General features: G+C 71.9%; 54 protein-coding genes (2 of these 54 only partly in view). 33 read left to right on the top strand and 21 right to left on the bottom strand.

The genetic code is table 11. The annotated features are described in order from the left end of the window. A protein-coding gene (locus ACZ3UD_RS11315; protein WP_465585244.1) for an MFS transporter crosses the window boundary here: on the top strand, positions 1–245 show its final stretch. The gene continues 1,051 nt to the left of window position 1, outside the view; only the last 245 of its 1,296 coding nucleotides appear in the window; its start codon lies off the left edge, out of view; its stop codon occupies positions 243–245. A 49-nt stretch (positions 246–294) separates the two neighbouring features. Then, entirely contained in the window at positions 295–1,293 is a 999-nt protein-coding gene (locus ACZ3UD_RS11310) for an adenosine deaminase (RefSeq protein WP_465585242.1), read from the top strand. A gap of 70 nt (positions 1,294–1,363) precedes the next feature. On the opposite strand, the gene ACZ3UD_RS11305 is transcribed toward ACZ3UD_RS11310, so the two are convergent. The 4 genes from ACZ3UD_RS11305 to ACZ3UD_RS11290 form a co-directional block, all read right to left on the bottom strand. Continuing rightward, positions 1,364–1,996 carry a vitamin K epoxide reductase family protein gene (locus ACZ3UD_RS11305; protein WP_465585240.1) on the bottom strand — a complete coding sequence of 211 codons (633 nt, stop codon included), beginning with the start codon at positions 1,994–1,996 and terminating at the stop codon, positions 1,364–1,366. Further along, positions 1,993–2,787 (bottom strand): DsbA family protein, encoded by a 795-nt coding sequence (locus ACZ3UD_RS11300; RefSeq protein ID WP_465585238.1) that lies wholly within the window; start codon positions 2,785–2,787, stop codon positions 1,993–1,995. Before ACZ3UD_RS11300 ends, ACZ3UD_RS11305 begins: the two co-directional genes overlap by 4 nt. 105 nt (positions 2,788–2,892) lie before the next feature. Next, entirely contained in the window at positions 2,893–3,552 is a 660-nt protein-coding gene (locus ACZ3UD_RS11295) for a hypothetical protein (RefSeq protein WP_465585237.1), read from the bottom strand. A 98-nt stretch (positions 3,553–3,650) separates the two neighbouring features. After that, positions 3,651–4,124: an SRPBCC family protein gene (locus ACZ3UD_RS11290; protein ID WP_465585235.1), complete on the bottom strand. Its 474-nt coding sequence runs from the start codon at positions 4,122–4,124 to the stop codon at positions 3,651–3,653. Between the two features lie 229 nt (positions 4,125–4,353). Between ACZ3UD_RS11290 and ACZ3UD_RS11285 the strand changes: the two genes are divergently transcribed. Further along, the gene (locus tag ACZ3UD_RS11285) at positions 4,354–5,223 is read left to right on the top strand and encodes an Fpg/Nei family DNA glycosylase (RefSeq protein ID WP_465585234.1); all 870 of its coding nucleotides are present in this window, start codon (positions 4,354–4,356) and stop codon (positions 5,221–5,223) included. Between the two features lie 59 nt (positions 5,224–5,282). Here the strand turns inward: ACZ3UD_RS11285 and ACZ3UD_RS11280 are convergent, their stop codons facing one another. Next, complete coding sequence (locus ACZ3UD_RS11280; protein ID WP_465585232.1) at positions 5,283–6,143, bottom strand: SAM-dependent methyltransferase; 861 nt, start codon at positions 6,141–6,143, stop codon at positions 5,283–5,285. 229 nt (positions 6,144–6,372) lie between these two features. Between ACZ3UD_RS11280 and ACZ3UD_RS11275 the strand changes: the two genes are divergently transcribed. The 5 genes from ACZ3UD_RS11275 (at position 6,373) to ACZ3UD_RS11255 (ending at position 11,790) form a co-directional block, all read left to right on the top strand. Next, positions 6,373–7,257, top strand: a complete 885-nt coding sequence (locus ACZ3UD_RS11275) for a polysaccharide deacetylase family protein (RefSeq protein WP_465585231.1) — start codon at positions 6,373–6,375, stop codon at positions 7,255–7,257. Positions 7,258–7,445: 188 nt separating this feature from the next. After that, positions 7,446–7,772, top strand: a complete 327-nt coding sequence (locus tag ACZ3UD_RS11270; protein WP_465585229.1) for a hypothetical protein — start codon at positions 7,446–7,448, stop codon at positions 7,770–7,772. Positions 7,773–7,918: 146 nt separating this feature from the next. Next, the gene (locus tag ACZ3UD_RS11265) at positions 7,919–9,001 is read left to right on the top strand and encodes a class I SAM-dependent methyltransferase (RefSeq protein ID WP_465585228.1); all 1,083 of its coding nucleotides are present in this window, start codon (positions 7,919–7,921) and stop codon (positions 8,999–9,001) included. Positions 9,002–9,164: 163 nt separating this feature from the next. Beyond that, a complete protein-coding gene (locus ACZ3UD_RS11260) occupies positions 9,165–10,037 on the top strand; it encodes a sulfurtransferase (RefSeq protein ID WP_465585226.1) in 873 nt (290 codons plus the stop codon). 226 nt (positions 10,038–10,263) lie between these two features. After that, complete coding sequence (locus ACZ3UD_RS11255) at positions 10,264–11,790, top strand: M1 family metallopeptidase (protein WP_465585224.1); 1,527 nt, start codon at positions 10,264–10,266, stop codon at positions 11,788–11,790. A 64-nt stretch (positions 11,791–11,854) separates the two neighbouring features. On the opposite strand, the gene ACZ3UD_RS11250 is transcribed toward ACZ3UD_RS11255, so the two are convergent. Then, a complete protein-coding gene (locus ACZ3UD_RS11250; RefSeq protein ID WP_465585223.1) occupies positions 11,855–12,664 on the bottom strand; it encodes an AAC(3) family N-acetyltransferase in 810 nt (269 codons plus the stop codon). Between the two features lie 214 nt (positions 12,665–12,878). Between ACZ3UD_RS11250 and ACZ3UD_RS11245 the strand changes: the two genes are divergently transcribed. Further along, entirely contained in the window at positions 12,879–14,174 is a 1,296-nt protein-coding gene (locus ACZ3UD_RS11245) for an MFS transporter (RefSeq protein WP_465585222.1), read from the top strand. A gap of 214 nt (positions 14,175–14,388) precedes the next feature. On the opposite strand, the gene ACZ3UD_RS11240 is transcribed toward ACZ3UD_RS11245, so the two are convergent. From ACZ3UD_RS11240 to ACZ3UD_RS11230, 3 genes are read right to left on the bottom strand one after another with little or no spacing between them, the layout of a single operon-like run. Next, positions 14,389–15,717, bottom strand: coding sequence for an MFS transporter (locus ACZ3UD_RS11240; RefSeq protein WP_465585220.1), 1,329 nt, complete (start codon positions 15,715–15,717; stop codon positions 14,389–14,391). After that, positions 15,714–16,685 carry an LLM class flavin-dependent oxidoreductase gene (locus tag ACZ3UD_RS11235; protein WP_465585218.1) on the bottom strand — a complete coding sequence of 324 codons (972 nt, stop codon included), beginning with the start codon at positions 16,683–16,685 and terminating at the stop codon, positions 15,714–15,716. The genes ACZ3UD_RS11240 and ACZ3UD_RS11235 overlap by 4 nt, the downstream gene beginning before the upstream one ends. After that, on the bottom strand, positions 16,682–17,677 hold the full coding sequence (locus ACZ3UD_RS11230; protein WP_465585216.1) for an FkbO/Hyg5 family chorismatase: 996 nt from the start codon (positions 17,675–17,677) through the stop codon (positions 16,682–16,684). The genes ACZ3UD_RS11235 and ACZ3UD_RS11230 overlap by 4 nt, the downstream gene beginning before the upstream one ends. Positions 17,678–18,092: 415 nt before the next feature. Between ACZ3UD_RS11230 and ACZ3UD_RS11225 the strand changes: the two genes are divergently transcribed. The 14 genes from ACZ3UD_RS11225 (at position 18,093) to ACZ3UD_RS11160 (ending at position 29,500) form a co-directional block, all read left to right on the top strand. After that, complete coding sequence (locus tag ACZ3UD_RS11225) at positions 18,093–18,542, top strand: MarR family winged helix-turn-helix transcriptional regulator (protein WP_465585215.1); 450 nt, start codon at positions 18,093–18,095, stop codon at positions 18,540–18,542. Positions 18,543–18,772: 230 nt separating this feature from the next. Next, positions 18,773–20,239 (top strand): AMP-binding protein, encoded by a 1,467-nt coding sequence (locus ACZ3UD_RS11220; protein WP_465585214.1) that lies wholly within the window; start codon positions 18,773–18,775, stop codon positions 20,237–20,239. Continuing rightward, complete coding sequence (locus ACZ3UD_RS11215) at positions 20,236–20,502, top strand: phosphopantetheine-binding protein (RefSeq protein WP_465585212.1); 267 nt, start codon at positions 20,236–20,238, stop codon at positions 20,500–20,502. Before ACZ3UD_RS11220 ends, ACZ3UD_RS11215 begins: the two co-directional genes overlap by 4 nt. 118 nt (positions 20,503–20,620) lie before the next feature. Further along, positions 20,621–20,995, top strand: coding sequence for an ectoine synthase (locus ACZ3UD_RS11210; protein WP_465585211.1), 375 nt, complete (start codon positions 20,621–20,623; stop codon positions 20,993–20,995). Positions 20,996–21,215: 220 nt separating this feature from the next. Then, positions 21,216–22,334, top strand: a complete 1,119-nt coding sequence (locus ACZ3UD_RS11205; protein WP_465585209.1) for an acyl-CoA dehydrogenase family protein — start codon at positions 21,216–21,218, stop codon at positions 22,332–22,334. A 17-nt stretch (positions 22,335–22,351) separates the two neighbouring features. Further along, a complete protein-coding gene (locus tag ACZ3UD_RS11200) occupies positions 22,352–23,026 on the top strand; it encodes a transglutaminase-like domain-containing protein (RefSeq protein ID WP_465585208.1) in 675 nt (224 codons plus the stop codon). Between the two features lie 9 nt (positions 23,027–23,035). After that, the gene (locus tag ACZ3UD_RS11195) at positions 23,036–23,845 is read left to right on the top strand and encodes a maleate cis-trans isomerase family protein (RefSeq protein ID WP_465585206.1); all 810 of its coding nucleotides are present in this window, start codon (positions 23,036–23,038) and stop codon (positions 23,843–23,845) included. After that, positions 23,842–24,114: a DUF6253 family protein gene (locus ACZ3UD_RS11190; protein ID WP_465585205.1), complete on the top strand. Its 273-nt coding sequence runs from the start codon at positions 23,842–23,844 to the stop codon at positions 24,112–24,114. Before ACZ3UD_RS11195 ends, ACZ3UD_RS11190 begins: the two co-directional genes overlap by 4 nt. Positions 24,115–24,712: 598 nt before the next feature. Then, positions 24,713–25,411 (top strand): TetR family transcriptional regulator, encoded by a 699-nt coding sequence (locus ACZ3UD_RS11185; RefSeq protein ID WP_465585203.1) that lies wholly within the window; start codon positions 24,713–24,715, stop codon positions 25,409–25,411. 375 nt (positions 25,412–25,786) lie between these two features. After that, a complete protein-coding gene (locus ACZ3UD_RS11180) occupies positions 25,787–27,007 on the top strand; it encodes an IS701 family transposase (protein ID WP_465585202.1) in 1,221 nt (406 codons plus the stop codon). A gap of 295 nt (positions 27,008–27,302) precedes the next feature. After that, entirely contained in the window at positions 27,303–27,791 is a 489-nt protein-coding gene (locus ACZ3UD_RS11175; protein WP_465585200.1) for a nucleoside deaminase, read from the top strand. Then, positions 27,788–28,447 (top strand): DsbA family oxidoreductase, encoded by a 660-nt coding sequence (locus ACZ3UD_RS11170; RefSeq protein ID WP_465585199.1) that lies wholly within the window; start codon positions 27,788–27,790, stop codon positions 28,445–28,447. The genes ACZ3UD_RS11175 and ACZ3UD_RS11170 overlap by 4 nt, the downstream gene beginning before the upstream one ends. Before the next feature lie 284 nt (positions 28,448–28,731). Then, on the top strand, positions 28,732–29,052 hold the full coding sequence (locus ACZ3UD_RS11165; RefSeq protein ID WP_380611390.1) for a DMT family transporter: 321 nt from the start codon (positions 28,732–28,734) through the stop codon (positions 29,050–29,052). Positions 29,053–29,098: 46 nt separating this feature from the next. Further along, positions 29,099–29,500, top strand: coding sequence for a DMT family transporter (locus ACZ3UD_RS11160; protein WP_465585197.1), 402 nt, complete (start codon positions 29,099–29,101; stop codon positions 29,498–29,500). Positions 29,501–29,835: 335 nt separating this feature from the next. Here ACZ3UD_RS11160 and ACZ3UD_RS11155 read toward each other — a convergent pair whose 3' ends face one another. Continuing rightward, positions 29,836–30,711: a class I SAM-dependent methyltransferase gene (locus ACZ3UD_RS11155; protein ID WP_465585195.1), complete on the bottom strand. Its 876-nt coding sequence runs from the start codon at positions 30,709–30,711 to the stop codon at positions 29,836–29,838. 142 nt (positions 30,712–30,853) lie between these two features. Between ACZ3UD_RS11155 and ACZ3UD_RS11150 the strand changes: the two genes are divergently transcribed. Further along, a complete protein-coding gene (locus ACZ3UD_RS11150; RefSeq protein ID WP_465585193.1) occupies positions 30,854–31,363 on the top strand; it encodes a DinB family protein in 510 nt (169 codons plus the stop codon). A 13-nt stretch (positions 31,364–31,376) separates the two neighbouring features. Here ACZ3UD_RS11150 and ACZ3UD_RS11145 read toward each other — a convergent pair whose 3' ends face one another. Beyond that, complete coding sequence (locus ACZ3UD_RS11145) at positions 31,377–31,880, bottom strand: ATP-binding protein (RefSeq protein WP_465585192.1); 504 nt, start codon at positions 31,878–31,880, stop codon at positions 31,377–31,379. A gap of 198 nt (positions 31,881–32,078) precedes the next feature. Then, positions 32,079–33,722 carry a CehA/McbA family metallohydrolase gene (locus ACZ3UD_RS11140; protein ID WP_465585191.1) on the bottom strand — a complete coding sequence of 548 codons (1,644 nt, stop codon included), beginning with the start codon at positions 33,720–33,722 and terminating at the stop codon, positions 32,079–32,081. A 207-nt stretch (positions 33,723–33,929) separates the two neighbouring features. Between ACZ3UD_RS11140 and ACZ3UD_RS11135 the strand changes: the two genes are divergently transcribed. Further along, a complete protein-coding gene (locus tag ACZ3UD_RS11135; protein WP_465585189.1) occupies positions 33,930–34,847 on the top strand; it encodes a polysaccharide deacetylase family protein in 918 nt (305 codons plus the stop codon). Positions 34,848–34,928: 81 nt separating this feature from the next. Here the strand turns inward: ACZ3UD_RS11135 and ACZ3UD_RS11130 are convergent, their stop codons facing one another. The 3 genes from ACZ3UD_RS11130 to ACZ3UD_RS11120 all read right to left on the bottom strand — a co-directional run bounded on the left by ACZ3UD_RS11130 (position 34,929) and on the right by ACZ3UD_RS11120 (position 36,358). Continuing rightward, complete coding sequence (locus ACZ3UD_RS11130) at positions 34,929–35,312, bottom strand: barstar family protein (RefSeq protein WP_465585188.1); 384 nt, start codon at positions 35,310–35,312, stop codon at positions 34,929–34,931. Positions 35,313–35,358: 46 nt separating this feature from the next. Next, positions 35,359–36,012 carry a 4'-phosphopantetheinyl transferase family protein gene (locus ACZ3UD_RS11125; RefSeq protein ID WP_465585186.1) on the bottom strand — a complete coding sequence of 218 codons (654 nt, stop codon included), beginning with the start codon at positions 36,010–36,012 and terminating at the stop codon, positions 35,359–35,361. A 157-nt stretch (positions 36,013–36,169) separates the two neighbouring features. Then, positions 36,170–36,358 carry a hypothetical protein gene (locus ACZ3UD_RS11120; RefSeq protein ID WP_465585185.1) on the bottom strand — a complete coding sequence of 63 codons (189 nt, stop codon included), beginning with the start codon at positions 36,356–36,358 and terminating at the stop codon, positions 36,170–36,172. A 540-nt stretch (positions 36,359–36,898) separates the two neighbouring features. Between ACZ3UD_RS11120 and ACZ3UD_RS11115 the strand changes: the two genes are divergently transcribed. The 5 genes from ACZ3UD_RS11115 (at position 36,899) to ACZ3UD_RS11095 (ending at position 40,416) form a co-directional block, all read left to right on the top strand. Next, positions 36,899–37,396 carry a flavoprotein gene (locus ACZ3UD_RS11115; protein ID WP_465585183.1) on the top strand — a complete coding sequence of 166 codons (498 nt, stop codon included), beginning with the start codon at positions 36,899–36,901 and terminating at the stop codon, positions 37,394–37,396. A 201-nt stretch (positions 37,397–37,597) separates the two neighbouring features. Beyond that, positions 37,598–38,560: a DUF6528 family protein gene (locus ACZ3UD_RS11110; RefSeq protein WP_465585181.1), complete on the top strand. Its 963-nt coding sequence runs from the start codon at positions 37,598–37,600 to the stop codon at positions 38,558–38,560. Positions 38,561–38,825: 265 nt separating this feature from the next. Beyond that, positions 38,826–39,137 (top strand): hypothetical protein, encoded by a 312-nt coding sequence (locus ACZ3UD_RS11105; RefSeq protein ID WP_465585180.1) that lies wholly within the window; start codon positions 38,826–38,828, stop codon positions 39,135–39,137. Then, on the top strand, positions 39,134–39,688 hold the full coding sequence (locus ACZ3UD_RS11100; protein WP_465585178.1) for an acyl-CoA thioesterase: 555 nt from the start codon (positions 39,134–39,136) through the stop codon (positions 39,686–39,688). Before ACZ3UD_RS11105 ends, ACZ3UD_RS11100 begins: the two co-directional genes overlap by 4 nt. Positions 39,689–40,020: 332 nt before the next feature. Beyond that, positions 40,021–40,416 carry a DUF2267 domain-containing protein gene (locus ACZ3UD_RS11095; RefSeq protein ID WP_465585176.1) on the top strand — a complete coding sequence of 132 codons (396 nt, stop codon included), beginning with the start codon at positions 40,021–40,023 and terminating at the stop codon, positions 40,414–40,416. Between the two features lie 204 nt (positions 40,417–40,620). On the opposite strand, the gene ACZ3UD_RS11090 is transcribed toward ACZ3UD_RS11095, so the two are convergent. From ACZ3UD_RS11090 to ACZ3UD_RS11065, 6 genes are all read right to left on the bottom strand, one after another. Beyond that, positions 40,621–41,559: an ROK family protein gene (locus ACZ3UD_RS11090; RefSeq protein WP_465585175.1), complete on the bottom strand. Its 939-nt coding sequence runs from the start codon at positions 41,557–41,559 to the stop codon at positions 40,621–40,623. A gap of 123 nt (positions 41,560–41,682) precedes the next feature. After that, on the bottom strand, positions 41,683–44,724 hold the full coding sequence (locus ACZ3UD_RS11085; RefSeq protein ID WP_465585173.1) for an alpha-mannosidase: 3,042 nt from the start codon (positions 44,722–44,724) through the stop codon (positions 41,683–41,685). A 32-nt stretch (positions 44,725–44,756) separates the two neighbouring features. Beyond that, positions 44,757–46,013 (bottom strand): glycoside hydrolase 5 family protein, encoded by a 1,257-nt coding sequence (locus tag ACZ3UD_RS11080; protein ID WP_465585172.1) that lies wholly within the window; start codon positions 46,011–46,013, stop codon positions 44,757–44,759. Positions 46,014–46,055: 42 nt separating this feature from the next. After that, positions 46,056–46,961, bottom strand: coding sequence for a carbohydrate ABC transporter permease (locus ACZ3UD_RS11075; RefSeq protein WP_465585171.1), 906 nt, complete (start codon positions 46,959–46,961; stop codon positions 46,056–46,058). A gap of 4 nt (positions 46,962–46,965) precedes the next feature. After that, complete coding sequence (locus ACZ3UD_RS11070; protein WP_465585169.1) at positions 46,966–47,838, bottom strand: carbohydrate ABC transporter permease; 873 nt, start codon at positions 47,836–47,838, stop codon at positions 46,966–46,968. Positions 47,839–47,992: 154 nt separating this feature from the next. After that, positions 47,993–49,282: an ABC transporter substrate-binding protein gene (locus ACZ3UD_RS11065; protein ID WP_465585168.1), complete on the bottom strand. Its 1,290-nt coding sequence runs from the start codon at positions 49,280–49,282 to the stop codon at positions 47,993–47,995. A gap of 132 nt (positions 49,283–49,414) precedes the next feature. On the opposite strand from ACZ3UD_RS11065, the gene ACZ3UD_RS11060 reads away from it, so the two are divergent. From ACZ3UD_RS11060 to ACZ3UD_RS11050, 3 genes are all read left to right on the top strand, one after another. Beyond that, positions 49,415–50,497: a LacI family DNA-binding transcriptional regulator gene (locus ACZ3UD_RS11060; RefSeq protein WP_465585166.1), complete on the top strand. Its 1,083-nt coding sequence runs from the start codon at positions 49,415–49,417 to the stop codon at positions 50,495–50,497. A gap of 154 nt (positions 50,498–50,651) precedes the next feature. Further along, positions 50,652–53,090: an endo-beta-N-acetylglucosaminidase gene (locus ACZ3UD_RS11055; RefSeq protein WP_465585165.1), complete on the top strand. Its 2,439-nt coding sequence runs from the start codon at positions 50,652–50,654 to the stop codon at positions 53,088–53,090. A 28-nt stretch (positions 53,091–53,118) separates the two neighbouring features. Further along, positions 53,119–56,713: the 5' portion of a glycoside hydrolase family 38 N-terminal domain-containing protein gene (locus ACZ3UD_RS11050; RefSeq protein WP_465585163.1), read on the top strand. It continues 593 nt past the right edge of the window; 3,595 of the gene's 4,188 nt are visible here — the first part of the coding sequence; the start codon lies at positions 53,119–53,121; the stop codon falls past the right edge of the window.

Raw genomic sequence — 56,713 nt, 5'->3', positions numbered from 1 at the left:
AGTCCTACACCCCGCCCGAGCTGCTCACCCGGGTGGCGGCCGGATCGATGTTCGCCGTCCACGCCACCATTCCGCTCGGCGCCCTGGCCGGCGGGGCGCTGGGCGCGGTGATCGGTCTGCGGGCGACGATGTGGGTGATGACCGGCCTGCTCACGCTCGCCGGCACGCTGCCGCTGTTCTCACCGCTGCGTACCGTCCGGGAGTTGCCGACAGCGCCCCCACCGACGGGAAAGATCGTAGGATGAATTCTTCCGTACCTTCAGGTTCGCCCCACTACCTCCGGACAGATCGCTGATGCCGCTTCCCAAGGCCGAACTCCACCTGCACATCGAAGGCACCCTGGAGCCCGAACTCGCCTTCGCCCTCGCCGAGCGCAATGCCGTCGCACTCCCGTACGCCGACACCGAGGAGCTGCGGAAGGCGTACTCCTTCAGCGACCTGCAGTCCTTCCTGGACCTCTACTACGCGCTGATGGCCGTGCTGCGCACCGAGCAGGACTTCGCCGACCTCGCCGACGCGTACCTGGCCCGGGCCGCCGAGCAGGGCGTGCGGCACGCCGAGATCTTCTTCGACCCCCAGGCGCACACCGCCCGCGGGGTGCCGCTCGGCGTGGTGGTGGACGGGCTGACGCGGGCGCTGTCGCGCAGCGAGGAGCGGTACGGCATCAGCACCCGGCTCATCATGTGCTTCCTGCGCGACGAGTCCGCCGACTCGGCGCTGGAGACCTTCGAGGCCGCCCGCCCCTACTTCGACCGGATCTCGGGCATCGGCCTGGACTCGGCCGAGGTCGGCAACCCGCCAGCGAAGTTCCGCGAGGTCTACCGGCGGGCCGCCGAGGCCGGCCTGCGCCGCGTCGCCCACGCGGGCGAGGAGGGCCCGGCCTCGTACATCACCGAGGCGCTGGACGTCCTCGGCGTGGAGCGGATCGACCACGGCCTGCGCTGCCTGGAGGACGGCGAACTCGTCGCCCGCCTGGTCCGCGAGCAGATCCCGCTCACTCTCTGCCCGCTCTCCAACGTCCGCCTGCGCTGCGTCGACACCCTCGCCGACCACCCGCTGCGCGAGATGCTCGACGCCGGCCTGCTGGTCACCGTCAACTCCGACGACCCGGCCTACTTCGGCGGCTACGTCGAGGACAACTTCCGCGCCGTCCGCCAGGCCCTCGCCCTCGACCAGGAGACCCTGCGCCGGCTGGCCGCCAACTCCTTCCGTGCCTCCTTCATCGACGACCAGCGCCGGGCCGAACTCCTCGCCGAGGTCGAGAAGTTCACCTTCGCGCCGGTCGAGGGCTGACCAACCGGGCCGGGGGTGGCGGGGACCACCGCCGCCCCCGCCCGTGGCAGGTGGGGGCGGCGGAGGTGGATCAGATCAGGGTGCTCCAGTAGTACCAGAACCGGTTGAGGATCAGCAGCGCGATCACCGCGTACCACAGGGCCGGGACGACCCAGTGGTAGCGCGCGGCCTCCCGCACGACCACCCGCGCCTTCGGGCCCACCGGGATCACCCCGCTGCGCAGGTTGTGCAGGGTGGTGTACCAGAACAGCGGGATCACCGCCGCCCACACCACCATGCAGTACGGGCAGAGCGCGCCGATCCGGTACAGCGCCTGGTACATCAGCCAGCTGACGAAGCCGACCCCGAAGGCCGTCCCCGCCTGCAGGCCGAGCCAGAACCAGCGCCGGTACGTCGCCCCGGCGAGCAGCCCGGCGCCGACCGCGACGACGACCCCGAAGCCGACCAGGCCGATCAGCGAGTTGGGGAAGCCGAAGGCCTCCGCCTGGCCGCTGCGCATGATCGAGCCGCAGCTGATGATCGGATTGATGTTGCAGTTGGGGACGTACGACGGGTCCCGCAGCAGCCGGATCTTGTCCAGGGTGAGGACCGTCGAGGCGACCAGGCCGACCAGGCCGCCGATCACCAGCAGCCAGGCGGACGGACGGTTCGCGCCGTAGGTCCGCGCGGCGTTCGTCCGCGCGGCGGGGGCGGCGGCCGTCACCCGGTCACCTGCTTGACCATCGCGGTGAACTGCTCGGGGGAGGCGGCCTTGCCGTTGCTGAGGACGTCCAGCTTCTTGCCGTCCAGCTTGACGGTCGGGGTGCCGGTCACGTCGCTCTTGTCGAACTCCTCGTTGACCTTGGCCGCCCAGGGCGCGTAGGTGCCGTCCTGGACGGCCTTGACGAAGGCGTCGGTCTTCAGGCCGGGCACCTGGCCGGCCAGGTCGAGGATGTGGTTGACGTCGCCGAAGGCGTCGCTGCGCTCGTCCGGCTGGTTGGCGTACAGCACGTCGTGGAACTGCTTGAACTTGTCCACGCCCTCGTTCAGCGCGGCGCCGGCCGCCGCCAGCGCGGTGCGCGAGCCCTTGCCGCCGAGGTTCTTGTCCAGGAACGTCGCCAGGTGGTACTCGATCTTGTACGTGCCGTTGTCGGCGAGCTGCTGGACGGTCTTGCCGGTGGTGGTCTCCAGCTGCTCGCAGAACGGGCAGCGGAAGTCCTCGTAGACCTCCAGGGTGTGCGGGGCGTCGGCCTTGCCGTAGGTGATCACGGTGCCGCCGGTGCCGGTCACGTTGGCCGGGACGACCAGCGGGCCGCTCGCGGCGGCGTCCGAGGAGGAGCCGGAGGAGCCGCCGACGGCGAAGGCCACGCCCGCCGCGAGGGCGAGCACGGCGGCGCAGGCGGCGCCGACCACGACCCGGCGGCGAATGCGACCGGAGCGCTCGGCCTGGGCGCGGGCGGTGCGCATGCGCTCGGTGGCGGTGGTCTGCTTGTCGGTCTTACGGGTGTTGCTCACGGGGTGTCGTCCTGTGCTCTCGTGTGCTCTCGGGCATGCGCAGGTGCGGGCGCGACGGATCGGCGTCCGCGCCGGGGAGAGGGGACCGGCCGAGCGGAGGGATGCTCAGGCGGCCAGGGCGAACACCGGCGGGCCACGCCGGACGGCCGGACGGACGGCCACGTCCTCGGCCGGGACCAGCGCGCGGCTGGCCCGGGGGAACGGCACCCGCGCCACCGGACGGGCCGGGACGGGCGCGGCGAGCAGCAGCAGCCAGCGGGCGGCGGCCGGAAGGTGGCGCTGCAGGAACTCGCCCAGCATCCGGACGGCGTGGGCGAGCCCGGCCAGGGCGGCGTCCGCGCGGCGCAGCCAGAACGCGCCGGCCAGCGCGATCACCGTGTGCAGCAGCAGGAGCAGCAGGACGCCGGTCTGCTGGGAGACACCGTGGTCGAGCAGGAACCCGCCGAGTGAGCCTCCGCCGCACAGCAGCGGCTGGAAGCCGTGCGCGGCGCCGGGCGGCAGGGAGGGGCAGGTGCTCTGCGCGAGGTCGAACAGTGCGCTGACACCCAGCTCCAGCGGCAGGAACACCGCCGCGATCGCCGGGTAGCCGCGCTCGCGGCCGGCCAGGGCGAGGGCGACGACGAACACGGCGACGGCGGCCAGACCCATCGTGCCGACCGGCAGTGCCCGGCCGGTGACCAGCACCTGGCCGAGCCCGGCGAGCAGCACGACCAGCGCGGCGAAGACCGCCGCGCGGAGCGTCCTGGTGACCGGGCCGATGTCCATGGCATCCGAGTCTGCCACAGGTCGGAAGCGCAACGGTCGGCCGCACAGCGGGCTGTGAACAGCCTCACCACCCTCCCTGAGCTGGGCTTATGTGCTTCTTACGGAGTGTCGTGGGAGTCGTGCGGGTGACCGTCGGCGGCACTCACCCGGGCCTCGACCAGCTCCCGGAAGTGCTCCAGGTCCTCGCGCACCGCCCGCTCGATCGCCCCGGCCTGAGCGAAGCCGCGCGGGCCGCCGAACTCCCGCTGCACCGCCTCCGGGTCGTACTCCACCCGGATCTGCAACCGGGTGTGCCGGGCGTCGAGCGGCAGCAGCGCGAAGGCACCACGCAGATGGGCGTAGTTCAGCGTCCGCCAGGACATCACCCGGCCCCGGCCGAGATCGGTGATCTCGGTGTCGACCGAGTGCTCGGTACCGCTGACCCGCACCCCGAGGTGCGCGAGGTTCCGGCCGTGCGGGTGCGCGCTGCGGACGCCGTCCACGAACTGCGGGTACTCGTGCACCCGGTGCAGCTGCTCCCAGGCGGCGAGGACGGGGGCGGCGATGTCGATCTGTTCCTCAAGAGTGCTCATGAGCCCTCCTCGCTGCGCTGGGTGGGCGATTCGCACAACGCGCGCCCTTCGATGAATCCTCCCCGGCCTTCGGCCGGGGGGACCCCGTGCTGCGCTCGCTCATTGCGGGGCCTCCTCGGGTCCCAGCCTCCTCTTCGGGACGGGTGGAGGCAAAGGGTGCTGGGTCGGGTGGTGAGGAGGGACGGCTGACGGAGAAGCGGGGCGGGGCGTGGTGGGGGAGACTGGGCGCATGCCGGAGCTGCCCGAGGTGGAGGCGTTGAGCGCCTTCCTGTCCGAGCGGCTGACCGGGCGGGTGATCGCCCGGGTGCAGCCGGTGGCGATCAGCGCGCTGAAGACGTACGACCCACCGGTGACGGCCCTGGAGGGACGGACGGTCGGGTCGGTGACCAGGCACGGCAAGTTCCTGGACGTCGAGGCCGGCGGGCTGCACCTGGTCGTCCACCTGGCCCGGGCCGGCTGGCTGCGCTGGAGGGACGGCCTGCCCGCCGAGCCGCCGCGTCCGAGCCCGAGGAACCCGCTCGCCCTGCGGCTGCGCCTGGCGGGCGAGGCCGGGGACGGCTTCGACCTCACCGAAGCCGGGACGAAGAAGGGGCTCGCCGTGTACGTGGTGAAGGACCCGGCCGAGGTGCCGGGCGTGGCCAGGCTCGGCCCGGACCCGCTCGACCCCGGCTTCACCTTCGAGGACTTCGCCGCCCTGATCCGGGGCGACCGCCGCCGGATCAAGGGAGTGCTGCGGGACCAGAGCGTGCTGGCGGGCGTGGGCAACGCCTACTCGGACGAGGTGCTGCACGCGGCCCGGATGTCGCCGTACAAGCTGGCGGCCAGTCTGACGCAGGAGGAGACGGCGCGGCTGTACGAGGCGCTCGGCGGCACGCTGCGCGACGCGGTGGAGCGCTCGCGCGGGCTGGCGGCGGGGGAGCTGAAGGCGGAGAAGAAGATCGGGCTGCGGGTGCACGGGCGGACCGGCCGGCCCTGCCCGGTCTGCGGGGACACCGTGCGGGAGGTGTCCTTCGCGGACTCCTCGTTGCAGTACTGCCCGACCTGCCAGACCGGGGGCAAGCCGCTGGCGGACCGCCGCCTGTCGCGGCTGCTGAAGTGACTCCCCGGGCGGGACGGCGCGCGGCCGTCCCGCCCGGGGGTTTGTAGCACGTGACGGCGTCAGCGCTTGATGGCGACGCCGCCCCAGTAGTACGCCGCCTTCGGGTCGGCCGGCGGTTCGCCGTCCGGGCGCCAGGCCAGGACCGGGGCGACGCCCGGCTCGACCAGCTCCCAGCCGTCGAAGAAGCGGAGCACGTCGTCGTAGCCGCGCGGCACCAGGGTCATCCCGCCGGCCCGGGCCGCCTCGGCGACCTTGCCGACCGCCTCCGGGTCGAAGTCCGGGGTGGGGGTGGTGAGGGCGATGCAGCTGCCGACGGGCAGGGCGTCGCGCAGCGCGGCGACCCGGCCCCACGGGTCGTCCTCGTCGGCGATCAGCATCAGGACGGCGATCATCAGCAGGCCGACCGGCTGGGTGAGGTCCAGGGTGGAGGTGAGCGCCGGGTCGGCGAACAGCTCCGCGGGCTTGCGCAGGTCGGCGTGGATGTAGGTGGTGCGGCTGGCCGGGCTGGAGACCATCAGGGCGCGGGCGTGGGCGAGCACGATCGGGTCGTTGTCGACGTAGACCACCCGGGTGCCGGGGCTGACCGTCTCGGCGATCTCGTGGGTGTTAGGCGAGGTGGGGATACCGGTGCCGAGGTCGAGGAACTGGCGGATGCCGTGCTCCCGGGCCAGGTAGCGGACCGCCCGGCCCTGGAAGGCGCGGTTGGCCTTGGCCATCTCCTTGACGCTCGGCACGGCCTCCTCGATGGCCTGCCCCATGGCGCGGTCCGGCGGGAAGTTGGTCTTGCCGCCCAGCCAGTAGTCGTACACGCGCGCTGAGTGCGCAGTGGTGGTGTCGACGCCGAAACGTTCCCACTGGCTCAGCTCGGCGGCGTCCTCGTCCTGTGGGCCCTGCTGGGGGAAGTCCTGACTTGTCGTCATGGCCACGTCCTCTGATGGCGGATCATCACACTGGGGAGCACAGCGTAGCGGCCTCGGCGGGAAGCCGGGCGTCCGGTCGGGGAAGGGTCGGGTGTGCGGGGTGTACGGCCGGTCACCCTGGGCCGTCGGAGTGGTGATCGGGGCCGTCGGAGTTGCCCTCGGAGATCGGCGGTCACCGGCGGGGGAAGCATCCAGAATGCTGTCAGATCGTCAGATTAAAGTCTCGATGATGTCTCGGATCACCTCGCGTAGGTTGTTGCTGGTCGCCGCGGGGATGTCCCTGCTGGGCGCGGCCGCCGGTTGCAAGAGCCCCTGGAACGAGGGGGATCACGCGTCCTCGGCGGCCGGTCCGGAGACCGCCGCGGCGGGTGGGGCCGGCGCCCCGGTGCCCTCGGCCGTGCCGCTCGGAACACCATCGCCGTGGCCGTCCGTCTCGCCCGCCGTGCCCTCACCGGTGCCGCCCTCAGGCTCGGCCTCCGCGCCGAGCCTGGAGCCCATTCGCCGGGTGCTCACCGATGCGGAGAGCAAACCGGTGTACGAGCTGGACCCGGCGCAGCGGGTGGTGGCGCTCACCATCGACGACGGCCCGGACCCCCGGTACACGCCCACCGTGCTGGATCTGCTCGCGCAGCACGGGATCCGGGCGACCTTCTTCCTGATCGGCGAGAACGTCGTCGAGCACCCGGGCCTGGTGAAGGAGATCGCGGACCGCGGCCATCACATCGCCAACCACACCTGGACCCATCCGGACCTGCGGCACATGTCCGAGGACAAGGTCCGGGACGAGCTGGAGCGGACCTCCGACCTGCTGCACCGGACCACCGGTCGGCAGCCCACCTGGTTCCGCGCGCCGGGCGGGGACTGGTCTCCGGTGTCACTCAAGGTGAGCGCCGACCTCGGGATGCGGAACCTGGGCTGGTCGGTGGACCCGCGGGACTGGGCCCAGCCGGGCACCTCGGCGATCACCGACCGGATCCTCAAGGACGTCAGGCCCGGGTCGATCGTGCTCAACCACGACGGCGGCGGGGACCGCTCGCAGACGGTGGCGGCGCTGAGGCTGTACCTCCCGGCGCTGATCGACTCGGGGTACTTCTTCACGGCGCCGCCGAACTGACATGCGGATTCCGGGAATCGGGCGTCTGATACGGGCAGGCATCGGCGGGTGCGGCGAGTAGCGGCTTTGCCATTTAAACCACTCGAACGAGTGGATTGGGAGAACCGTTTCTGCGGATTTTGGGCCTCTAGGGTGATCTCGCACCAATTCCTTTGGTACCCCGCGTACCACCTGAAAGGCCCTTACCCATGCGTCTCCGCAATGCCGCGCTCGCCGTCGCCACTGCCGTCGCCCTCGTCCTCGCCGTCCCGATGTCCGCCAACGCCGCCACCGGTGATTTCCTCTACAAGGTCGGCCCGGGCGTTCCGGTCGGCATCGCCGACCCGGAGAGCGGTAAGTGCATCGACCTTCCCTTCACCACCGAGGAGAAGCCGGGCTTCGCTCCGGAGAACTTCACCAACTCCACGGCGACGGTGTTCCTCGACTTCGACTGCAACGGTGACACTTTCTACGTCATGAACCCCGGGAAGAGGCTCGGCGACCGGCTGAAGCTGCGCTCTGTGATCTTCTCCTGACCCATTGACGCTTCTCCGATCCAGCCGGTCTCCGGCGACGTGCGGGGCAGTTCGGCGACCCCCTGGAATCGTCGGGCTGCCCGCCCGAACCGCACGCGCGTAGCGTGACAGGAGGGGGTCGCCGTCCCGGCTACGGAGGAGGAGTGATGTCCGCACGGGAGCTGGATGTGGCGAAGCAGGAGGACTTCGCCGGACGCGTGCTGGAGGTCCTGAACGACGCCTGCCTGGGACTCCTGACCAGCATCGGCCACCAGACCGGGCTCTTCGACCTGATGGCCGGGCTCGCGCCGTCGACCAGTGAGGAGATCGCTCGCGCCGCCGGGTTGAACGAGCGCTACGTGCGCGAGTGGCTGGGCGGCATGGTGGTCGCCGGGTTCGTCGAGTACGACCCGCGACAGCGCACCTACACGCTGCCGCCCGAGCACGCGGCGTCACTGACCAGAGCGGCCGGCCCGGCGAACCTGGCGGGCATGATGCCGTTCCTCGCGATGATGGGTGAGGTCGAGCAGGAGTTGCTCGGCCACTTCCGCACCGGCGGCGGAATGCCGTACTCGGCCTACCCGCGCTTCCAGCAGCTGCAGGCCGAGGAGACCGCCCGGGTGTACGACCTGGTACTGGTGGACGCGATCGTGCCGATGGTGCCCGGGCTGACCGAGCGGCTGCGGGCCGGGATCGACGTGCTGGACGTCGGCACCGGGCAGGGGCACGCCGTCACCGTGCTCGCCAGGGCGTTCCCCGCGAGCCGGTTCACCGGGATCGACATCTCTGCCGAGGGCGTCGCCGCCGCCCGCGAATCGGCGGCCGAACTCGGCCTCCACAACGCCTGGTTCGAGGTCGCCGACTGCGCCGAGCTGATCGGCAGGTACGACCTGGTCACCGCCTTCGACGTGATCCACGACCTGGCCCGGCCGACCCGCGCCCTGGCCGCGATCGCGGGCGCGCTGCGGCCCGACGGCGTCTTCCTGATGGGCGACGTCGACGCCAGCAGCAAGCTGGAGGAGAACATCGACCACCCGCTGGCGCCCGCGCTGTACACCTTTTCGACCTTCTTCTGCATGACGGTCTCGCTCGGCGAGGACGGCGAGGGTCTCGGGGCGGTCTGGGGCGAGCAGACGGCCCGGCGGATGCTGGCGGAGGCCGGGTTCCGGTTGGTGGACGTGAAGCGCGTCGAGGGGGACGTGCTGAACCTGTACTACCTGGCCCGGCTGGACGGCGCGGCGGGCGGCTGACGGACCAGTCCCGGTTCGGACCGGGCCGGAGTGGACCGGGCCGGACGGTCGGCGTAGCTTCGAACTGTCCGGCCCGGTCGCCGGCGCCCCGCAGTGCCCAGCGCGGCCTGCCCCTGCCCGTGGTCGGGCGCCGCAGCCTGGGCAGAGCGAAGGAGGGCCTGGGATGACCGGCAACGGCTACGCGCACCCCGAGGCGCTGGTACGCACCGAGTGGCTGGCCCACCACCTGGACGACGGGACGATCCGGGTCGTCGAGGTGGACGAGGACAGCACCGCCTACGACCGGGACCACATCCCCGGCGCGGTCGGCTGGAACTGGACCACCGACCTGCACAGCCAGGTCGGCCGCGACTACGTCGACCGCGCGGGCGTCCAGCGACTGCTGCGGGCGGCCGGGGTGGAGGACGACACCACCGTGGTGCTGTACGGCGGCAACAACAACTGGTTCGCCGCCTACGCCTACTGGCTGCTGCGGCTGCGCGGCTTCGGGCCGGTGCGGCTGCTCGACGGCGGGCGCAAGAAGTGGGAGCTGGAGGGGCGGGAGCTCACCCGGGAGGTGATGGACTACCAGCACACCGGCTACCGGCTGACCGGGCCGGAGCGGCCCGAACTGCGGGCGCTGCGGGACGAGGTGCTGGCCAAGGCCGAGGTGTTCGCCAAGCCCGGCGCGGACGCGGTGCTGGTGGACGTCCGCTCCCCGGCGGAGTTCCGGGGCGAGCTGATCGCGCCGCCGCACCTGCCGCAGGAGCAGGCCCAGGTGCCGGGGCACATCCCCGGGGCGGTCAACGTGCCCTGGTCGCAGGCGGCCAACGACGACGGGTCGTTCCGCTCGGCCGAGGAGCTGCGGGCGCTGTACGGGGGCAAGGGCGTGGAGGCGGAGCGCGAGGTGATCGCCTACTGTCGGATCGGCGAGCGGTCCGCGCACACCTGGTTCGCGCTCACCGAGCTGCTGGGGTACCCGCACGTGAAGAACTACGACGGCTCGTGGACGGAGTACGGCTCGTTGGTCCGGGCGCCGGTGGTGCTGGGGGCGTAGCGGAACGCCCTTGGGGCGGGGCCGCTGGCGGGGCGGCCGGTGGGGCGGCCGTTCGGGTGGGACGGCCGGTGGGGCGCGGGTGACGGCTGGGACGGGTGACAGCGCTGCGGCGGCGTCATTTCGGCGCGTTTCTTTTCATGAACATCTCATAATCGGGGAGTGGACCACGGGCCACCGGGACAAGGATCGATCCAACCCATCGTTCCGGTGATCCTGGAGGACCACGTTGCGCAAGAGGCTGATCGTCTCTGCTGCCAGTGCCCTGAGCCTGTTCCTGGCCGTCCCCGCCTCGGCTGCCGACTTCCAACCCGGCGCGGCCGGGGTCGGCGACCCCTACTACCCGACCTACGGCAACGGCGGCTACCGCGTCTCGCACTACGACATCCGGCTGAAGTACCAGCCCGCCACCGACGAACTGGAGGGCACCACCACCATCCTCGCCACGGCGACCCAGGACCTGTCCCGGTTCAACCTCGACTTCGCGCTGAACGTCTCGGAGGTCCGGGTCAACGGGCGGCCCGCGACCTTCGCCACCAGCGGCGAGCAGGAGCTGGAGATCACCCCGGCCCGGCCGCTGGCCAAGGGCAGCCAGGCCACCGTGGTGGTCCGCTACAAGGGTGTGCCGTCCACCGTGGAGAAGTACGGCTTCACCGCCTGGCTGCGCACGCCGGACGGCGCGGTGGCGGCGGGCGAGCCCGAGTCGGCCTGGTGGTGGTTCCCGAGCAACGACCACCCGAGCGACAAGGCCACCTTCGACGTCTCGGTGCAGGTGCCGGACGGCAACCAGGTGATCAGCAACGGCATCCTGACCGGCGCCACCTCGCAGGCCGGCTGGACCCGCTACAGCTGGCGTGAGAACAAGCCCCAGGCGACCTATCTGGCCACGCTCGCGGTCGGCAAGTTCGACATCAGCGCGGACACCACGCCGAGCGGGCTGCCGGTCTACAACGCGTACAGCAAGGACCTCGGGGACAACGGGGACGCGGCCCGGGCCAGCGTCGAGCGCACCGGCGAGCTGGTGGACTGGCTGAGCGGCATCTTCGGTGACTACCCGTTCAGCTCGGTCGGCGGCTACGTCCCCAACGTCCCGACCGGCTTCGCCCTGGAGACCCAGACCCGGGTCTTCTACAGCCCCCGGCAGTTCGCCAAGGGCGCCAACACCTCGGTGGTCGTGCACGAGTTGGCCCACCAGTGGTACGGCGACAGCGTCTCGCTTTCGCGCTGGAGCGACATCTGGCTGAACGAGGGCTTCGCCCGGTACGCGCAGTTCCTCTGGTCCGAGCACGAGGACGAGGGCACCGCGCAGGAGCTGGCCGACTACGTCTACGCCTCGCACCCGGCCGACGACCCGTTCTGGACCGTCAAGCCGGGCGACCCGGGCGCGCAGAACCAGTTCGCGAACGCCGTGTACGACCGGGGTGCGGTGGCCATCCAGGCGCTGCGCAACGCCGTCGGGGACGAGAAGTTCTTCCAGATCCTCAAGGGCTGGCCCACCGAGCGGCGCTACGGCAACGCGACCATCCCGGAGCTCCAGGCGTACGCGGAGAAGGTGTCCGGGAAGAAGCTCGGCGACCTCTTCAACACCTGGCTGTTCACCGCCGCCAAGCCTGCCGTCGGGCCGGTGCCGGCGGGCACCCCGGCCGCGGCCTCGCTGGCGCCGGGGGCGGACCGGGGTGACAAGCAGCTGCCGGTGGAGCCGAAGTCCTGGAAGAAGATCCAGGACACCAACTCGCTGCACGACGCACGGCACTGACACCAAGCCGGGTAGTCGGGTGACGGGCACGGCCCGGCCGCTCGTGGAGACGTGAGTGGCCGGGCTACGCCGCTCCGGGGCCGTCCGCCGCCAGCAGTTCGGTGAGGCGGCGGACGGCGAAGGGTATGAGCTCGCGGACCGGGACGAGGCGGCAGGGCGCGTTGCCGACCAGCACCTCGCGGATGCCGGCCTGCTCCTCGAACTCCCGCCCCACGACCGGGAAGTGGGTGTCGTTGTCGTCGCCCACGTCGAGCGTCTCGATCCAGACCCGCTCCCCCTGGATCGCCATCGGGAACCGGCGCAGCTTGAGCCGCCGGTTGGGGACAAAGGTCTCGGCGTAGTGCAGGAAGGTGTTGCGGTTGTGCCCGACGCCGATCAGCAGCACGTACCCGCCGAGGTCGTGCAGGGCGCCGAAGGGCGACTCCCGGCCGATGGCGAAGCCGAGTGAGAGGCGGGCGGTGACCTCCCGGGCGTGGGCGCCGACGGCGGCGACCGAGGCCTGCGGGTGGGTGCTGCGCAGGCTCTCCGGCAGAGCGCGCAGCGCCTCGGCTATCGCGCCCATCCGGGAGGGCAGATCGGGGTGGAACAGCGGGACGGCGGAGCGGAGTTCGGCGATCTCGGGGGTGGGCACGCCGGTCTGCTCCGGCGCCGGGTCGCAGACCGTGCCGGTGGTGAAGGCGGGCGCCGCGACGGTGCCGCCCGGCCCGACCGCCTCGCGCAGGCTGGCCACCACGGCCTGCGCGCCGCCCTCGACCCGGCCGAGGCTGGAGAGTGAGGAGTGCACGATCAGCGACATGCCCTCGCGGACGCCGACCCGGCGCCAGCCGTCCACGAGTTCGGCGGTGGTGAGTGGGCTGGTGCCCGGTGTGGTCATGGTGTTGCCCCCTGGTGATGGTGCGTTAGGGGGCGACCGTAGCGGGCGGCACTGACAATCGGTCGACGGAGGAGGTGCCGCCGGGGACGAAGGCGTCCTCCTGGCCTGGTCGGGCCGGGTGATCGCCATATCTCTCGACATGAAGTATCTTGATGTCGAGATTGATGACGGTGATCGTGAGACGGGGGACCTGCGCGTGCGGGGGAACGGACTGTTGGCACAGCTGCGGCGGCCGCCGGGTGGGCGGGACGCGCGGATCATGCTGCTGGCGGAGGGAGTGGACCGGACCGGGACCGGAGTCTGGGCGGCGGCGTCGGTGCTGTATTTCACCTACGTCTGCGGGATGGACGCGGGCCGGCTCGGGCTGCTGCTCGGGGTCGGCGCGGTGGCGGGGATCGCCGGGTCGCCGCTGGCCGGGCGGGCGGCCGAGCGGCTGCCGGTGCGCGGGCTGCTGATCGGATGCCACCTGCTGCGGCTGGGGACGATGGGCCTGCTGCTGGTGGTCGACCACTACGCCGCGCTGCTGGTGGTCGTCGCCCTGACCTGCCTGGCCGAACGGGGCGCCAAGACCCTGGAGATGCTCTTCGCCACCCGGGTCGCGGGTGAGCGGCGCAGCACGTACCAGGCGGTGTTCCGCAGCGTGGCCAACGCCGGGTACGCGGTCGGCGCGGGCATCGCGGCGATCGGCCTGGCGGTGGGCACCACGACCGCCTACCGCGCGCTGATCGTGGCCAACGCGCTCTCGTACGTCCTGGCCGCGGCGATGATCTGGCGCACCGAGGAGCCGGACGGGCGCGGGCTGGTGACGGCTACCGCGGAGTCGGTGAACGGAGCGGCTGCCGGATCGACGGCCGGTGGGCCGTCGGCAGGCGAGCCGTCCGCCGTGCCGAGCCCCTGGCGGGACCGCGACTACCTGCTGTTCGTCCTGCTGGACCTGCCGATGTGCCTGGACGACTCGATCCTCAACGTCGGTCTGCCGCTCTGGCTCATCCACCACACCGACGCCCCGCACGCCGTCGTCCCGGTCTTCCTGACCCTCAACACCGTGCTCGTGGTGCTGCTGCAGATGCGCGTCTCCGCCTGGGCCGAGCGCCCGCGCGGGGTGACCACGGCGGTGGGCTGGTACGGGGTGCTGCTGCTGGCGACCTGCGTGCTGATCGCGCTCTCGACCGGCGGCGGCCCCTGGACCGCCACGATCGCCCTGCTGGCCGCCGCGGCGCTGGTCACGCTGGCGGAGCTGATGCGCTCGGTCAGCTCCTGGGAGCTGGCGGTCAGCCTGGCGCCGTCGCGTGCCCGGGCCTCGTACCTGGGAGTGGCGGGGATGTCCCAGTCGGTGCAGAAGTCGGTGGGCCCGATGCTGCTGACCGGCGCGGTGATGGTGGCCGGTCCGGTCGGCTGGCTGGCGCTCGGCGCCGCGTCCACCGGTCTCAGCCTGGTCCAGCGCCGGGCGAGCCTGCGACGGCTGGCGGTGGTGGCGGCGCCGGAACGGGCCCCGGTGGGCGTGGGATGACCCGACTCGACGCCTGACGTTCGGCGCTCGGGAGCTGACTTCCGGCCTCGCGACGGGACCGGCGCCTCGTCGTCGGACTGCCGGAGCCGGCCCCTCGGACGACGACGAGCGCCGTTCGCGGGGCCGGCGAAGCCGCCGTCGACCTGCTCGGGCGGCTGCCCCCGGTGGGGGCGCGCCGTTGGGGGAGGTGTGCCGGATCGGGTCTGGGTGGAGGTCATCTCCCGGAGTGGGAAGGTCGGTTGGGCGTGAGCCGGGCCGAGCAGGAGGCGGTGGCGGCCGCGGAGGGCGGTGGTGACGGCGAGGTCGTGGCCGCCGCCGGCGGCGCGTCCGTCGTGCCCCCGGTGGGGCGGGGTGTCCGCACGCGGGCCGAGTTGACCAGCAGCGATCCAGTGAGTGCCGCGGCGCCGGTGAGGGCCGCGAACACCGTGGCGGAGGTGGCGATTCCGGCGGCGTCGCTCAGGTAGCCGGTGAGGATGGGCAGGATGCCGGCGAACAGGTAGCCGCCCGCGCTGAGCGCCGCGTTGGCCTCGGCGAGGCGGCTGGGGGTGACCTCGGTTCCCAGGCGGGAGAAGCCGCCGTACTGGCCCATGCCCTGGCCGATGCCCGCGAGGACCGCCGCGACGGACAGTAGGGCGAGGGAGTGGGTGCGGACGGCGGTGGCGGTGGCGAGCATGGCGATCCCCGTGACGACGCCCGCGATGGTGAGAATGCGCCCGAGTGGCAGCTTCTTGATCGCGAACTGGATGCCGGTGGACGCTCCGAACATCATGAAGCCGATCCCGCCCGTCACCAGGCGGTTGCCGGTGTGCAGGAGCGAGCCGAGCAGGATCGGTCCCAGGGCGAGCAGGAGGGACGTGCCCGTCATTCCGGGGATGTAGGCCATCAGGCTGGTGGCCAGGCCGCGGCGGTTGACGCGGGGGACCGACGGCAGGCGCAGCCATCCCGCGGTGGGCGCCTCCCGGGAGGCCGGCGCGGGTGGCAGATGGAGGGTGTGGACGACGGCCAGGGCGGTCAGGAGCAGGACGCCTTCGAGGACGAACACGGTCACGGTGGGCGCCGCCCAGTACTGGGAGACGCTGCCGCCGAGCAGGGGGCCGGTCGCCAGGCCGGTGCCGATGGCCACCGACCCGGCGAGGACCGCCTGCGGGCGCCGCTCGGGCCCTCCGACGTGGGCGACCGCCGCCGTCCCCGCCGAGAGTGCCGCGCCGACCGCCACACCGGTGAGCAGTCGCGCGACGATCAGGGTGAGGACGTGGGTGGCCGTCATGAACAGGGCGCAGGACGTCAGGCCGGCGGCCAGGGCGGGGGCCAGGACGCGGCGGGTGCCGTACCGGTCGGCCAGGGCTCCGGTGAAGGGCAGGGCGAGGAGCAGGCCGCCGATGTAGGCGGCGAAGATGACTGTCTCGGTGCCGGTGGAGAAGCCGATGCGTTCCTGCCAGACGCCGAGCAACGGGGTGGGGATGTTGGACAGCATGAACACGGCGGTGATCGGCCAGGCCGCCGCCCACACCGCCCAGGCCGGCGCCTGCGTTCCGCGGTTCACAGGCCGCGGAGGATCGGGAGCAGTTCCTGCGCGGTCCGCTGGAGCGCGGTGCGGTAGCCGGCCTCCGTCAGTTCGTCGGTGGGAAGGCGCAGGATCAGGTGGCGGGCGCCGTTCTTGATGTACCGGTTGAGCCAGTCGGCGACCTCCTGCGGGGTTCCGCCGAAGATCCCCTGGGTGGTGCGCATGGTGGTGAGGGGGAGGCCGTAGTAGGCGTCGAAGTAGGACCACAGGGTGTCCTCGGCCCGCTGGGGGTCGCGGTTGACCGCGACGGAGAGGTAGACGGCGCCGGTGACGGCCTCGGCGGGGCGGCCTGCCTCCTGGCGGGCGGCGTCGACCTGGTCCCAGCCTTCGCCGTACTTCTCGGGGGTGGTGGAGGTGGGCATCCAGCCGTCGAAGTTCCGGCCCGCCCGCCGCAGCATCTTGGGCCCGGAGTGGGCGATCCACAGCGGGGGGCCCTGCGGCTGGTGCGGCAGGGGCAGCAGGGCCGCGTCCTGGAGCCGGTAGTGCTGTCCCTCGTACGAGACGGGCTCGCCGCGGGCGGCCCACAGGGCCTGGCAGATCTCGACGGTCTCCCGCATCCGCCCGAAGCGGGTGGTGAAGTCCAGCCCGTAGTTGGCGAATTCGCGTTCCGTCGCGGGAGAGGCGAAGCCGGATCCGATGCCGGCGATGAGCCGGCCGCCCGAGATCCGGTCGAGGCAGGCCAGTTCGTGCGCCAGGTGGACGGGAGGGCGCAGCGGCATGAGGACGGCGGTGCCCAGCTGGAGGCGTTCGGTGGCGGTGGCGGCCGCAGCGAGGGCGAGCAGCGGGTTCATCCGCGAGCGGGCGAGGGGGGATTCGCCGGCCCAGATGGAGTCGAAGCCGGACTCCTCGGCCAGGGCGGCGATGGAGGCGAGGTTGGCAGGGTAGGGGCCGTCGTCGATGACGCACTCGCGTCCGGGGAGGACGATGCCCACCTTGAGGTCGGTCACAGGTCCCACCCCCGAGCGGGGACGAGGCCCTCGATCTCGACGAGGAGGTCGTCACGGCAGACGGCGACGTTGAGGTACTTCACCTCAACGCCAAGACCAAGCTTCTCTTCACAGACCGCGCGTACCGCCGGAATATCGCCCTCATGTCGTACGTATGCCTTGATCATCCGGAGGTCTTTCAGGTCGTGGCCCGCGTCGATGCCCTGGGGGGCGAGGTTCTCGCGGGAGATCAGGTGGGCGATGTTGTCGAGGGTTTCCCGGGTCTGGGCCCGCACGTCGCCGTGGTGGACGGTCTCGTGGCCGAGGATGGACGCGGTGCCGGAGACGTAGAGCGTGTCGTCCAGGAGGGTGGCCCGGGCGAAGCTCGGCGACTTGGGGCCGTACTGGCCGGGGTAGTGGTAGGCGGACGTCTGCCGGCTGTTCTCTATGTGCCGGGGCACTCCTCTTCTCGTCGCCAGCAGGAAGAAGGCGATGCCGCGGCCCTGGGTGCCGATTCCGGTGGCGGCGGGGAGCTGGGCGGTGCTGTCCCCCATATAGGTGTGGAACGCCTGGGCGCGGCCCTGGACGAAGTCCTGGTAGACCTCCATGCCCTCGGCGTTGGTGCCGACGATGTCGCCGACGAAGTTCCACATCCGGAAGATGTGGCCGTAGTCGAGGTGGTTGACCAGGGCGAAGGCCTTCTCGTAGAGGGCGCGCACCGGGGGTGTGTAGACGTCCTGTTCCGGGAGGAGCCCGGCGACGAAGAGGTGGCGGCCGTCGTGGGCGTAGGCGTTGTCCTCGCGCAGGACCCAGCGCGGCCGGTCCGCCACGGTCCACACCTCGCGGAAGGCGTCGCCACCGGTGACGGCCATCGGAATGGTCAGGTCGGGGTGGCCGTGCTGGAAGCGGCTGAGGCCGGCGGTGTCGCCGTAGGTCACCGTGGCCAGGACGTGGCGCTCCCGCTCCGGGTGAGGTGACTGCGCGACGGGGGTGAAGTGAGCGCGGATGCTCATCTCAGCGGTCTCCTTCGATGCCGCACGCGGTGCCGTAGCCGGCCTGGTCGGCCTGCGTGCAGGAGGGGTGGACGTAGTCGGACCGGATCTGGATCTTCACCGGATCTCTCATCGCAGACGGCCTTTCCGGCCGGTCAAGGGATCGTGGAGGGGCACTCGGTGCCCTCGATCGGAGCGTGCGTCACCTTGAGCGGCCATGTGGTGGGGTCGGTGGAGAGGATGGAGCACGATCTGGCGCAGCGAGGCCGTGGTCGCCCGGGTCTTGCGGGCGGATGTACACAAGACATCTAAAAGGTTGCTTGTACGTGCAATCAAGTGTCGCCAGTGAATCCCTGAAAACGCAAACTCGGGGCGCCAGGATCTTGCATGCGCATGTACTCTGCTGTCAAGCAACACCTGTGCAAGGGAGGCACTTATGGCAACTTCACCCCACGCGCCCCTGCGTACCTCCGACCAGGCCGCATGGAACCGGGTGCTCACGCTCCACGCGTACGTGGAGCGCGAACTGGCCCTGGCCCTGCAGCGGCGGCACGGGATCGGACTGTCGGAGTACCGCTCACTGGAGCACCTGCACCACTCCAAGACGAGCGAGCTGCGCATGCAGGACCTGGCCGACAAGGTCGGTCTGGGGCAGTCGTCGGTGACGCGCCTGGTGGGCCGCCTCGAAACGGCCGGCTTCGCCTTCAAGGACCTGTGTCCGTCGGACAAGCGCGGTGTCTACGCGGTCATCACGGACGAGGGGCGCCAGCGCTACCAGGCCGCGCGTGCCACCTACGCGGAGGTCCTGTCGTCCGCGCTGAACACCTTCACCGCCGACCCCGAGCTGGGCCCCACGGTCCAGGCCCTCCGCGCGACCCAGGTCTGACCCGCGCCGGCTCGGCCACCCCCGCCCCGGCCCCGACCCCGAACGCACTCCGCGTTCGGGGTTTTTGCTTGGACATGCAACTGCGGTGTCCTGCGTCACACCCACTTCGCCAAGTGCATGCTTGACCAAGCATCCAGCTGCCCAGGTACCGTCAACCTCGACACCGCACGATTCGAACAGTCGATCGGTACCTGTTGCCGACGGCTGAGCCGACCGCGAGGAATCCCGCCGTGCCATCGTCCCTCCTGGCCGAGACCGTCGCCGCCCACGGCGAGGACCGGCCCCACCGCATCGCGCTCCACTTCAACGACCAGGCCGTCACCTACGGCCGGCTGAACGACCTGACCCGGAGTCTGCGACGTCACCTGTCGCAGCTGAACCTCCCGGCAGGCAGCACCGTCTGCGTGCCGGCGCACAAGAACCCGCAGACCGTCGCGCTGCTGCTGGCCGTCTTCCATGAGGGCCACATCGCCCTCGCCCCCTCCCCGGACCTGGGCGGCGCCGCGCTGGAGCGCCTGGCGCACCAGGCACGGGTCTCCCACCTGCTCACCCCCACCGCCGACGGTGAACTCACCGCGACGCCGGTGCCGGCGGACGAGGGCGAGGCGGAGGGATTCGCGGTGCCGGATCCGGCCCGGACCCGGTTGCTGCTGACCACCTCGGGTTCGACCGGGACCCCCAAGATCGTTCCGATCGAGACCGCCGGGTTCGACGCTTTCACCGACTGGGCCGTCGGCGAGTTCGCCCTGACGCCCGACGAGACCGCGCTGTCGTACGCACCCCTCAACTTCGACCTCGCCCTGCTCGACGTCTGGACCTTCCTCCAGCTCGGAGCGTGCGTCGTCCTGGTGGAGCAGCAGCGGGCGACCGACGCCGCGCACCTGGCCGCGCTGGCCGCCCGGCACGACGTCACCTTCGTCCAGGGCGTGCCGATGATGTACCGGCTGCTCCTGGAGCACGGCGGCACCTTCGCCGCCGTACGTCACGCGATCTTCACCGGCGACCGGATGCCGGCCGACCTGCTGCGACGTGTCGCGCCGGCCTTCCCCCGGGCCGCCTTCCACAACGTGTTCGGCTGCACGGAGACCAACGACTCCTTCATCCACCGCGTCGATCCCACCGCCGTGGACGGCCCGATGCCCATCGGCCGTCCCATTCGCGGCACCGACGCCCTGGTCGTCGATGCCGAGGGCGAAGTCCTCGCCTCGGCCGGCACCGGCGAACTCCTGGTGTCCACGCCGTTCCAGACCAGCGGCTACCTGCGCCGGGACCTGAACGAGGTGTTCACGCACCTGGAGGGCCGGGTCTTCTACCGCACCGGCGACATCGTCACCCGCACCACCGAGGGCCTGTACTTCCTCGAAGGGCGCGCGGACTGGCACGTGAAGGTCCGGGGCGTCCGCACGAACCTGCAGGAGGTGGAGAACGTGATCGCGGCCCACCCGGACGTCGCGGAGGCCGTGGTCGTGCCGCTGCCGGACCCGCAGGCCGGCGTCCGCCTGCACGCCCATGTCACCCACCGCCCGGGCAGCGGCCTCACCAGTCTCCGACTGCGCACCCACCTGGGCCGGCAGCTGCCGCGCCACGCCATCCCGGCCTCGGTGCACCTCACCGCCGCTCCGCTGCCCCGCACCTCGACGGGCAAGCCCGACCGAAACCTGATCAAGCAGAACCGCCTGAAGGAGAGCGACGCATGAGCACCACAGCCATCGCCACTGAGGTCCGCGCCTACGTCGTGGCCCAGTTCCTGGCCGGGGAGGACGTCTCGGACCTCACCGGTGACTACGACCTGCTCGACTCCGGAGTCATCGACAGTCTCGGCCTGGTGAAGATGCTCGGGCACCTCACCACGGCCTATCAGATCCCCGTCGACGACATCGACTTCGGCCCCGACGACTTCCGAACCCTCGACGCCATCGTCGCCATGATCGCGGAGCACCGCCCGGCCGCGGCCGCCTGACCGACCGCTCCGCCCGGTCCGGCCGACCGCGCGGCGTCCCGTCCGACGACTGCGCCGTCCCGCCCGACCGACCGCACCGAACCGCCGCACAACCCGATCCCGAAGGAGAACCAGAGAGATGTTCACCCGCAGCCTCGATGACGTCGCCCCTGTCGAGTGGGGCAACGGCCTGAGCTACCGACTCCTCACCAAGCGCGACGGCATGGGCTTCGCCGTCGCGGACACCCTCGTGCGCAAGGGCACTTCGAGTGCCCTGCAGTACCGCAACCACCTGGAGGCCTGCTACTGCATCGGTGGCTCCGGCGAGGTCGTGGAGAAGGACGGCACCCGCCACAAGATCGTCCCCGGCACCATCTACGTCCTCAACGAGCACGACCCGCACCACCTGGTGGCCTCCGCCGACGAGGACCTCCACCTGGTGTCGATCTTCAACCCGCCGATCAACGGCGACGAGAAGCACACCCTGTCCGAGGACGGGTTCTCCCAGTACTGAGCCGCCGCCCCACCGGCCGCCAGTCCACCAGTCCCGGCCCGAAACCCGCTCCCCGTCGGGCTTCGGGCCGGGGCCGGGCCGTGTCGGGCCGCGTGAGCGTGCGAGCCCGTGGCCCGACACGGCCCGGGCCATGGAACGTCGTCATGGCCTCACCTTGATCCACTGTTGCCCCGATCCGCACTTGCCCCGATACACCGTTGAAAGGGACCCAGGATCTCCCGTGACCGATGACCTCTTTCACCTCACCGCGCCGTGGGCCGAGCAGCTCAACGCCGGTACCCGCGAGTTGGACGCGGCGGGCGTCTTCCCCCACGAGAAGTGGAAGACCCTCCAGGAGACCGGCCTGCTGCGCGTCCCGTTCGCGCCGGAGTTCGGCGGCGCCGGCCACAGCCTCACCGAAACCATGCGTGCCCTGGAGGGTCTGGGCCACACCTCCCGCGACGCCGGCCTCTCCTTCTCCGCGTCGACGCAGATCGTGTCCGTGGGCACGCCCCTGCAGCGGTTCGGCAGCCGGGAACTGAAGGAGAAGCACCTGCCGAGGATCATGTCCGGTGAGGCGATCACCGCGCACGCGATCACCGAGCAGTCCGGCGGGTCGGACGCGATGAACCTGGCGACCGTCGCCCGCCGCGACGGCGACCACTACGTGGTCAGCGGCGACAAGATGTTCATCACCAACGCCCCGGTCGCCGACCTGTTCCTGCTGTACGTCCGCACCGGGAAGCCGGGCCCCTTCGGCCTCACCACCCTGCTCGTCGAGGCCGGCAGCCCCGGCCTGACCGTGGGCCCCGCGATGGACAAGATCGGTCTGCGTACCAGCCCGATCGGCACGCTCGCCTTCGACGAGCTGCGCGTCCCGGTCAGCCAGCGGGTCGGGCAGGAGGGCGCCGGATTCCGGGTCCTGGACTACGTGATGAAGCGCGAGGTCCTCTTCGGCTTCTCCATCACCCTGGGCGAGATGACCCGGCGCCTGGAGGAGACCATCGCCTTCGCCAAGGAGCGCCGCCAGTTCGGCCAGCCCATCAGCTCCTACCAGGGCATCTCCCACAAGATCGCGGACATGAAGATCCGGGTGGAGACGGCCCGCAAGTGGCTCACCGACACCGGCGCCAAGGTCGAACGCAACGAGGACGCCTCGCTCGACCTCGCGGCCACCAAGACCGTCGTGTCCGAGGCCAACGTGCAGACCGCGCTGGACGCGGTGCAGATCCACGGCGGCCGCGGCGTGCTCACCGAGCACGGCATCGAGCGCGACCTGCGCAATTCGATCGCCGGAACGATCTACTCCGGAACCTCCGAGATCCAGCGCAACCGCATCGCCATGCTCCTCGGACTCTGACCGACAGGAATCCCGACATGACCGACCAGCTGGACCACCTCACGCGCCCCACCGAATTCCTCGACTACGAGACCGACGAGGTGCAGGCCTTCATCGACCACGCCGTCAAGGACCGCTCCGCGGACCGGCGGACCAACGCGATCGAGCTGTACTACGCGGTGCGCGACGGCGTCGACTACGAGGTCTACGGCGCCCCGCTGTCCCGGGAGGGCCTCAAGGCCTCGCACACCGCCACCACCAAGTCCGGCTTCTGCCTGCACAAGTCCGCGCTGTACGCGGCCGCCGTGCGCGCCCTGGGCGTCCCCTCCCGCCTGGTGTACGGCGACGTGCGCAACCACCTCGCCTCGCCCCGCCTCCTGGACCACATCGGCGGCGACGTGTTCTTCCACGGGCTCACCCAGGTCCACCTGGACGGCAAGTGGGTCAAGGCCACGCCCGTGTTCAACAAGCTGCTCTGCAAGCTGTACGGCATGCAGGCCCTGGAGTTCGACGGGCTCAACGACAGCCTCTACCACCCCCACGAGGGGGGCGGCGCCATGGAGTTCCTCACCGACCACGGTTCCTTCGACGACGTCCCCTACGACTTCGTCCTCGAAGCGATGCGCCGCAAGCACCCCAGGTTCCTCGACGCCGGCGGCACCGGCACCGTCCGAGGCGGCCGCCTGGCCGACGAATCCGCGCTCACCCGGTAGGAGAACCTCATGACCAGTACGCCCTCGCCCGTCGACGGATGGGACGCCTCGACCCGCATCGGCGTCGTCGTGCCGCATGCGGATGTGGGCCCGGAGGCCGAACTGCAGGCCGTCGCCCCCGCCTCCGTGTCCATCCACGGCTCGCGCATCCACTTCGCCGCCATGCGCCCGGGCGGTGAGATGGACGAGAAGATCCCGCACGACCCGATCCTGGCCTTCGTCCAGGCCCCGTACCTGGACAACGCCGTGGAGCTGCTGGCGGCCTCACCGCTGCACGCGCTGACCCTCGGCTTCACCTCCTCCAGTTACGCCTTGAAGGCGCAGGGCGAGCGGGAGTTGTACGAGCGGCTGTTGCCCGTCACCCGGGGGCTGCCGATCACCGGCACGACCAGGGCCGCGCGCGCCGCGTTCGACGCGCTGGGCGCCCGCCGGATCGCGGTGGTCAACCCGCCGTGGTTCGACGACACCCTCTCGCGCCAGGGAGCCGACTACTTCGGTGAGTTCGGCTACGAGGTCGTCTACCACGGCCCCTGCGGCCTGCCCTCCAACCAGAAGGCCATCACGCCCGAGAACCTCTCGGCGTGGATCCGCACCACGGTGGCCGCCCACCGGCCGGAGGCCGTCCTCGTCGCCGGCAACGGCATCCGGGCGGTCGGCACCATCAAGGCCCTGGAGGACGAGCTCGGCTTCAACGTCGTCACCGCGAACCAGGTGATCCTCTGGCACGCCCTCCACCTCGCCGGTGCCGCGGCCACCGCCCGCGACATCACCGACTACGGGCACCTGTTCGCCACGACCCCGAAGGACGACCATTCGTGACCCTGTTGGACGCACACGGCTACGAGGCCGTCTTCGGGACCCCGGAGGGCGACACCTACCGCATCCCGCTGATCTGCTGGCGGGAGGACGGCGACCACATGTACGGCGTGATCCTGGTCAAGGGCCATCTGCGGCGGACGGACCAGCTGCGGAACTTCCTCCGGTACGACTGCCGGCGCAGTGCCTGTCGACACGAGGCCCCGCCCGCCTTCGATGCTCCGGCGGTGGACGGCCGGCCGGACGGCACGCACCTGTCGGCCCTGAGGTGACGCCCGCGCGCTCGTAAAGGCGCAGGCAAGTGCGGGTTGTCAAGCCCCTTGTGAAGCCCCCACGCTCATAACGGGATCCGGCGGCTCCCCCCCTTTCCCCGGCTGCCGGTATTCGACTCGCTCACCGCTATTCGGAATCCGTTCGACGGGTATTCGCCGTCGGTCCGAAAGGAAGACCCCGCCATGTGCCGGGGCGCCGCGCACCCGGCGCTTCGGCGGGTGGGTCGGATCCACCGCACCCCGGGGCGAGGCGAGGTGACGTCGCGCGATCAGTCCGGATGCGAACGACGTTCCCCGCCCCGGTCGGTGCGGTTCGGCATGACCGGCCCCACGCCCCGTGGGCCCACGTGCCCCGGTCCTCCGGCGCGCGACCGCACGGTCGGACTTCAGCGCGAGCGGAGACGGACACACCCGATGCCGGCCGGGCGAACGGGGATCCGACTACGCGTCAGGTCGCCGGCGGACCGGGGTATGCTTGCCGCGTCGTCGCGGGGCAGGTACACGAACCAGTCGGAGGGGCTATGCAACTCACAAGAAGTCCCCAGGACACCCAGCGGTCCGCGACCGCACCCGTCACGCGGTACCGGAGCGCGCCGCTGTGCTGAGGCAGGCGCGCGCGGAGCAGACCCGGGCCGCCCTGATCGACGCCGCGGCCGCACAGTTCGCCCGGCACGGTTACACCGGCGCCACTCTGGCGCGCATCAGCCAATCCGCCGGCGTCACCTCGGGGGCGTTGACCTTCCACTTCCTGACCAAGGAGGACCTGGCGCTCGCGGTCGTCGAGGCGGGTGCGTCAGCGGTCCGTTCGGCGCTGCACGAGGTGCAGCAGCTCACGACGCCGGGGCTGACCGCGGTCAGCCGGCTCACCCAGTCACTGGCCGCCTTCCTGAACCGGGACGTCCGGGCCCATGCGGCCATGCGACTCGCGTACGAGTGCCCCGGTTCCCAGCCGGCCTGGGAGGAGGCCTGGCGCCCCACCCTGCTGCACGCCCTCGATCTGGCCCGGGCCGGCGGCACCACCGACGCGGAGCTCGCCGACATCGAGCTGCTGGTCGCCTACCTGCTGGCCGGGGCCGAGGCGCGGCTGCGCTCCGGCCACCCGGTGCGGTCCGTGGAGCACGAGCTCGGCCAGCTGTGGCGGCGGGCCGCCGCGGGCTTCAGCGCCCGACCGGACCGCGAGCCCGATCCCCGGGAGCCCGATCCCCGGGAGCCCGATCCCCGCGAGCACGACCGGATGCCCGCGCCGCCCCTCTCGCACGGCGAATTCCGGGAGGGAACCGAGCGGAACGACGGGTGATCGAACGGCGCTCCGGTCGTCCGGCCGGGACGCGTCCCGTCGTGTGACCTTTGACGTCGACCCGCGCGCTCCCGTGCACCCGGCCCGCGCGCCCGGCCCGTGCGCGAATTCGAGCTCGACGACCACCGCTCGTGGGCGTTCCGGCGTTCCGGCGTTCAACGGAGGCCGAGTCGAAGTCGGAACTCCGTGATGTCACCCGTTGCGCGGCCCGGCCGCTCCCGTTCCCCGGAACCGACCCGGCGGGTTCACGCCATGGTTCATGTGGAGTTGGCGAAGTGGCGGCAGGAATCCCTTTCCCCAGAAAAAAATAGTACTCATTCTTTATCGTGGGTGCGTCTGTGTGAAGCCCGCAGTCGCAACACGGGAGGGGAAACTATGAGGGGATGGGACTCCGTCGCCCTGTTCACGGAGCAGCTCTTCGGACACCTGCGCCGGGCCGACCAGCGCAGGTGGGCTCACGCATATGTACAAGGCCTCCTCAGCACGCCCGGCAAGAAGTCCATCCGCCGACTCGCGGCCGTGGCGAGCGACTCCCCGACGGCATCGCAGGCTCTGCACCAGTTCATCAACGAGAGTCCCTGGGAGTGGGAGCCGGTGTGCGACCAGTTGCGCCAGTGGGCCGAGGGCCGTGTCCGGCCCCGGGCGTGGACGGCCGCCCCCGTCGTCCTGCCCAAGCGCGGTGAGAAGTCGTGCGGAGTGCACCGCCGATTCATCCCACACACCGGACGAACCGTCAACTGCCAGGTAGGAACGGCGGTGTTCATGTCGACCGACGCGGGCGAGTTTCCCGTCGGCTGGTGCCTGTTCCTGCCCGAGCCGTGGGCCCAGGGCCCACTGCGCGAGCGGGCCCGTGTCCCCCAGACGGCCACCGCTCCGACCGAGAGCCAACTCCTCAATGTGCTCGACGCGATGGTGCAGCGCTCGCAGCACGAACCCGTCCCGGTCGTCGTCGACCTCGACGGTTACATGGACTCGCGCCGGCTCCTCGACGGACTGATCAAGCGCCGGCTGGACTTCGTCGTGGCGATCCCCGGCGGCTTCCCGCTCGCCCAGCTCGAACCCCACGCCTCCGGTTCCCGCCGGCCGGTGACCGCGGCCGCCCGGGTGCTGAGCGACCGGAGCGCGGAGGTCCGTCCCGGCGGCGCGAGACCGGGGCGGGGGCCCGTTCGTGACGCTCTGGTCCAGATTCCCGGCGCTGTCGCGGCCGACCAACGGCCCCAGCCGTTCCGCCTGTTCGCCCAGCCCGACGGGCACCCGGCGGGGCCGGGACAGCTGTGGATCACCAACATGGCGCACCGGCCGGTCGACGAACTCCTGGAGTACGCGGAGCGGCACCCGGCGACCGGTGAGACCGTCGATCTGCTCCAACGGGGCTTCGGCCTACGGGACTTCGAGGGCCGCTCCTTTCCGGGCTGGCACCACCACATGGCACTGGTCTCGGCCGCCTTCACCTACAGCCGCCTGGCGGCCGACCCCGACCGGCAGACCGCCCGTCCCGGCCTCGGCGCGGGAGGCGACGGCCGGGCCAGGCCGCCGCTCGGGCCCCACGCGCTGTGGACGCAGGAGAAGGCCCCGAGTTATCCCGTCGCGGTCTGAGGCCGTCGTCCGGCCCCGGGGTGGCGGGCTTCGCGGTGGTGGGCTTCGCTGGTCGGTCGGTCCGGCGCTCTCGTGCCGGACCGTCACCCCGCACCCCGATGACCAGGCATCGGGCAATGTCCTGAGCAGTAGCGATTGACAGCAAGATGTATGTTCATGCAAGCTCTATCTGCTCGCTCAAGTCTCTTGCGGGCTCAAAGAACATGTACATACAAGCAACTACTGGGGACTCCATGCCTGATGTCACGGCGCCCACTGCCCACAGCCCGGCCGCGGTCTGAGCGGGGGAGCAGCGTTGCGTTATTCCGAGCTATCAGAGAGCGAGCTGACCGAGTACGCCCGTGAGGCGGTCCGGATCAGCCGCGAGCACGTCGCCAAGGGCGGCATCCCGTTCTCCGGCGTGGTGGTCAACCGCGGCCGGATCCTCGGCACCGGCGTCAACCGGGTGCGCGAGGACAACGACCCCACCGCGCACGCCGAGGTGACCGCACTGCGCGAGGCCGCCGCCAAGTACGGCCTGCACGCCACCGCCGGGGCGACCCTGATCGCCTCCGGCGAGCCGTGCGCCCTGTGCTACATGGCCTCGCTGTACTTCAACGTCACCCACATCGTCAACGTGGTCGACCGCAAGACGGCCGCGCGGTACGGCTTCGACTACACCAACTCGTACTCGATCTTCGCCGAGGATCCGGAGACCTGGCCGGTCAAGGTGACCTGGCTGCAGATCCCGGAAGGGACGAAGCCGTTCGAGGAGTTCCTCGCGATGGAACAGGGGCGGCCATGACCGAGACGGCAACCGGCAAAATCGGCGTCAGGGTCTGGTCGGACTACGTCTGTCCGTTCTGCATGCTCGCCGAGGGTCCGCTGCACGAGGCCACCCGCGACCTCGACGTCGAGATCGAGTGGATGCCGTTCGAACTGCGGCCCCACCCCACCCCGACGCTGCGCCCGGAGGACCCGTACCTGCCGGCGATCTGGGAGCGCGCGGTCTACCCGATGGCCCGACGGATGGGCGTGGACATCACCCTGCCCACGGTCTCCCCCCAGCCCTACACCCGGCTGGCCTTCGAGGGCTACCAGTACGCGGCCGAGCACGGCAGGGCCGCGGAGTACACCCCGCGCGTCCTGCGGGCCTTCTTCCAGGAGAACCGGGACATCGGCCGGACGGAGGTCCTCGCCGACATCGCGTCCGAACTCGGGCTGGACGGCGCCGACTTCACCGCGGCGCTGACCGCCGGCACCTACACCGCGGCCCACCAGGACGCGCTGCGGACCGCCGAGGCCTTCCGCATCTCCGTCGCTCCCACGATCATCATCGACGGGCGCCACCGCATCGAAGGCGTCCCCACCGTGGCCCAGATCCGCAAGGCCGTGCTCGACGCCCAGGCCGAACAGACGGCCGCCGGAGATGCTCCCGCCTGCGGAATCGACGGGTGCTGACCTGACCCGAGGGCCGGGCTTCCGCACCGACCGGCCGACGGAACGGCACTGACGCCGTTCGACCCGGCCGTGCCACAGCCGCGGGCGACGCCGGAGCGCGCCCGCCCGCCCGGCCGTGCCGACTGACCACGAGTCGGACGGCCCCCACCCCCTTCACCGCCGGACGACATCCCGGCGGAGCAGCGCTTCGTCGTTCCCGCCCCCGTTCCGCCGGTACAGCGGATTGCGGGACGGCGGACCGTCCCCCGTGCAACGCCGACCTTCAACGAACGAAAGGACCCCCCATGCAGTGGTTCTACCTCGCGATCGCGGACATCTTCGAGATCGCCGTCGCCATCGCGGCCGGTAAGGCCGAAGGCTTCAAGAACCGCCCCTGGACCGCCGCGACCCTGATCACCGGCGCCCTCGGCACCTACTTCCTCAGCAAGGCACTCCTCACCTTCGACGTGGGCGTCGGCTACGCCATCTGGACCTCCGTCGCCGGTATCGGCATCACCCTCCTCGGAGCACTGCTCTTCGGCCAGCGCCTGAACTGGCGCAAGGCCGTCGGCATCGCCGTCATCATCGCCGGCGTCGTCGGCCTCCAGCTCAGCGGCGCCGCCTGAGAATCCCGCCCCCACTCGACCCATCTCCTCGAAAGGACTCGCGCACATGTCCAACACCGGGCGCACCTCGGCCAATTCCTGGATCATGCTCCTCCTCGCCGGCGGCTTCGAAGTCGGCTACGCGCTCTCCGTCGGTGGCAGCCACGGCTTCACCCGCCTGACGTGGTCACTGGTCGCCGTCGTCTTCTTCCTGCTGACGCTCTGGGCGCTGAGCGCCGCGCTGCGCACCATCGACGTCAGCATCGGCTACGCCGTCTGGGCGGGAATCGGGTCGGTCGGCGCGGCACTGCTGGGCCCCGTCATCTTCGACGAGACCCTCACCGCGGTCCAGGCCGTGTGGCTGGCCGTCATCATCGCCGGAGTCGTCTGGCTCAAGCTCGCCGACCGGCCGGCGAAGACCGCGGAGGCCGCGGCCGTGCCGCGGGAGGCCCAGACCGCGGACGTCTGACGGGTGTCGCCCCGCTGCGGGAAGCCGCCGCCGTGCCGCTCCTGAGCCGCGCCGATCGGGCCGGGTCTTGGGCGGGCCGGGTCCCGGTCGGCTGGCCGCGGGGCGGCCGGGGCATCACGGCAGGGCCTCTCGGTGGCCCGGCGGGTTTCGAAGCCCGCCCGGGAAACCGGGAGGCCCTGCCCTGTGCCGTGGGGGGCGAAAGCCTCGAGGCCCGGGTCGGGCCCGTCCGTGAGTGGTGCGGACGGGCGCCTCTCGGGCACGCGGCGCCGCCCCGCGCGGCTGGACCACCCTGCGTGGCTGGACCGCGTTCCGGCCGGGGCGCCGTCCGGTACGGCTCAGGCGCGGTCGGCGGTGACGAGGTGGTAGTCGAGGAGGCCGTCGCGCCAGGCGGTGAGGAAGTGGCGGGTCCAGTGGCCGGGTGGGACGGTCTCGGCGAGGTAGCGGTCGAGGCCCGGCCAGACGTCCGGACCGATGGACTCGGTGGTGACGGTGGTGAAACCGGCCTCCGCCAGGTCGGTGACGAAGTCGTCGAGGGGGTGGGCGACGTCCAGGCCGTCGGCGAAGCTGGCGAGCAGGATCTTGAGGCGCTCGGCGACGTCGGCTCCCGGGGCGGTGAAGAAGGTGGTGACCACCAGTCGGCCGCCGGGGCGCAGGACGCGGGCGGCCTCGGCGGCGAAGCTCGGGAGTTCGCGGAAGTGCTGGGCGGCCTCGACGGAGTAGACGCCGTCCAAGGAGGCGTCGGGGAACGGGAGTTCGTCGGCCGAACCGAGGGTGTAGGCGAGCCGGTCGGGGTAGGTGGCCAGGGCCTTGGCGTTGACGGCGCGGGCGCGCTCGATCTGGTCCGGATGGATGTCCACACCCGTCACCGTCGCGAAGCGGAACTCCCGTAGCGCCAGCGCCGAGCCGAGCCCGCGCCCGCAGCCGACCTCCGCCAGCCGCAGCTGCCCGCGCGGATCCGGGAAGGCGCGCAGCACCCGCCGGTAGAGCTGCTCCTGGCTGCGCACCCGGTCATCGGGGGTGGGGGCGGTGAGGTCGATCCCCTGCCAGTCGCCGAAGTTGATGAAGCCACCGGCGAAGGAGGCGGCTTGGGACAGATCGTCGGTGCCGTACGTCCGGCGTACCGTCGGTGGGATGTGGTCGTGGTCCATGGGTCGCTGGGTCTCCTGCTCGATGGACGCCCGGCCGTCGGGCGCGCCGAGGTACGTACCCAAACCTGTGGCGGTGCGAACACGGTACGTGACGGTCGGAGTTCGGGTTCGGAGTTCGGTGGTCGGCCGGGTGGTCGATTCGCTACAGTCCGCCGGGATTCCACGGTGATCACCGGTGATCACCGACGAACAGGAGGGGCGACTGATGAACACCGACAACCGACCCGTACCGGCGCTGACCGGGGGCGAGCGCGAGATGCTGCGCGGCTTCCTGGACTTCCACCGGGCGACCCTCGCCATGAAGTGCGAGGGCCTCACCGACGAACAGCTGCGGCAGCGGTCCAGCCCGCCGTCCACGCTGAGCCTGCTCGGGCTGGTCCGCCACCTGGCCGAGGTCGAGCGGACCTGGTTCCGCAAGGTGATCAACGGCGAGGACATCCCGCTGGTCTGGTCCGAGGACGGCGACTACCAGGTGGCCTACGACGCCACCGATGCCACCCGTGCCGAGGCCTTCGCCGCCTGGCAGGCCGAGGTCGAGCACTCCCGCCGCATCGAACTCGCCGCCCCCTCCCTCGATGTCACCGGCTACCAGCCCCGCTGGGAGGCCGAGGTGTCGCTGCGCCTGGTGATGCTCCACCTCATCCACGAGTACGCCCGCCACAACGGGCACGCCGACTTCCTGCGCGAGGCCATCGACGGCGTGGTCGGCGCGTAGCCGCCGGCCCGTCCTACCAGCCGAGGAGGTGGGTGCGGGCGGTGAGGACGGTGAGGAGGGATTTGGCGGTGGTTTCGGGGGTGAGGTCGGAGATGTCGAGGATGTGGCGGCTGGTGGGGGCGTCGGGGGCGGGCGGGGTGGTGGTGAGGACGACGTAGTGGAGGGCGGCGCCGGTGGTGCGGCTCTCGCGGCGGAAGGTGGCGAGGGTGGGCGGGGTGGCCGGGCACTCGACGATGACCTGGTAGCCGCCGGTGGCGTAGGCGAAGGCGGCCTGGGCAGCGGCCGCGAGGGCGGTGGTGTTCTGGCGCTCGGCCCCGGGGAGGTCGGGCGGGATCCGGCCGTTGCGGATGACCCGCAGGAAGTCGTCCGTCCGCAGGTGGACGCTCGGGTGCAGCTCCTGTGCGAGCAGCCCCGCGACCGGGCTGTCCCCGGCCCCGGTCGGGTCGACGAGGACCAGGACGCCCCCGGCGCCACGGCCGCCCCCGAGTTCCGGCCCACCTACGGTCGTACGGTTCACAGCTGCTGATCCCTTCGCGGGCCGGGGACGGACGGGTAGCCGGGGCGAGGCGGTCGGAGTGCGAAGGCGCCGGTCGGCCCGGATGCGGACAGCCGATCGCCTCGTCCCTACGACTGATGCGTTTCGGGGATCAACCTAGTCCAAACGGGTGCCCCGAGTCGTCCCCCTCCCGGTCCGCGGGCGGGTCGCCGGAGGTGGTCAGTGCTCGTCGACCCGCAGCACGATCGGGTTGGTGAGGGCCGCCATCGGACCCCAGGGCAGATCCTCGCCCATCGAGTTGCCCTTGCCCGGGGTGCCGTCCGCCTTCGGGTGGCGCACCTCGGCGCGGACGTAGGCGGCCAGCGAGGCGGTGGTGCGCCAGTCCACCGTGCCGGAGCCGTCGGCGGGCAGCGACTCCTGGTGCATCTGCCCCTCGTCGGTGAGGAAGCGGACCGTACCACCGGGCACCCCGGAGACGGTGAGCCGGACGTCGAGCGGGGCGTCGGCCGGGACGGTCAGCTCCTCGCCGATGCCGGCCTGGCGGCCGTTCCCGGTGACGGTGAAGTCCAGCCGGACGGTGGCGGACTCGGCGAGCCAGCTGCGCCCGGCGCGCAGGCCGTCGAGGACGGCGTCCCGGGTGAGGTCCTCGGCGAGGACGACGTTGTGCGGGAGGCCGATCACCTGGGGGTCGCTGTGCGCGTCGCTGTTGCCCATCGCGGGCAGCCAGGAGCGGCCGCCGCGCAGGGCGACGGCGAGCTGGGAGTCCCAGGTGTCCACGGCCGACTCGTCGTCGTACGTCCAGGGCCCGTTCCACACCTCGACGGCGTCGGCCTGCTCGTAGCCGAACTTCCACTGGCAGGCGACGTACGGGCAGTACGGGTGCGCGGGCACCACCAGGCCGCCGCAGCGGTGGACCTGGCGGACGAAGCGCGGGTACTCCTCGTCGCGGGAGCGGTAGCGCCAGTCGACGAACCGGCCGGCCTCCAGGCCGAGGGCCAACCAGTGGCCGTTGCGGGTGGTGATCTCCTCGCCCGGCAGGATCAGCAGGTCCGGGCCGGCCAGCGGGCCCCAAACGGCGTGCGAGGAGCTGGTGTTGTGGTCGGTGGAGACGATGAAGTCCAGACCGGCCGCGCGGGCCCCGGCCGCCACCTCCCAGGGTAGGCGCCGCCCGTCGGAGTGGACGGTGTGCAGGTGGCAGTCGCCCCGGTACCAGGCGCGGCCGCGGCCGCGGGCCCGCTCCGGCGGGTAGTGCGGGGTGAACTCCGCTCCGGGTGTGCCGAACCGGAGGGTGACCTGGACGTGGTAGTCCAGGCCCTGGGGGGCCACCTGGTACGGGCCCAAGGCGATGTGCCAGGTGCCCGGGTTGACCGGACCGGGGAGGTAGCCGGGGGTGGCGGTGTCGCGGGCGATCGCGAACTCGGTGCGGAAACCGCCGGACCAGCCGCGGAAGCCGTCCCCGCCGAGGTCGGTGCCGCGCTCGTCGAAGATGCCGATGTCGCAGGAGTTGCCGGGGGTGCCGGCCGGGACCTGCGGCTTGTCGTAGTTGTAGGAGACGGCGATCTCGCGGACGCCGTCGGGGACTTCGACCGGGAGGTAGACGAAGTCGGGGGAGCCGGTGGGGAGGTGGCCGGTGAGGGTGACGGTCCGGTCTGCCTGGTCTGCCTGGTCTGCCTGGTGCGGGGCTGCGGCCGCCGGGCCGGTGGCGGCGGCGAGGCCGAGGGCGGTAGCGGCGCCGGTGGCGAGGCCGGTGCGGAGCAGGGCGCGGCGGGCGGGGTGTGCCGGGCGGGCCGGGTGGGCGGGTTGTGCGGGTTCCTCGTGTTCTTCGTATTCGTCGTGGCGCGGGGCGGTGGGGTCGGCGGGCATCGGGGCCTCCGGGCTGGGGCGGGCGGGTCCGTTGGTTCGCCTACCCCGGGGAGTGAACCGGGGATGAGGCGGGGCCCACCGGGGTGGGGCGGGTCGGTGAAGGGGTTCCGGGCGGAGGCGGGGGAGAGTTGGGGAGAGTGACGATTGGTCGGTGCATGGTCGTGAGACCGGTTGGTATGGCAGGTGGCGATGGGTCGGGAGGCCGGTGTGGCACTGAGTCGGCGGGCGCTGCTGGCGGCGGCGGTGGCCGGTGGCACGCTGACGGGGTGCCGGACCAGGCGGGCGGCCGAGGGGCCGGCCTCGCCGACAGTCTCCGCTGCGGGCACGCCGACCGCGACGCCGAGCGCCGCGCCGTTCGGGACACCGCCCGCGACCCCGTCCGCCGTGCCCCCGTCCACCGTGCCCCCGGCGGCGTCCCGGGAGCCGACCCGGGCGGAGACGGTTCAGCGGTACGGCGGCACGGCCCCGCGCGACTGGGGCCCGGAGGTCGCCGGGGTGATCACCGAGCTGCCCGAGGGCGAGTCGGCGATGGCGCTGACCTTCGACGCCTGTGGTGGCCCCGGCGGGAACGGCTACGACGCCGAGCTGATCGGCTTCCTGCGCGGGCGCGGCGTCCCGGCCACGCTCTTCCTGAACGCCCGCTGGATCGACGCCAACCCGGATGTGTTCGAGCAGCTCGCCGCCGATCCGCTGTTCGAGATCGGCAACCACGGCACGATCCACCGTCCGCTCTCGGTGACCGGCCGGTCCGCCTACGGCATCGCCGGGACGGGTGACGTCGGCGAGGCGTACGACGAGGTGACGGGCAACGCCCACAAGCTGACCGAGTTGCTCGGGCACCCGCCCCGGTTCTTCCGCTCCGGCACCGCGCACTACGACGACGTCGCCACCCGGGTGGTCGCCGACCTGGGCGAACGCGTCGCGGGTTTCACCGTGAACGGGGACGGCGGGGCCACGCTCAGCGCCGCCGAGGTGCGGCGGGAGGTGGCGTCGGCCCCGCCCGGGGCGATCGTCATCGGGCACATGAACCACCCGGGCGGCGGCACCGCCCCCGGGGTGGCGGCGGCGGTGCCGGGGCTGCTGGGGGCGGGGCGGCGGTTCGTCCGGCTGTCCGACGTGATGTGAGGCCGCCGCACGGGGCGAGCCGGCCGGACGCGCGGTGGTCGGACACACGGTGGTCGGACACGCGGTGGCCGGGGGCGGGGCCTACGCCAGGCGGAGGCCGTCCGGGTGCTCCTCCTCGATGATCCGGACCAGCCAGTCGAAGACCGTCGGCCCCTTGCCCGCCCGGGCGGCGGCCAGTTCGGCGGAGACGTGCTCGCGGTTGGCGGGGTGGCAGCGGGTGAGCCGCAGCTCCAACTGGCGGACCGTCTCCGGGTAGCCGAGGTTGCGGCGGGACACCTCGTGGTCGCGCCACTCGATGGCGTAGTCGCCGTCCTCGGGCGTGCCGTAGCCGCCGCGCAGGCAGTCGGCGAAGGCGTCGAGGTTGCGGCCGAAGTAGCCGTCCGCGCCCATCACCTGCCCGACCACGTCCCAGAAGCCGTCCAGGTCGCGGATCCTGCTGCCGTCGATCACGTAGGTCACCGTCACGCGGTCGAGGATATGCCCGGGAGGCGAACGGATCGGCGACGGGCGGTTACGGCTCGACGGCGATCGCGGTGGCGAGCAGCCCGTCGCACACCGCCCAGCGGCCGTCGAAGCCCTCGATCCGGCGGCCGCCGACCACCGGGCCGGGGACGAGCAGCCGGGCGGAGAAGGTGCCGTCGGAGGAGAGGTCGAGCTCGGCCTCGTGGAAGTCCAGCCAGAGCCCGGTCAACGGGAACCAGGCCTTGTAGACCGACTCCTTGGCGCTGAACAGGATCCGGTCCCACGGGGTGTCCGGGTGCTCGGCGGCGAGCTTGGCCAGCCGCTGCTGTTCGACGGGCAGGGCGACGGCGTCGAGCACGCCCTCCGGGAGCGGCAGCGCGGGCTCGGCGTCGATGCCGACGGAGGCGAGGGCGCCGGCCCGGGCCACGGCGGCCGCGCGGAAGCCGTCGCAGTGGGTGAGGCTGCCGATCACGTCGTCTGGCCAGCTCGGGGCTCCGCGCAGGCCCGGGACGAGCGGGCGGTACGGGACGCCCAGGCGGGCCAGGGCGGCGCGGGCGCAGTGGCGGACGGTGGTGAACTCGCGTCGGCGCTTGTCGACGGCCTTGGCGACCACCGCCTCCTCGGCCGGCTCCAGCCTGGCCTCCGGCGGGTCGTCGTAGGCCACCTCGGTCACCACGACGTCCGGCAGCAGGTCCCCGATCACGTGTTCCCCCCTCGGTCGGCCGCGCGGACGGGTGCCGCGCGGGACGAGCGTAACCCGGGCGGGCGGCTCAGGTCGGGTGATCCCGTCGATCTTCATCGACCGGGGCCGCCTGCCTCGCGCGGCGCTCGGTCGACCGTCCGGTGACCTGCCGTCAGAGCTACTGGCCGAGCAGCCGGGCGAAGTCCAGTCCGAGGCTGCCGAGCACGGGCAGCGCGCCGAGGTCGGTCACGCCGCCGACCGGGATGCTGTAGCCCTGGTTCACCTCGCGGGGCGCGGCGGCCGAGGGCGCGGCGATCGCCGGGGTCAGGGCGGCGCCGAGGAGCAGGGTGGCGAGTGCGGTGCGCATGTGGCGGGCCTCCGGGCGGGCGGGGATGACGGTCTGCCAACACCCTCGGCGGCGGAGCGGTCACGTACCTTCGCCCCTTCGGCCGTATTGGCAAAGCTCCTTGACGTGTGTCCATGACAGCACCGTAAAGGTCTGGACCATGCCGAGGTGGAGCACATGCGTTCCCCGCGTGCTCGCAGGGGCGGGGACGCCGGTCGTGCACAACTACGGCCGCGGCGGCGCGGGGGTGACGCTCGGCTGGGGGTGCGCGGACGACGCCGCGGAGCTGGCCTCGACGGCCGTGGGCTGAGGCGGGCGCGGGGGCACCGGGGCTGTCCCTGATTCACCGGCTGACGCGGGGGCGTTGGGGGGTCGCCGTGGAGCCCTTCGGGAAGGTCGGTGCATGCGGACCTGCCGGTGGCGAAGCAGTGAGTGACGGCGGCGGGATCAACGATCCGGTGCGGGTGTGGCTAGCGTGTGGGGTCTCCGTGTCCGGCGCGATGGTGGTGATCGCGTTGTGGGGGACGGTGATCCGTGGATGGCGAGAGGGGAGTTCGGAACATGCCCGACGTGAAGAAGCCGATGCTGTACGTCGTCGTGTGTGCGGCGGGAGTCGCTGACGGGGTAGGGGAGTTGATCTCTGCGGCGCAGGGGCGAGGGTGGGACGTGGGGGTGGTGGCGACTCCTCTGGCGATGGGGTTCATGGACACCGACGCCGTCGAGGCGCAGACGGGGTACGTGATCCGCTCGGCCTGGCGCAAACCCGGGGACGACCGGCCGTTGCCGGACGCCGACGCCATTGTCGTCGCTCCGGCGACCTTCAACACGATCAACAAGTGGGCCGCCGGCATCGCCGACACGCTGGCGCTCGGCATCCTCTGTGAAGCCTACGGGCGGGGCACGCTGACGGCTGCCCAGCCGCGGGTCAATGAGGCGCTGGCGAAGCATCCCGCGTACGTGGAGAGCCTGGCCCGGCTCCGGGGGATGGGGGTGCGTTTCGTGGACGACGCTCCCGGGGCGTACGGCTGGACACGGGTGCTGGACCTGCTCGACGGCTGACAGGGTGGCTGGTCCGGCGTCGGGATCCTGGCAGGCTGAGGGGTGGCCCGCCGACCGGCGGGAGGTGGCCCCGGGCGGGCCACCACCTCGCCGATCGCCCGGGTGGCGGACCGGGTCTCCGGGCGAATCTGACGGTCCGTTCGGAGGATGCGTGCGGCCGGGCTGCCGCGCGGTGCGCCGTGAACCGCCCACCGTTGAGGCGTGCTGAGGAGAACCCTGTCGGTCCTGGGCCTTGCCCTGCTGCTCTGCGCGCCCGCGAGCCGCGCGTACGCCGGGTCGTCGCAGGGGGAGGTGGTCGCCGTGGACCAGGCGTCCCGCCGCGTCCTCGTCCTGCGGGGAGCCGAGGAACTGGCGGACTACCGGGGACCCGACCGGTCGCCCGTGGTGTGGTCCTGGGGCGCGGACCGGGCGGACGACCTCGGTGACCTCGATCCCGCGCACAGCTGGACCAACCCGGACGAGGCGAAGGGCCGGATCCTGGACGGCCGCCGCTACCTGCTGACCACCGCCTCCGGCGGGCTCGCCGCAGTGGTGGATACCGCCACCGGAGGCAGCCGCTGGGCGGCGGACCTGGGCGGGGACGCCAATCCGCACAGCATCGAGCTGCTTCCGGACGGCAACGTCGCGGTCGTCGCGAGCGGCGGCGGGTGGGTGCGGCTGTACGCGGCCTCGCAGGGTCCCCGGACCGCCACCCACGCGGCCTTCCCCCTCCCGGGCGCGCACGGGGTGCTCTGGGACGGGCGGACCGGCCTGCTCTGGGTGCTCGGTGACGACCGGCTGACCGCGCTGAGGGTCGGCGGCACCGCGGCCGAGCCCGCCCTGACCGCCGTCCGGAGCGCCCCGCTGCCCGACCAGGGCGGCCACGACCTCTCACCCGTGCGAGGTGAGCCCGGCCGGTTCTGGGTGAGCACGCTGAACGGCCTCTGGCGGTACGACCCCGCCGCCGATCGGTTCACCCCCGTCCATCTGGCCGATCCCGCCGCCGAGCGGGAGGTCAAGAGCATCGGCGACGACCCCCGCACCGGCCGGCTGCTCACGGTGGCGCCGGACCACAGCGGCCCGTGCGACTGGTGCACCTCGGTGATTCGGCTGGACCGCCCGGAGGGGACGTGGGCGCTGGGCGGTACGCGGCTGTACAAGGCGCGCTGGTGGGAGTCGCAATAGCAGATGAGTGGCGGACAGTAGTTGATCTTGCTCGGCGGGTCGGCGATACCACCCGTTCTGCTTACCGCGTTCGGCTGATGGGGCATATTGTGTACCCCCGCAAACTACTCCAATAGAAGTCAGTTTCCCGTCGCGGTCCGAAAACCATCTGCGGACCCGCGCCGACTGGGATAGCGTCGAAGGCGTCGGGGGGTCGACACCGATCCGGTGTATTCGAACGCTAGTTACCGGGCCGTAACGGCTCGAATTGGTCCTGGAGAAAAGTATGCGAAATTCCACTAAGGAAAGCCGGTCGGACGTTATCGACGATCTGCAGCTCGCGGTCGACTCGCTGGCCGAATTCCCGGCCAGGAACGCGGCCGGCGCGGCCGATGTCACCGAGCGGCTCGCGGCCGTCGCCGAACTCTGTCGTTCGGTCGACGCGGTGCTCGACAGCCTGGTCGTCCAGGCGGCCGCCGAGGCTGCCGAGGAGGGGTGGACCGCGGCCCGGATGGCGGCCGAACACTCCGGCTACTACGCCAGGTTGCGGCGCGCACTGCTCCCCGCCGGGGCCGCGGCCGGGCTGACGCAGCAGTGAGCACGGTGTACGCCCGCGCGCACGTGCTGTCCTGCCCCACCCGGTGGAGCGACGTCGACGAGAACGGGCACATCAACAACGCCCGGCTGGTCGGCTACATCCAGGAGGGGATTTACGACCTGTTCTGCCACCACGCGACGGCCGTCCGGGAATCGCTTTTCCCTTCCGGATTCATTATCGCGCGGCACGAGATCGATTACCTGGAACAGCTCCACCACGGGCCCGAGCCATTGTCGGTGCGGCTGACCGTGGAACGGCTCGGGCGGAGTTCCGCCCAGGTCGAGGTGAATGTCTGCCGCGAGCCGCTCACCTTTATGCGGGCGCGGACCGTGGTGGTCGCGCGGGACCGGGAATCCGGCCGTTCGCGCAAACTCAGCGAGAACGAGCGCCGCTTTCTGTCGGCGTATATGACGGACACGGCGCGCGGCGACGCCCTGGCCGTGGCCGGCCAGCCGACGGTGCCGGGCCCGCGACTGGCGGCCCGGTCCGGTAGCGGCGGGGTCGGCTCCCCGCGCAGTGCGCGCAGACGGTGTCGGGCCTCGGCGGGCTGACCGCCGCCGCTCGAATCCGTGCGTTCCCGTGAGTTCCCGTGCCGGTGACGGCGCGGGCCGGCGGCGTGATCGACAACGGCGTCGATCCGTCCGTCCGGCACGAGGTCGGCGTCCATATGTCCGTCCGTCCGGCGCCGGCGTCCGCGTCAAGGTTCCGTTCGGGAACGGAGCTCCCGCCCGAATCCGCGGGCATCGGCCCGGCCCGACCGCAGTACGCTGAGCAGCACGGGAACCGGCACGTCCCCCGGCGGTCACGGGCTGAGATGAGGCAGGCCCCTTGGGACCATCGGCCGCCGGTCCGGCCGGATCCCGCCGACCGGATGGAGGACACGATGACCATCTCCTGGGAGGACTTCCTCGCCCGCGTCGTCGAGCGCGGTGAGTACCGGGGCGAAGCGGAGGCTGACCATGCCGCCCGGGTCGTGCTCGGTCTGCTCGGCGAGCACCTGGTGGGCGGCGAACGTCTCGCACTGGCCGACGCGCTGCCCGTGACGTACGCCCCGCTGCTGCGCGACGCGCAGCCGGCTGCCGAGCCGCTGACCGCCGAGCGCTTCGTGGACGCCGTGGGCGGCTGGATCGACGGGGCGACGCCGGCCACCGCGCAGTGGGACATCGGGGCGGTGCTCAGCACCGTGGCGGACCTGGTCCCGGGGGAGCAGATCGACCGGGTGATCGAGCAGCTCCCCGTGGGCTACGACCTGCTCTTCGGCCACCCCTTGCGGGCCTGAGGGCCTCCTTCGCCGGCGCGGGAGGCCGACCGGCCCGTGGCGGCCCGGAACAGCTCCGAGCCGGGGCCGAACGCCTCGCCCGGTGCCGGTGAGCGCGGGGATGGTCGTGGTGGAGCCCCAGGCGTAGCGGCGGACCGGGTTGTCGAGCAGGGTGTAGGGCGGTACGGCGCGGGTCTCCCAACGGGGCGTGGTGCCGGCGGGCGGTCAGCGGCAGAGCGCGGCCGCGCCGATCAGCCCGGCGTCGGTGCCGAGTTCGGCGCGCCGCACGTCCAGGCCGCGGATGTAGGAGAGAGCGGCGTAGCGGTCCAGGTGGCGGGCGAGCGGGGTGAACAGCACCTCCCCCGCGGTGGCGACGCCGCCGCCGACCACCACCCGGTCGAGGTCGACCAGGGCGGCCGTGGCGGCGATCCCGGCGGCCAGTGCCTGGGCGGCGCGGTCGAAGGAGGCGAGCGCGATCGGGTCGCCGGCCGTGGCCGAGGCGGCGACGGCCCGGGCCGTCCGGTCCTCGGTGCCCGGAAGGCCCCGCCAGCCGTCGGCGAGGGCCCGGCGGGCGATCGCGGTGCCGCTGGCGAGTCCCTCCAGGCAGCCGCGCGAGCCGCACGGGCAGGGCTCGCCGTCCAGGTCGACGCTGATGTGGCCGAGGTGCCCGGCGTTGCCGCTGGGGCCGGGCCGGACGGCGCCGTCGAGTACCAGCCCGGCGCCGACGCCCGTCGAGACCACCAGGCAGAGCGCGTTGGCGGCGCCCCGGGCCGCGCCCTGCCAGTGCTCGGCGGCGGCCATCGCGACGCCGTCCCCGGCCAGGCGGACGGGCAGCGTCCGGGCGGCCACCGCCGGGTGCGCGGCGACCTCGGCGACCAGTGGGAAGGCGCGCCAGCCGGGGATATTGACCGGGCTGACGGTGCCGTCGGCGAGGTCGATCGGGCCGGCGCTGCCGATCCCGACGGCCGTCACGGCGGCCCAGTCGGCCGTACCGGCCAGCTGGTCCAGCACCTTGTGCACGACGGCGAGCACGGCCGGGCCCGGCTCCCGCGCCGGGGTGGGCAACTGGAGCCGGTGCCGCAGCCGTCCGTCGCCGTCGACCAGCGCGCCGGCGATCTTGGTGCCGCCGATGTCCACGGCGGCGAAGAGGGGGGTGAGCGGCACGGTGGGCTCCAGGGGGTGGGAGGGGCGGCGCCTCCCGGCCGCGGGGGCCGGGGCGCCGCACAGCGTACGCGGATCAGCCGCTCAGCCGGTCAGTAGGCCGTGCTGAGCCGCAGTACGACCGGTTCAGCCCGCGATGCTGAGCCGCAGCGTGACGAGTTCGAACGGCCGCAGTGCCAGCCGCACCCCGCCGTCCTCCACCGCGACCTCGCCACGGGTGCCGTCCCAGGGCCGCTCCAGCAGGTCGCAGGGGATGGCGCCGGCCAGCGGGAAGGAGGTGGTGAGCCGGCCCCGGGAGCGGCCGCCGCCCGCCTCGTAGACCCGGACGATCAGGTCCCCGCTGCGGTCGTCGGCGAGCTTGACCGCGCTGACCACCAGGGCGTCGTTGTCCAGCTCGACCAGCGGCGCGACGTGCTCGGCGCTGCCGGTGACCCGCCGCTCGGGCAGGCCGATCCGGTAGCCCTCGCGGACGGCGTCGGCGATCGCCGCGCCGGGGACCAGGGCGTGCCGGAAGCGGTGCGGGCCCTGGTCGGTCTTCGGGTCGGGAAAGCGCGGGGCGCGCAGCAGCGAGAAGCGGACCGTGGTGGTGGTGCCGCCGTCGCCGCCGCGAACGGTGCGGGTGACGTCGTGGCCGTAGGTGGAGGCGGTCACCAGGGCGACGCCCCAGCCGGGCTCGTCCAGGTGGACGAAGCGGTGGTTGCAGGCCTCGAACTTGGCGGCGTCCCAGCTGGTGTTGGTGTGGGTGGGCCGGTAGAGGTGGCCGAACTGGGTCTCGGCGGCGTAGCGCTCGGTGTGGATGTCCAGTGGGAACGCGGCCTTGAGGAACTTCTCGGTCTCGTGCCAGTCGACCTCGGTGTCGATGTCGAGCCGCTGCTCGCCGGCCCGCAGGGTGAGGGTCTGGACAACGGTGGAGGAGCCGAAGGAGCGCGCGATCCGGACCGAGGCCTGGCTGCCGGTGGCCGAGGCGGTGAGCGAGTCCACGCCGGTCAGGTCGGTGACGGTGTTGCGGTAGAACTGGTCGACGTCCCAGGCGTCCCACATGTTGGGGAAGTCCGGGTGCAGCTGGAGCAGGTTGGCGCGGCTGCCGGGCGCGACGCTCTCCCGGCCGCTCGCCGTCTCGATCACCGAACCGATCAGGCCGTCGGCGTCGACCACGACCTCCAGCAGGCCGTTGCGCAGCGTGAAGCCGCCCCCGTCGCGCGGGGCCACCGAGCAGGCCGTACCGTCCTGGACGGCAACCGCCGCCCCACCCGCCGGCACGGCCGAGCGCGCGTGCGGCGCCGCGTTGAACACCAGCTCGCGCCCGCCCGAGGCGGCCCCGGCCAGGGCCTGCTGGGCCGCTTCGATCAGCGCCTCCAGCTCCCCCGCCAGCGCCGCGTACGTCGCCTCGGCCTCGCGGTGCACCCAGGCGATCGAGGAGCCGGGCAGGATGTCGTGGAACTGGTGCAGCAGGACGGTCTTCCAGATCCGGTCCAGCTGCTCGTACGGGTACTCGGCGCCGGTGCGCAACGCGGCGGTGGCGCACCAGAGTTCGGCCTCGCGCAGCAGGTTCTCGCTGCGCCGGTTGCCCTGCTTGGTCTTCGCCTGGCTGGTCAGGGTGGCCCGGTGCAGCTCCAGGTAGAGTTCGCCGACCCAGACCGGCGGGTTCGGGTACTCGGCCTCGGCCTTGGCGAAGAACTCGGCGGGCTTCTCCCAGCGGACGGTGGCCGAGCCCTCAAGGCTCCTCATCCTGGCCGCCTTGGCGACCATCTCGCGGGTCGTCCCGCCGCCGCCGTCGCCCCAGCCGGTCGGGGCGAGCGAGTGCCGGGCCACCCCCTTGTCCTTGAAGTTCCGTGCCGCGTGGGCGATTTCGCTGCCCTTCATGGAGCAGTTGTAGGTGTCCACGGGCGGGAAGTGGGTGAAGATCCGGGTCCCGTCGATGCCCTCCCAGAGGAAGGTGTGGTGCGGGAACCTGTTGACCTGGCTCCACGAGATCTTCTGGGTCAGCAGCCACTTGGAGCCCGCGTTGCGGATGATCTGCGGCAGGCCGCCGGTGAAGCCGAAGGTGTCCGGCAGCCACGCCTCGTGGTTCTCGACCCCGAACTCCTCCAGGAAGAACCGCTTGCCGTGGACGAACTGGCGGGCCATCGCCTCTCCGCTCGGCATGTTGGTGTCGGACTCCACCCACATGCCGCCGGCCGGGACGAACCGCCCCTCGGCCACCGCCTTGCGGACCCGCGCGTACACCTCGGGGCGGTGCTCCTTGATCCAGGCGTACTGCTGCGCCTGGGACATGGTGTAGAGGAAGTCCGGCTCGTCCTCCAGCAGGGCGGTCATGTTGGCGGTGGTGCGGGCCACCTTGCGGACGGTCTCGCGCAGCGGCCAGAGCCAGGCGGAGTCGATGTGGGCGTGGCCGATCGCGCTGATCCGGTGCGCGGACGGCGCGGCGGGCGCGGCCAGGACGGCCGTCAGCTCTGAACGGGCTTCGGCAGCAGTGCCGTTGACGTCCTGCAGGTCGATCGCGTCGAGGCAGCGCTCGACCGCGCGCAGGACCTCCCAGCGGCGGGCGCTGTCCACCGGCAGCTCGGCCATCAGCTCGCCGAGCACCTCCAGGTCCAGCGACAGCTGCCAGACCGTGTCGTCGAAGACCGCCAGGTCCATCCGGGCCAGCTTGTACTGCGGCTGGTCGCCCGCCGTCTCCTTGTCGCCCAACTCGGTGGGCAGGAAGGGGTGGTAGTCCAGGATCACCGGATTGGCGGCCGCCTCGACGTGCAGCAGCACCTGCTCGCCGCCGGCCGCCGGGGCGGCGATCCGCACCCACTGGTTGCGTGGATTGAGGCCCTTCACCGGGCTGCCGTCCGGGCGGTAGACCAGGCCCTCGCACTGGAAGCCGGGCATGTTGGCGTCGAATCCGAGGTCGATCAGTGCCTCGACCGTCCGCCCGGCCCAGGCCTCGGGGACGGTGCCGGTCACGGTCAGCCAGCTGGTCCCCCAGGGCGCGCCCCAGGCGTCGCCGACCGCGATCGGGGTGCGCGGCGCGGCCAGGCCCTCGGCGACCGGGACGGGCTCGCCGGGAGCGGTCCAGATGCCGACCTCCAGCGGGACGGACTCGGGGTGGACCGCCGGGAGGACGCGCTCCTCCAGGACGCGCTTGAGGCGGGACTCGACCAGGGTGCGGTCATCGTGCATGTCGGCAGGCTCCGTTGCGTGCTGGGGGACAGTTACAGGGACCGTACGTCGTCGGGGTGGACCACCTCGGTGATGCCGCGCGCGGCCAGGTGCGCCTGGTCCCCGGCGCGCTCGGCGAGCACGGCGGTCGGGCGGGCGCCCGCCTCGGCGAGGCGCATGAACGCCTCGTACACCGGGCCGCCGGGGCCGCAGACCGAGCGGCGGGGGGAGGTGACCTCGTCGCCGGCGGCCACCACCACGGCGATGCTGCGGGGCTTGGGCGGCTGCCAGGAGCGGCCGGCCTCGGCGGCGGCCTCGGCGAGCCGGGCGCCGGCCGGCTTGACCCGCCGGTCTGTGGTCAACAGGCCGAGGCTGTACTCGAGTTCGGGGAAGTCGGCGAGCGATCGGTGCACGTCGTGCGAGCACCACCAGGTGACGCCCCACAGGTCCGGGCAGTCCAGCACGGCCTCGACGGTCGCGCCGGTGAACCGGGCCGCGTCCTCGGCGCCGATGTGCGGGGCGGGCGCGCCGACCTCCTGCAGCCAGACCGGGCGGGCCGGGTCGTCCGCCCAGGCCTTGGACAGCTCCACCAGGTAGGCGGCGTGCTCGGCGGTGGCGGTGGACTGGGCGCCGTAGCGCTGGGCGGTGCCGTTGAACACCCAGGAGTGCACGGCGGTGGCGGCGCCCAGCCGGGCCGAGTGCCAGGGGGTGAACGGGTGCCCGTCCAGGTACCAGGCGGCGTCGTAGGAGGCGTGCAGGTGCAGCCGCCCGGGCGCGCCCTGCTCGCAGGCGGCGAGCATCCGGCGCAGCCAGGCCTCGGCCTCGGCGGGGGTGACCCGGTCCGGGTCGGGGTGCGGGGCGCCGGAGAACTGGTTGATCTCGTTGCCGAGCGTCATCCCGAGGAAGTTGGGCCGCTCGCGCAGCGCCTCGGCCAGGGTGCGCAGATAGGCGGCCTGGCCGTCGAGGACCTCGGGGTCGGTGAAGATGTTCCGCCGGTGCCACGTCCGGGTCCAGGAGGGCAGGAAGTCGAAGCTCGACAGGTGGCCCTGCAGACCGTCCACCGCGACGTCCAGGCCGCGCTCGCCGGCCGCGTCCACCAGGGCGGTCAGCTGCTCGACGGCGCGCGGGCGGATCAGGGTGCGGTTGGGCTGGAACAGCGGCCAGAGCGGGAAGACCCGGACGTGGTCCAGACCGAGGGCGGCGATGGAGTCGAAGTCGGCGCGCACGGCGTCGAGGTCGAAGTCGAGCCAGTGGTGGAACCAGCCGGCGCTGGGGGTGTAGTTGACGCCGAAGCGCGGAGGGGTGGTCACGTAGGGCTTCCTCAACTCGGTTGGGGCGTAGTGGAGACGGGCTCATCCCTTGACGGCTCCCTCCTCGACGCCCTTGAAGAAGAAGCGCTGGCAGACGCCGAACACCACGACGATCGGCAGGAAGGCGATCATGGTGCCGGCCGCGATCAGCCGGGGGTTGGCGGAGAAGGTGCCGTTGAGGTACTGGAGCCCGACGGTGAGGGTGTACTTCTGCGGGTCGTTGAGCACGATCAGCGGCCAGAGGAAGTCGTCCCAGGCGCCGATGAAGGTGAAGATGACGATCACACTGAGCATGCCGCGCACATTGGGCAGGCCGATGTGCCACAGCCGCTGCCAGACGTTGGCGCCGTCGACCAGTGCGGCCTGGTCGAGCTCGGCCGGTACGGCGGCGAACGCGGTGCGCATCAGCAGCACGTTGAGCATCGCGATCGCGCCGGGCAGGGCGACGCCGGCCAGGCTGTCGGCCAGGCCGAGGCTGCGCACCAGCACGTACTGGGAGACGATGGTGACCTCGCCGGGCAGGACCAGGGTGGCCAGGAAGAGACCGAGGACCAGCTTGGCCCCGCGAAAGCGCAGCCGGGCCAGCGCGTAGCCGGCGAGGGTGCAGCCGACCACGTTGCCGGTGATGCAGACGGCGGCCACGATCAGCGAGTTGAGGGCGTAGGTCCACACCGGGACGGTGTCGGCGACCGTGCCGTAGTTGCCGAGGGTGGGCTGGTCGGGAATGAAGCTCGGGGCGCGGGTGAAGACGTCCTCGGCGGGGCCCTTGAGGGAGGTGGACAGCTGCCACAGGAAGGGGCCGATGACCAGCAGCAGGACGAGGACCAGGAGCAGGTAGCGGGCGACGGTGTGGGCGGGGGAGGGGGTGTTGAAGCCCCGTGCGGCCTTGGGGCGTCCGGCGGTCTTCGCTGCGCGGACGGCGGTCTCGGGTTCGCGGACGGTGGTCACGGGGTCAGGCCGCCTTCCGGTTCAGCCGCATCAGGAACAGCATCGGGCCGAGGGTGATGACGAACAGCAGCAGGCTGAGCGCGGAGGCGTAGCCCAGATGGCCGTTGAAGCCGCGGCTGTACATCTGGATCAGCATCACCACCGACATGTCCCGGCCGCCGGGCCCGCCCTGGCCGTTGGAGAGCACGTACAGCTCGGAGAACACGCGCAGCGAGCTGACCGAGATCAGGGCCGAGATCAGCACCATGGTCGGGCGCACCCCGGGCAGGGTGACGTGCCAGAACCGGCGCAGCGAGCCGGCGCCGTCCACGGCCGCCACCTCGTGCAGCTCGCGCGGGACGTTGGCGAGGGCAGACAGGTAGATGACCATGTAGTAGCCGAGGCCCTTCCAGACGGTCAGGGCGATCGCGCTGAACAGCAGCAGCCAGCGGTCGGTGAGGAAGGTGACCGGGGAGTGGGCCAGTCCGGTCTGCTGGAGCAGGCCGTTGACCAGGCCGCGGTCGTCCAGCACCCAGCCCCAGATCAGCGCCACCACGACGGCGGAGGCGATCACCGGGGTGTAGAAGGCGGTGCGGAAGAAGGTGATGCCGGGGATGCGGCGCTGGACGAGCAGGGCGAGCAGCAGCGGCAGGACGGTCAGCAGGGGGAGGCAGACCAGCATGAAGACGATGCTGTTGAGCAGGGCGTCGGCGAGCTGGTCGTCGTCGAGCAGGCGGCCGTAGTTCTCCAGGCCGGTGAACTGCCCGCCGCCCAGGGGCTTGGCGTTGGTGAAGGACAGGATCACCGTGTTGACGGCCGGCCAGAGGTTGAAGACGGCCAGCCAGAGTATCGCGGGCCCGGCGAGCAGCCAGGGGATGAACCAGCGCCGGTGGGTCATGCGGTGCCTTCCTGGGGCCTCGGCCCTGCTGGGGCCCGGTGCGGTGCGGGCGCGGCGCCTGCGGTGCGGGCCCGGGGCCTGGGGGTGCGGGTCATTCCCGGGGCGGCGGGTCTGGGGCCCGCCGCTTCGCCGGTACGGTCCTCGGAGCGGGTGGTCAGCCCTTGAGCAGCTTGTCGCACTGTTCGACGGCGGTGTCCAGCGCCTGCTTGGAGCTGGTCTCGCCGCTGATGGCCAGCGCGAACTGCTGCTTGATGATCGTGCCCATCGCGTCGTCCACCTCGACCGGCTGGATCAGCTTGGCCTTGGCGAGCGAGGTGAAGGCGATCACCTTGGCGTCGCTCGCGTTGGTGCCGTCGCTCTTGCTGAAGAACGGGTCGTTCGCGGAGGCCTTGGTGGACGGGAAGACGCTGGTCAGGTGGGCGAAGGCGGCCTGGTTCTCGGGGCTGGTGACCCAGCGGGCGAGGGCGACCGCGGCGGCCGGGTTCTTGGTGTTCTTGGGGATGGACAGGCCCTGGACGTACAGCGGCGGGGTGGCCATCGCGGGGGAGGGGACGACCTTCGGGGCGAGCGTCGGGTTGTCGGTGGCGAGGCTGGTGATGAAGTTGCCGCCGCCGGTGGTCCAGGCCGCCGTGCCGGAGCTGAAGAGCTTGGAGTTGCCGGCGTAGGTGTCGGTCAGCACGCCGTTCGGCATCAGGCCTTCCTTGAAGGCGTCGCGGTACTTGTCCAGCAGGGCGGCGGCCTCGGGGGTGTTGAAGGTGAAGGACTTTCCGTCGTCGGCCATGATCTTCACGCCGATGTTGTAGAGGTCGCCGAGGCCCGGCTTGCGGCTCATCAGGTAGGCCTGGCCGCCGGACTTCTCCTTCATCACCCGGGCCTGGGCGATCAGCTCGTCCAGGGTGGTCGGGGGCTTCTTCGGGTCCAGGCCGTTCTTCGTGAGGAGCTCCGAACTCCAGTAGTTCACATCGGTGTTGAGGTACCAGGGGTAGCCGAAGGTGCCCTGATAGCCGTTGTAGCGGTAGGCCTCCACACCGCCGGCGACGTACTCGTCGGCGAGCTTGGGGTCGGCCTTGGCGACGTCCAGCAGGACGTCCTTCTTCGCGAGCGGGAAGGCGAAGTCCGGCGGGAGGTTGACCACGTCGGGCAGGGTGCCGGAGGCGGCCTGGCTGAGCACCTTGTCGGAGTAGCCCTCGCCGGGCTGGTCCAGCCAGTCGACCTCGACGCCGGGGTACTTCTTCTTGAAGCCGTCGATCACGCCCTGCATGTAGTCGGTGAACTTGGGCTTGAGCGCCCAGGTCTGGAGCGAGACCCTGCCCTTGACCTCACCGGTGGCGGCCGCACTCGCCACGCTGTCGCTGTTCTTGCCGTCGCCGGAGCCGAGTCCGCAGCCGGTGAGGGCCGCCGCGGTGAAGGCCGTAGTCGTCAGTGCCGCCCAGATTCTTCGCATGAGGGTCTCCCGGTCCTGGGGGTGGGTGGGGGATGGTGCGGAACATCAGAATCTGACTGACTAAACCGGTCTAGCTATGGCAGGGACTATGCTCCCGCCTAAACTTGGCTGTCAAGAGAGGAGTCGGGTTCTGTGGGCAGACCGACGATCGCCGACATCGCGCGCCAGGCCGGCGTCTCCAAGGGCGCGGTGTCCTTCGCGCTCAACGGCCGCCCGGGGGTCAGCGAGGCGACCAGGGCCCGGATCCTGCGGGTGGCCGAGGAGATGAACTGGCGGCCGCACAGCGCCGCGCGCGCCCTCGGCGGGGCCAGGGCGGACGCCGTCGGCCTGGTGATCGCCCGCCCGGCCCGCACCATCGGCGTCGAGCCGTTCTTCAGCCAACTGCTCTCCGGCCTGCAGGCCGTGCTCTCGGCCAGCTCCGTCGCACTGCACCTGATGGTCGTCGAGGACACCGCCGCCGAGATCGAGGTCTACCGGCGCTGGGCCTCCGAGCACCGGGTGGACGGCTTCATCGTGGTCGACCTGCAGGTCAAGGACCCGAGGCTGCCGGTGCTGGACGAACTGGGGCTGCCCGCCGTCGTCCTGGGCGGGCCCGGCAAGGGCGGCAACCAGCTGCGGATCTGGGCCGACGACCGGGAGGCGATGCTCTCCATCGTCGACTACCTGGCCGCCATCGGGCACCGCCGGATCGCCCACCTGGCCGGGCTGCCGCACTTCCAGCACACCCAGCGGAGGATCCGCGCGCTGCGTGACGCCTCGCGCCGGCTCGGCCTGGAGGAGGCGGTCTCGGTGCCCACCGACTTCAGCGACGCCGAGGGCGCGGCGGCCACCCGCACCCTGCTCTCGCGGGCCAAGCGGCCCACCGCGATCGTCTACGACAGCGACGTGATGGCCGTCGCCGGGCTCGGCGTGGCGGGGGAGATGGGTGTCGCGGTGCCCGGCGAGCTGTCCATCGTCTCCTTCGACGACTCGGTGCTCGCCCGGATCGTCCACCCGCCGCTGACCGCGCTCAGCCGGGACACCTTCGCGCTCGGCGAGCAGGTCGCGCGCAGCCTGCTGGAGGCGGTGGACGAGACCGGGCCCGGGCGGGACCTGCAGATGCCCACGCCCCGGCTGACCGTACGGGAGTCCACCTCGCCGCCCGGTGCCGCGCCGCCCTCACCGGTCGGAGTGATTGCTGCGCGAGTCGTTGACACGGGTTCTGAACCGCTTTAGCCTCGCTGCGCCGACGGGGTCCGGTCCTGCGCACTGTCCGCTGTCATGTTCGCTGAATTCCCCTCTCGATGAGCACCGCCACGCCCGCATGCACCCGGGCGGGCCGCTGCCGGTGGGCCCGGCCCCACCCACTCCGCTCGATCGGAGCCACCGCATGTCAAGACGTCTCCCCCTGCTGCTCAGCGCCGCGCTCGCGACGGCCGCGCTGGGCGTCGTACCCGCCGCCCAGGCTGCTCCTGTTCCGGCCTGGCCGGCCGTCGCCGCCCCCGGGAGCCAGCCCTACGCCTCCTACTGGTACCCCAGCACCATCCTGAACTGGGACCCGGCCACCGACCCGGACGCCCGGTTCAACCGCTCCAGCGTCCCGCTCCAGCCGCGCACCGGCGACCCGGCCCTGGCCGCCAACCCCAACGCCCATGCGGGCGAGGGGAAGATCGCCTCGCTGGTCTCCTTCGCCCCCACCTCCAACAACCCCTCCCAGGGCTCCGCCGACCCCAACTACTACGCCTTCGGCTACTGGCAGTACGTCGACAAGCTGGTGTTCTGGGGCGGCTCGGCCGGCGAGGGCCTGATCCTCGCCCCCAACCCGACCGTCATCGACGCCGCCCACCGCAACGGCGTCAAGGTCTACGGCACCGTCTTCTTCCCGCCCACCGCGTACGGCGGCCAGCTCCAGTGGGTGCGCGACTTCGTCCAGAAGTCCGGCGACCGCTACCCCGTCGCCGACAAGCTGGCCCAGGCCGCCCAGTACTACGGCTTCGACGGCTGGTTCATCAACCAGGAGACCGGCGGCGGCGATTCGGACCTCGCGACCGAGCTGCAGAACCTGATGCAGTACACCAAGGCGCAGAGCGGCACCGACTTCATGTGGTACGACGCGATGACGACGTCGGGCGCGGTCGACTGGCAGAACGCCCTCACCGCGGCCAACTCGCCGTTTCTGCAAGACGGTCCGAAGCGCACCTCGGACTCGATGTTCCTCAACTTCGGCTGGACGCCCGACGGCCTGGACTCCTCCAGGACGCTGGCCCGGCAGCTCGGCCGCAGCGAGTACGAGCTGTACTCCGGCATCGACACCGAGGCCAACGGCTACAACACCTCCGTCGACTGGAACGCCCTCTTCCCGTCCGGGCAGCCGCACACCACCTCGCTCGGCCTCTACCGGCCCGAGTGGACCTGGAAGTCCGCCACCGACCGCGCCGACTTCTACGCCAAGGACGCCCGCTACTGGGTCGGTGCCAACAACGACCCCTCGAACACCGACCTCTCCAGCGGCTGGCCCGGCCTGGCCGGCTACGTCGCCGAGTCCTCGCCGATCACCGCCAAGCCCTTCGTCACCAACTTCAACACCGGCCAGGGCGACTTCTACAACGCGGCCGGCACCCGGGTCGCCACCGGGGGCTGGAACAACCTCTCGCTCCAGGACGTCCCGCCGACCTACCGCTGGGTGGTCAACTCCAGTGGCAGCAAGCTGAGTCCGTCCGTCGACTTCACCGACGCCTATCAGGGCGGCTCCTCGCTGCGGCTGACCGGGACCCTGGACGCCGCCAACACCGTGCGGCTGTACGAGACCAGCCTGCCGGTCGCGGCGAACACCAAGCTCGACCTGGTGGTCAAGACCCCGGCCGCCGGACCGACCAAGCTCAAGGCCGCCGTCTCCTTCACCGACTCCCCGGGCAGTTTCACCACCGTGGACGTCGGCGACGACTCCGGCACCGGCTGGGAACGCCACACCCTCGACCTCTCCCCGTACGCGGGCCGGACCATCTCCCAGCTCGCCCTCCAGGTGGACGGCTCCGACCCGGCGTACGACCTTCGAGTCGGCCAAGTCGCCGTCTACGACGGGGCGATGGAGACCCCGGCCGCGCCGAGGAGGCTGACCGTCCTCGGCGCGAGCGACGTGACCCCGGGCGCCAGCCAGTCGCTGCGGCTCTCCTGGACGGCCGCACCCGGCGGCAACGTCCACCACTACGAGGTGTACCGGCGCAACGCCGACGGCAGCCGGACCTTCCTGGGTGCCACGCCCAACGACGCGTACTTCGTCGGGCGGCTCGACCGGGCCGGGACCGAGTCCACCACCACGCTGGACGTGGAGGCGGTGTCCACCACGTACGGGCGCTCCACCGCCGCCTCCACCACGGTGAGTTGGACCGGAGCGCCGTCCACTTCCACCAACCTGGCGCTGAACCGCCCGGCCATCGCCTCCGGCCAGTGCAACGCCAACGAGGGACCGGCCAAGGCCGTCAACGGCAGTGTCAGCGGCGGGAACAGCGATAAGTGGTGCACGCTGACGTCGTCCAAGTGGCTTGAGGTGGACCTCGGTTCGGCGAAGAAGCTGAACAAGTTCGTGGTCAGGCACGCCCAGGCGGGCGGCGAGAGCGCCTCGTACAACACCCGGGACTTCTCCATCCAGGTCCGCTCCAGGATCACCGACCCGTGGACGACCGTCGCCACCGTGACCGGCAACACGGCGGGGACCACCACCCACCCGGTGACGACTGCAGCCCGCTACGTCCGGCTGGTCGTCACCAAGCCCACCCAGATCACCGATCCGGCCGCCCGCATCTACGAGTTCGAGGCCTGGGGCCAGTAGCCCCTCCGTTGCGAAAGGACCCCTCCCCGTGCCGGTCACCGCCATCACCGCCGTCGAGAGCACCGACCTGTTCGTCGGCCCCGAGGACGCCCCGCGCCAGATCCTGCGGGTGACGATCGAGGGCCCGGCCGCCCGGATCGCCGTCAGCGGCCCAGGCGTCCGCGGCGAGGCGACCGGCACGGGGCTGGTCGACGTCCCGCTGGAGATCACCGGCGCGGCCGTGGGCTCGCAACTGCCCGTCACCGTAAGGGCTGGGTCCGTATCGATGGACTCCCTCGTGGAGGTCGCCGAGCCCGGCTGGACGATGTACCTGGTCTCGCACTTCCACTACGACCCGGTCTGGTGGAACACCCAGGCCGCCTACACCTCCCCCTGGGAGCTGCTCTCCGCCGACGCCACCACCCGCCCGCTGTGGGAGCGCAACGGCTTCGCGCTGGTCGACGCGCACCTGGACCTCGCGCTGCGGGACCCGGTCTACACGTTCGTGCTTGCCGAAGTCGACTACCTGAAGCCGTACTTCGACCAGCACCCGGAACGCCGAGCGACCCTGCGCCTGCTGCTGGAGCGCGGGCAGGTCGAACTCGTCGGCGGCACCTACAACGAGCCCAACACCAACCTGACCGGCGCCGAGACGGCCATCCGCAACATCGTCTACGGCATCGGCTACCAGCGCGACATCCTCGGCGGCGACCCGCAAACCGCCTGGCAGATCGACGTGTTCGGGCACGATCCGCAGTTCCCCGGCCACCTCGCCGCGGCCGGGCTCACCGGCAGCGCCTGGGCGCGCGGCCCGTTCCACCAGTGGGGCCCGATCCAGAAGAACTTCCGCGAGGCCAAGGACGACGCCCGGGTGATGCAGTTCCCGAGCGAGTTCGAGTGGATCGCGCCGGGTGGGGAAGGCGTGCTCACCCACTACATGCCGCACCACTACTCGGCCGGCTGGTGGATGGACTCCTCCCCGGACCTCGCCGCCGCCGAGCAGGCCGTCTACGAGCTCTACCGGAAGCTCAAGCCGGTCGGGGCGACGAAGAACCTGTTGCTGCTGGTGGGAACGGATTACACCCCGCCGAACAAGTGGGTCACCGAGATCCACCGCTCCTGGGCCGCCAAGTACCTGTGGCCGCGCTTCGTCTGCGCCACCCCGCGCGACTTCCTGGACGCCGTCCGGGCCGAACTCGCCGCCACCGGGCGCCGGCCCAGCCCGCAGACCCGCGACATGAACCCGGTGTACACCGGCAAGGACGTCTCGTACATCGACACCAAGCAGGCCCAACGGGCGGGCGAGGTCGCGGCGGTGGACGCGGAGAAGCTCGCCACGCTCGCGGTCGTGAACGGGCTCGGGCGCTACCCGGCCGCCGCCCTCGACAAGGTGTGGCGCCAACTCGCCTACGGTGCCCACCACGACGCGATCACCGGCTCGGAGTCGGACCAGGTGTACCTGGACCTGCTGGGCGGCTGGCGGGAGGCGTACGACCTGGCGTCGGCCGTGCGGGACGCGGCGCTGGACGCGCTGGCGGCGCGGATCTCGACGGTGGGGGCCGGGTCGGCGGTGGTGGTGACCAACACGCTGTCCTTCGACCGGAGCGACCTGGTGGCGGTCGAACTCCCCGACGGTGTGCGGTCGGTGCGGGTACTGGACGAGGCGGGTTCGCCGGTGCCGAGCTTCGTGGACCGGGGGACGCTGCGCTTCCTGGCCGAGTACGTTCCCGCGCTCGGCTGGCGGACCTGGCGGCTGGTGGAGGGCGCCGCCGTTTCGGCGTGGACGGCCGCCGAGGGCGCGGTGATCGCCAACGCCCGCTACCGGGTGACCGCCGATCCGGCGCGCGGCGGCGGGCTCTCCTCGGTCTATGACCTTCTGCACGAACGGGAGTTGATTCAGGACGGCCGGATCGGCAACGAGCTGCGGGTGTACGAGGAGTACCCGCAGCACCCTGATTTCGGCGAGGGTCCGTGGCACCTGGTGCCGAGCGGGCCGGTGGTCGGCTCCGGGACGGCCGGGGCCTCGGTCCGGCGGGAGACCGGCCCGCTCGGCGAGCGGCTGGTGATCGGGGGGACGGTCGACGGGGTCCGCTACGAGCAGACGGTCACGCTCTGGCGGGACCTCGATCGGGTGGACTGCCGGACCAGGGTCGTGGACTACTCCGGCACCGACCGGTTGCTGCGGCTGCGCTTCCCGGTGGAGGTGCCCGGCGGGCTCCCGGTCAGCGAGATCGCGGGAGCGGTCATCGGGCGCGGCTTCGCGATGCCGGATGTGGACTCGGCGGAGGCGCCGTGGACGCTGGACAACCCGGCGAACACCTGGTTCGGGCTGGGTGCTACGGCGCGGGTGGAGCTCACCGATCCGGTGGGGACGGTGGTCGGCTCGCGGGCGCTCGGCGTGGCCGAGGTGGTCGTACCGACGCTGGACGACGCCGCCGAAGCCCGTCCGCTGGTGGTCGCCCTCGCCCGGGTCGGGGTCACCGCCACCACCTCGGGGGCGGACTGGGCGCGGTACGGCTGGCTGGACGTGGACTCCAACCTGCCGGACTTCCGGGTCGTCGTCGGCGGCCCGGAGGTCAACGAGGTGGCCCGGGAGTTGATCGAGCGCACGGGGGAGGAGTACGCGGCCGTGCTGAAGGTGCACGGCGCGGTGTGGGTACCGGCGCTGACGCCGCTCACCGAGGTGTGGCGGCCCGACGCGGACCTGCGCGACCTGCGATCCCTTCCCGCGCTGGTCGTGTCCGATGTGGCGGCGTTGGTGGACGACCTCGCCGATGCGCGGATCACCGCCGTCTGCCCGGCGGTCGTGACCGACCGACTCGGCGACCACACCGTGGCCTTGCTCAGCTTCGGCCTGCCCGGATTCGCGGTGGACACCACCGGCGCGCTGCACCTCTCGCTGATGCGCTCGTGCACCGGCTGGCCCTCGGGCGTGTGGATCGATCCGCCCCGGCGCACCCTGCCGGACGGGGCCTCCTTCCAACTCCAGCACTGGACACACGAGTTCAACTATGCGTTGGTGGGCGGCGACGGCGACTGGCGGGCGCAGACACTGCCCGCGCAGGGGCAGGAGTTCAACCACCCGCTGTACGCACGGATCGTGGAGGCCCAGGAGGGGCCGCTGCCGGCCACCCTGTCCTGGCTGCGGGTCGAACCGCAGCGCGAGGTGCTGCTCGGCGCGCTCAAGCCAGCCGGGAACCCGTTCGCGCACGGCTCGGCTTCTTCGGAGGGCGGGCCGGACCTCACCGTCCGGCTGGTCGAGTCGACCGGCCTCGGGCGGACGGCGCAGCTCGGCGGCGCGCTCGGGCTGGACGAGGTGCGGCCCGCCGACCTGCTGGAACGCCCGCTCGGGGAGTCGGCCGACGTCCTCGACCTGGCCGGCTCGCAGATCGCCACCCTGCTCGCGGCTCCTGCCGTGACTGCCCCAGCCGATGGCCCCGTACTCGGCCCGGTCGCCGAACCCGCCCAGCCCGTCCACGCCCGCTACTGGCTGCACAACCGGGGCCCGGCCCCACTGGGCTACCTGCCGGTGTCGGTCGGCGCCTCACCGGGGCTGCTGCGAACGGCGGGGGAGGCGGTGGCACTCTCGGTGGCGCTCTCCTCACAGCTGCGGGACGCGGCGGTCGAGGGTACGGCTGTCGTCC

The organism is Kitasatospora sp. NPDC023118, assembly GCF_055560875.1.
Note: the sequence above shows the minus strand (reverse complement) of the source record. Positions and strands in the feature narration are given on the sequence as shown.

Bases quoted from the DNA above. Each gene is read 5' to 3' on its own strand.
- ACZ3UD_RS11295 (WP_465585237.1), bottom strand. From the start codon at position 3,552: ATGGACATCGGCCCGGTCACCAGGACGCTCCGCGCGGCGGTCTTCGCC.
- ACZ3UD_RS11270 (WP_465585229.1), top strand. From the start codon at position 7,446: ATGCGTCTCCGCAATGCCGCGCTCGCCGTCGCCACTGCCGTCGCCCTC.
- ACZ3UD_RS11200 (WP_465585208.1), top strand. From the start codon at position 22,352: ATGACCGACCAGCTGGACCACCTCACGCGCCCCACCGAATTCCTCGAC.
- ACZ3UD_RS11210 (WP_465585211.1), top strand. From the start codon at position 20,621: ATGTTCACCCGCAGCCTCGATGACGTCGCCCCTGTCGAGTGGGGCAAC.
- ACZ3UD_RS11170 (WP_465585199.1), top strand. From the start codon at position 27,788: ATGACCGAGACGGCAACCGGCAAAATCGGCGTCAGGGTCTGGTCGGAC.
- ACZ3UD_RS11275 (WP_465585231.1), top strand. From the start codon at position 6,373: ATGTCTCGGATCACCTCGCGTAGGTTGTTGCTGGTCGCCGCGGGGATG.
- ACZ3UD_RS11115 (WP_465585183.1), top strand. From the start codon at position 36,899: ATGCCCGACGTGAAGAAGCCGATGCTGTACGTCGTCGTGTGTGCGGCG.
- ACZ3UD_RS11285 (WP_465585234.1), top strand. From the start codon at position 4,354: ATGCCGGAGCTGCCCGAGGTGGAGGCGTTGAGCGCCTTCCTGTCCGAG.
- ACZ3UD_RS11215 (WP_465585212.1), top strand. From the start codon at position 20,236: ATGAGCACCACAGCCATCGCCACTGAGGTCCGCGCCTACGTCGTGGCC.
- ACZ3UD_RS11160 (WP_465585197.1), top strand. From the start codon at position 29,099: ATGTCCAACACCGGGCGCACCTCGGCCAATTCCTGGATCATGCTCCTC.
- ACZ3UD_RS11195 (WP_465585206.1), top strand. From the start codon at position 23,036: ATGACCAGTACGCCCTCGCCCGTCGACGGATGGGACGCCTCGACCCGC.
- ACZ3UD_RS11165 (WP_380611390.1), top strand. From the start codon at position 28,732: ATGCAGTGGTTCTACCTCGCGATCGCGGACATCTTCGAGATCGCCGTC.
- ACZ3UD_RS11070 (WP_465585169.1), bottom strand. From the start codon at position 47,838: ATGACCCACCGGCGCTGGTTCATCCCCTGGCTGCTCGCCGGGCCCGCG.
- ACZ3UD_RS11310 (WP_465585242.1), top strand. From the start codon at position 295: ATGCCGCTTCCCAAGGCCGAACTCCACCTGCACATCGAAGGCACCCTG.
- ACZ3UD_RS11230 (WP_465585216.1), bottom strand. From the start codon at position 17,677: ATGAGCATCCGCGCTCACTTCACCCCCGTCGCGCAGTCACCTCACCCG.
- ACZ3UD_RS11055 (WP_465585165.1), top strand. From the start codon at position 50,652: ATGTCAAGACGTCTCCCCCTGCTGCTCAGCGCCGCGCTCGCGACGGCC.
- ACZ3UD_RS11265 (WP_465585228.1), top strand. From the start codon at position 7,919: ATGTCCGCACGGGAGCTGGATGTGGCGAAGCAGGAGGACTTCGCCGGA.
- ACZ3UD_RS11065 (WP_465585168.1), bottom strand. From the start codon at position 49,282: ATGCGAAGAATCTGGGCGGCACTGACGACTACGGCCTTCACCGCGGCG.
- ACZ3UD_RS11250 (WP_465585223.1), bottom strand. From the start codon at position 12,664: ATGACCACACCGGGCACCAGCCCACTCACCACCGCCGAACTCGTGGAC.
- ACZ3UD_RS11085 (WP_465585173.1), bottom strand. From the start codon at position 44,724: ATGCACGATGACCGCACCCTGGTCGAGTCCCGCCTCAAGCGCGTCCTG.
- ACZ3UD_RS11150 (WP_465585193.1), top strand. From the start codon at position 30,854: ATGAACACCGACAACCGACCCGTACCGGCGCTGACCGGGGGCGAGCGC.
- ACZ3UD_RS11105 (WP_465585180.1), top strand. From the start codon at position 38,826: ATGCGAAATTCCACTAAGGAAAGCCGGTCGGACGTTATCGACGATCTG.
- ACZ3UD_RS11260 (WP_465585226.1), top strand. From the start codon at position 9,165: ATGACCGGCAACGGCTACGCGCACCCCGAGGCGCTGGTACGCACCGAG.
- ACZ3UD_RS11140 (WP_465585191.1), bottom strand. From the start codon at position 33,722: ATGCCCGCCGACCCCACCGCCCCGCGCCACGACGAATACGAAGAACAC.
- ACZ3UD_RS11120 (WP_465585185.1), bottom strand. From the start codon at position 36,358: ATGCGCACCGCACTCGCCACCCTGCTCCTCGGCGCCGCCCTGACCCCG.
- ACZ3UD_RS11280 (WP_465585232.1), bottom strand. From the start codon at position 6,143: ATGACGACAAGTCAGGACTTCCCCCAGCAGGGCCCACAGGACGAGGAC.
- ACZ3UD_RS11180 (WP_465585202.1), top strand. From the start codon at position 25,787: ATGAGGGGATGGGACTCCGTCGCCCTGTTCACGGAGCAGCTCTTCGGA.
- ACZ3UD_RS11095 (WP_465585176.1), top strand. From the start codon at position 40,021: ATGACCATCTCCTGGGAGGACTTCCTCGCCCGCGTCGTCGAGCGCGGT.
- ACZ3UD_RS11225 (WP_465585215.1), top strand. From the start codon at position 18,093: ATGGCAACTTCACCCCACGCGCCCCTGCGTACCTCCGACCAGGCCGCA.
- ACZ3UD_RS11290 (WP_465585235.1), bottom strand. From the start codon at position 4,124: ATGAGCACTCTTGAGGAACAGATCGACATCGCCGCCCCCGTCCTCGCC.